This is a genomic window from Neobacillus sp. DFD-2R, from assembly GCF_057747865.1.
Genome location: NZ_CM173228.1, coordinates 2418506 through 2476176 on the forward strand (window position 1 = coordinate 2418506; position 57671 = coordinate 2476176).

59 protein-coding genes, 1 riboswitch and 1 other annotated feature (2 of these 61 running past the window's edge) are annotated in these 57671 nt (G+C 38.0%); of the genes, 45 read left to right on the forward strand and 14 right to left on the reverse strand.

The window, feature by feature from the left end; genetic code table 11:
* The 8 genes from AC3ANV_RS12085 to AC3ANV_RS12120 all read left to right on the forward strand — a co-directional run.
* A protein-coding gene (locus AC3ANV_RS12085) for an NAD(P)/FAD-dependent oxidoreductase (protein WP_488313821.1) crosses the window boundary here: on the forward strand, positions 1 to 749 show its 3' portion. 367 nt of this gene lie to the left of the window's left edge; 749 of the gene's 1116 nt are visible here — the last part of the coding sequence; the start codon falls outside the window, past its left edge; the stop codon is at positions 747 to 749.
* 254 nt (positions 750 to 1003) lie between these two features.
* Positions 1004 to 1756 (forward strand): MBL fold metallo-hydrolase, encoded by a 753-nt coding sequence (locus AC3ANV_RS12090; protein ID WP_488313822.1) that lies wholly within the window; start codon positions 1004 to 1006, stop codon positions 1754 to 1756.
* A gap of 216 nt (positions 1757 to 1972) precedes the next feature.
* On the forward strand, positions 1973 to 3133 hold the full coding sequence (locus AC3ANV_RS12095; protein ID WP_488313823.1) for a DUF4317 domain-containing protein: 1161 nt from the start codon (positions 1973 to 1975) through the stop codon (positions 3131 to 3133).
* A 177-nt stretch (positions 3134 to 3310) separates the two neighbouring features.
* Positions 3311 to 3829, forward strand: a complete 519-nt coding sequence (locus tag AC3ANV_RS12100; RefSeq protein ID WP_488313824.1) for a Gmad2 immunoglobulin-like domain-containing protein — start codon at positions 3311 to 3313, stop codon at positions 3827 to 3829.
* Positions 3830 to 3997: 168 nt separating this feature from the next.
* Positions 3998 to 4234 (forward strand): hypothetical protein, encoded by a 237-nt coding sequence (locus AC3ANV_RS12105; RefSeq protein WP_488313825.1) that lies wholly within the window; start codon positions 3998 to 4000, stop codon positions 4232 to 4234.
* 430 nt (positions 4235 to 4664) lie between these two features.
* Positions 4665 to 5594 (forward strand): putative protein N(5)-glutamine methyltransferase, encoded by a 930-nt coding sequence (locus tag AC3ANV_RS12110; RefSeq protein WP_488313826.1) that lies wholly within the window; start codon positions 4665 to 4667, stop codon positions 5592 to 5594.
* A gap of 439 nt (positions 5595 to 6033) precedes the next feature.
* Positions 6034 to 7425 (forward strand): branched-chain amino acid transporter BcaP, encoded by a 1392-nt coding sequence (bcaP, locus tag AC3ANV_RS12115; RefSeq protein ID WP_488313827.1) that lies wholly within the window; start codon positions 6034 to 6036, stop codon positions 7423 to 7425.
* A 439-nt stretch (positions 7426 to 7864) separates the two neighbouring features.
* A complete protein-coding gene (locus AC3ANV_RS12120) occupies positions 7865 to 9802 on the forward strand; it encodes a PhoX family protein (RefSeq protein WP_488313828.1) in 1938 nt (645 codons plus the stop codon).
* A gap of 172 nt (positions 9803 to 9974) precedes the next feature.
* On the opposite strand, the gene AC3ANV_RS12125 is transcribed toward AC3ANV_RS12120, so the two are convergent.
* The 3 genes from AC3ANV_RS12125 to AC3ANV_RS12135 form a co-directional block, all read right to left on the reverse strand.
* Entirely contained in the window at positions 9975 to 10793 is an 819-nt protein-coding gene (locus tag AC3ANV_RS12125) for a COG4705 family protein (protein WP_488313829.1), read from the reverse strand.
* Positions 10794 to 11026: 233 nt separating this feature from the next.
* On the reverse strand, positions 11027 to 11332 hold the full coding sequence (locus tag AC3ANV_RS12130) for a hypothetical protein (RefSeq protein WP_488313830.1): 306 nt from the start codon (positions 11330 to 11332) through the stop codon (positions 11027 to 11029).
* 268 nt (positions 11333 to 11600) lie between these two features.
* Positions 11601 to 11759, reverse strand: a complete 159-nt coding sequence (locus AC3ANV_RS12135; RefSeq protein ID WP_488313831.1) for a lmo0937 family membrane protein — start codon at positions 11757 to 11759, stop codon at positions 11601 to 11603.
* A 174-nt stretch (positions 11760 to 11933) separates the two neighbouring features.
* On the opposite strand from AC3ANV_RS12135, the gene AC3ANV_RS12140 reads away from it, so the two are divergent.
* The gene (locus tag AC3ANV_RS12140; protein WP_488313832.1) at positions 11934 to 12245 is read left to right on the forward strand and encodes a hypothetical protein; all 312 of its coding nucleotides are present in this window, start codon (positions 11934 to 11936) and stop codon (positions 12243 to 12245) included.
* A 929-nt stretch (positions 12246 to 13174) separates the two neighbouring features.
* The gene (locus tag AC3ANV_RS12145; protein WP_488313833.1) at positions 13175 to 13948 is read left to right on the forward strand and encodes an NAD-dependent protein deacylase; all 774 of its coding nucleotides are present in this window, start codon (positions 13175 to 13177) and stop codon (positions 13946 to 13948) included.
* Positions 13949 to 14100: 152 nt separating this feature from the next.
* On the opposite strand, the gene AC3ANV_RS12150 is transcribed toward AC3ANV_RS12145, so the two are convergent.
* On the reverse strand, positions 14101 to 14301 hold the full coding sequence (locus AC3ANV_RS12150; RefSeq protein WP_488313834.1) for a hypothetical protein: 201 nt from the start codon (positions 14299 to 14301) through the stop codon (positions 14101 to 14103).
* Between the two features lie 252 nt (positions 14302 to 14553).
* On the reverse strand, positions 14554 to 15018 hold the full coding sequence (locus AC3ANV_RS12155) for a hypothetical protein (protein WP_488313835.1): 465 nt from the start codon (positions 15016 to 15018) through the stop codon (positions 14554 to 14556).
* A gap of 353 nt (positions 15019 to 15371) precedes the next feature.
* On the opposite strand from AC3ANV_RS12155, the gene AC3ANV_RS12160 reads away from it, so the two are divergent.
* From AC3ANV_RS12160 to cysI, 4 genes are all read left to right on the forward strand, one after another.
* On the forward strand, positions 15372 to 16166 hold the full coding sequence (locus tag AC3ANV_RS12160) for an HAD family hydrolase (protein WP_488313836.1): 795 nt from the start codon (positions 15372 to 15374) through the stop codon (positions 16164 to 16166).
* Positions 16167 to 16378: 212 nt separating this feature from the next.
* Positions 16379 to 16750 carry a hypothetical protein gene (locus tag AC3ANV_RS12165; RefSeq protein ID WP_488313837.1) on the forward strand — a complete coding sequence of 124 codons (372 nt, stop codon included), beginning with the start codon at positions 16379 to 16381 and terminating at the stop codon, positions 16748 to 16750.
* A gap of 330 nt (positions 16751 to 17080) precedes the next feature.
* Positions 17081 to 18901, forward strand: coding sequence for an assimilatory sulfite reductase (NADPH) flavoprotein subunit (locus AC3ANV_RS12170; protein ID WP_488313838.1), 1821 nt, complete (start codon positions 17081 to 17083; stop codon positions 18899 to 18901).
* Between the two features lie 27 nt (positions 18902 to 18928).
* A complete protein-coding gene (cysI, locus tag AC3ANV_RS12175; protein ID WP_488313839.1) occupies positions 18929 to 20647 on the forward strand; it encodes an assimilatory sulfite reductase (NADPH) hemoprotein subunit in 1719 nt (572 codons plus the stop codon).
* 463 nt (positions 20648 to 21110) lie between these two features.
* On the opposite strand, the gene AC3ANV_RS12180 is transcribed toward cysI, so the two are convergent.
* Positions 21111 to 21269, reverse strand: coding sequence for a hypothetical protein (locus AC3ANV_RS12180; RefSeq protein WP_488313840.1), 159 nt, complete (start codon positions 21267 to 21269; stop codon positions 21111 to 21113).
* Between the two features lie 458 nt (positions 21270 to 21727).
* Here AC3ANV_RS12180 and AC3ANV_RS12185 point away from each other — a divergent pair, with 458 nt between their 5' ends.
* From AC3ANV_RS12185 to AC3ANV_RS12205, 5 genes are all read left to right on the forward strand, one after another.
* A complete protein-coding gene (locus AC3ANV_RS12185; protein ID WP_488313841.1) occupies positions 21728 to 22810 on the forward strand; it encodes a PepSY-associated TM helix domain-containing protein in 1083 nt (360 codons plus the stop codon).
* Between the two features lie 370 nt (positions 22811 to 23180).
* A complete protein-coding gene (locus AC3ANV_RS12190; protein ID WP_488313842.1) occupies positions 23181 to 23309 on the forward strand; it encodes a hypothetical protein in 129 nt (42 codons plus the stop codon).
* 2 nt (positions 23310 to 23311) lie between these two features.
* On the forward strand, positions 23312 to 24889 hold the full coding sequence (locus tag AC3ANV_RS12195) for a spore germination protein (protein WP_488314199.1): 1578 nt from the start codon (positions 23312 to 23314) through the stop codon (positions 24887 to 24889).
* A gap of 25 nt (positions 24890 to 24914) precedes the next feature.
* On the forward strand, positions 24915 to 26006 hold the full coding sequence (locus AC3ANV_RS12200) for a spore germination protein (protein WP_488313843.1): 1092 nt from the start codon (positions 24915 to 24917) through the stop codon (positions 26004 to 26006).
* Positions 26003 to 27214 carry a Ger(x)C family spore germination protein gene (locus AC3ANV_RS12205; RefSeq protein WP_488313844.1) on the forward strand — a complete coding sequence of 404 codons (1212 nt, stop codon included), beginning with the start codon at positions 26003 to 26005 and terminating at the stop codon, positions 27212 to 27214. Before AC3ANV_RS12200 ends, AC3ANV_RS12205 begins: the two co-directional genes overlap by 4 nt.
* Positions 27215 to 27359: 145 nt before the next feature.
* Here AC3ANV_RS12205 and AC3ANV_RS12210 read toward each other — a convergent pair whose 3' ends face one another.
* Complete coding sequence (locus AC3ANV_RS12210; RefSeq protein WP_488313845.1) at positions 27360 to 27719, reverse strand: helix-turn-helix domain-containing protein; 360 nt, start codon at positions 27717 to 27719, stop codon at positions 27360 to 27362.
* 185 nt (positions 27720 to 27904) lie between these two features.
* Here AC3ANV_RS12210 and AC3ANV_RS12215 point away from each other — a divergent pair, with 185 nt between their 5' ends.
* Together AC3ANV_RS12215 and aspA are read left to right on the forward strand one after the other, a co-directional pair.
* Entirely contained in the window at positions 27905 to 28909 is a 1005-nt protein-coding gene (locus AC3ANV_RS12215; RefSeq protein ID WP_488313846.1) for an asparaginase, read from the forward strand.
* Between the two features lie 54 nt (positions 28910 to 28963).
* Positions 28964 to 30394, forward strand: coding sequence for an aspartate ammonia-lyase (gene aspA / locus AC3ANV_RS12220; protein WP_488313847.1), 1431 nt, complete (start codon positions 28964 to 28966; stop codon positions 30392 to 30394).
* 77 nt (positions 30395 to 30471) lie between these two features.
* Here the strand turns inward: aspA and AC3ANV_RS12225 are convergent, their stop codons facing one another.
* Positions 30472 to 30648 (reverse strand): hypothetical protein, encoded by a 177-nt coding sequence (locus tag AC3ANV_RS12225; RefSeq protein ID WP_488313848.1) that lies wholly within the window; start codon positions 30646 to 30648, stop codon positions 30472 to 30474.
* A 209-nt stretch (positions 30649 to 30857) separates the two neighbouring features.
* Here AC3ANV_RS12225 and AC3ANV_RS12230 point away from each other — a divergent pair, with 209 nt between their 5' ends.
* Together AC3ANV_RS12230 and AC3ANV_RS12235 are read left to right on the forward strand one after the other, a co-directional pair.
* Entirely contained in the window at positions 30858 to 31007 is a 150-nt protein-coding gene (locus tag AC3ANV_RS12230) for a hypothetical protein (protein WP_488313849.1), read from the forward strand.
* Between the two features lie 41 nt (positions 31008 to 31048).
* Positions 31049 to 31222, forward strand: a complete 174-nt coding sequence (locus AC3ANV_RS12235; protein ID WP_488313850.1) for a hypothetical protein — start codon at positions 31049 to 31051, stop codon at positions 31220 to 31222.
* Between the two features lie 114 nt (positions 31223 to 31336).
* Here AC3ANV_RS12235 and AC3ANV_RS12240 read toward each other — a convergent pair whose 3' ends face one another.
* The 3 genes from AC3ANV_RS12240 to AC3ANV_RS12250 all read right to left on the reverse strand — a co-directional run bounded on the left by AC3ANV_RS12240 (position 31337) and on the right by AC3ANV_RS12250 (position 32811).
* The gene (locus AC3ANV_RS12240; protein ID WP_488313851.1) at positions 31337 to 31732 is read right to left on the reverse strand and encodes a GNAT family N-acetyltransferase; all 396 of its coding nucleotides are present in this window, start codon (positions 31730 to 31732) and stop codon (positions 31337 to 31339) included.
* 421 nt (positions 31733 to 32153) lie between these two features.
* Positions 32154 to 32336, reverse strand: a complete 183-nt coding sequence (locus tag AC3ANV_RS12245) for a YolD-like family protein (protein WP_488313852.1) — start codon at positions 32334 to 32336, stop codon at positions 32154 to 32156.
* Between the two features lie 220 nt (positions 32337 to 32556).
* Positions 32557 to 32811 (reverse strand): HPr family phosphocarrier protein, encoded by a 255-nt coding sequence (locus AC3ANV_RS12250; protein ID WP_488313853.1) that lies wholly within the window; start codon positions 32809 to 32811, stop codon positions 32557 to 32559.
* Positions 32812 to 33023: 212 nt separating this feature from the next.
* Between AC3ANV_RS12250 and AC3ANV_RS12255 the strand changes: the two genes are divergently transcribed.
* On the forward strand, positions 33024 to 35222 hold the full coding sequence (locus tag AC3ANV_RS12255; RefSeq protein ID WP_488313854.1) for an MMPL family transporter: 2199 nt from the start codon (positions 33024 to 33026) through the stop codon (positions 35220 to 35222).
* Between the two features lie 66 nt (positions 35223 to 35288).
* On the opposite strand, the gene AC3ANV_RS12260 is transcribed toward AC3ANV_RS12255, so the two are convergent.
* The gene (locus AC3ANV_RS12260; RefSeq protein WP_488313855.1) at positions 35289 to 36149 is read right to left on the reverse strand and encodes a processed acidic surface protein; all 861 of its coding nucleotides are present in this window, start codon (positions 36147 to 36149) and stop codon (positions 35289 to 35291) included.
* Positions 36150 to 36603: 454 nt separating this feature from the next.
* Here AC3ANV_RS12260 and treP point away from each other — a divergent pair, with 454 nt between their 5' ends.
* From treP to AC3ANV_RS12295, 7 genes are all read left to right on the forward strand, one after another.
* Positions 36604 to 38019 (forward strand): PTS system trehalose-specific EIIBC component, encoded by a 1416-nt coding sequence (gene treP / locus AC3ANV_RS12265; RefSeq protein WP_488313856.1) that lies wholly within the window; start codon positions 36604 to 36606, stop codon positions 38017 to 38019.
* Between the two features lie 68 nt (positions 38020 to 38087).
* Positions 38088 to 39773, forward strand: a complete 1686-nt coding sequence (treC, locus tag AC3ANV_RS12270) for an alpha,alpha-phosphotrehalase (RefSeq protein WP_488313857.1) — start codon at positions 38088 to 38090, stop codon at positions 39771 to 39773.
* A gap of 110 nt (positions 39774 to 39883) precedes the next feature.
* On the forward strand, positions 39884 to 40600 hold the full coding sequence (treR, locus tag AC3ANV_RS12275; RefSeq protein ID WP_488313858.1) for a trehalose operon repressor: 717 nt from the start codon (positions 39884 to 39886) through the stop codon (positions 40598 to 40600).
* A gap of 218 nt (positions 40601 to 40818) precedes the next feature.
* A complete protein-coding gene (locus AC3ANV_RS12280) occupies positions 40819 to 41298 on the forward strand; it encodes a flavin reductase family protein (protein WP_488313859.1) in 480 nt (159 codons plus the stop codon).
* Positions 41299 to 41742: 444 nt separating this feature from the next.
* On the forward strand, positions 41743 to 41853 hold the full coding sequence (locus AC3ANV_RS12285; RefSeq protein ID WP_488314200.1) for a hypothetical protein: 111 nt from the start codon (positions 41743 to 41745) through the stop codon (positions 41851 to 41853).
* A gap of 69 nt (positions 41854 to 41922) precedes the next feature.
* On the forward strand, positions 41923 to 42111 hold the full coding sequence (locus tag AC3ANV_RS12290) for a hypothetical protein (protein ID WP_488313860.1): 189 nt from the start codon (positions 41923 to 41925) through the stop codon (positions 42109 to 42111).
* 210 nt (positions 42112 to 42321) lie between these two features.
* Positions 42322 to 42522 (forward strand): cold-shock protein, encoded by a 201-nt coding sequence (locus AC3ANV_RS12295; RefSeq protein WP_028401851.1) that lies wholly within the window; start codon positions 42322 to 42324, stop codon positions 42520 to 42522.
* A gap of 144 nt (positions 42523 to 42666) precedes the next feature.
* On the opposite strand, the gene AC3ANV_RS12300 is transcribed toward AC3ANV_RS12295, so the two are convergent.
* Positions 42667 to 43284, reverse strand: coding sequence for an RraA family protein (locus AC3ANV_RS12300; RefSeq protein ID WP_488313861.1), 618 nt, complete (start codon positions 43282 to 43284; stop codon positions 42667 to 42669).
* Between the two features lie 196 nt (positions 43285 to 43480).
* Between AC3ANV_RS12300 and pabB the strand changes: the two genes are divergently transcribed.
* From pabB to AC3ANV_RS12365, 13 genes are all read left to right on the forward strand, one after another.
* A complete protein-coding gene (gene pabB / locus AC3ANV_RS12305; RefSeq protein WP_488313862.1) occupies positions 43481 to 44878 on the forward strand; it encodes an aminodeoxychorismate synthase, component I in 1398 nt (465 codons plus the stop codon).
* Positions 44875 to 45480: an aminodeoxychorismate/anthranilate synthase component II gene (pabA, locus tag AC3ANV_RS12310; protein WP_488314201.1), complete on the forward strand. Its 606-nt coding sequence runs from the start codon at positions 44875 to 44877 to the stop codon at positions 45478 to 45480. Before pabB ends, pabA begins: the two co-directional genes overlap by 4 nt.
* 1 nt (position 45481) lies before the next feature.
* Positions 45482 to 46342: an aminodeoxychorismate lyase gene (pabC, locus tag AC3ANV_RS12315; protein WP_488313863.1), complete on the forward strand. Its 861-nt coding sequence runs from the start codon at positions 45482 to 45484 to the stop codon at positions 46340 to 46342.
* 152 nt (positions 46343 to 46494) lie between these two features.
* The gene (locus tag AC3ANV_RS12320; protein ID WP_488313864.1) at positions 46495 to 46734 is read left to right on the forward strand and encodes a hypothetical protein; all 240 of its coding nucleotides are present in this window, start codon (positions 46495 to 46497) and stop codon (positions 46732 to 46734) included.
* Positions 46721 to 46936: a spore germination protein gene (locus AC3ANV_RS12325; RefSeq protein WP_488313865.1), complete on the forward strand. Its 216-nt coding sequence runs from the start codon at positions 46721 to 46723 to the stop codon at positions 46934 to 46936. The genes AC3ANV_RS12320 and AC3ANV_RS12325 overlap by 14 nt, the downstream gene beginning before the upstream one ends.
* A 10-nt stretch (positions 46937 to 46946) precedes the next feature.
* Positions 46947 to 47168, forward strand: a complete 222-nt coding sequence (locus AC3ANV_RS12330) for a hypothetical protein (protein ID WP_488313866.1) — start codon at positions 46947 to 46949, stop codon at positions 47166 to 47168.
* 388 nt (positions 47169 to 47556) lie between these two features.
* Positions 47557 to 47808: a binding site (T-box leader), on the forward strand.
* A gap of 102 nt (positions 47809 to 47910) precedes the next feature.
* Positions 47911 to 49182 carry a threonine ammonia-lyase IlvA gene (gene ilvA, locus AC3ANV_RS12335; protein ID WP_488313867.1) on the forward strand — a complete coding sequence of 424 codons (1272 nt, stop codon included), beginning with the start codon at positions 47911 to 47913 and terminating at the stop codon, positions 49180 to 49182.
* A 258-nt stretch (positions 49183 to 49440) separates the two neighbouring features.
* A riboswitch (cyclic di-AMP (ydaO/yuaA leader) is annotated at positions 49441 to 49615 on the forward strand.
* A gap of 141 nt (positions 49616 to 49756) precedes the next feature.
* Positions 49757 to 51589 (forward strand): APC family permease, encoded by a 1833-nt coding sequence (locus AC3ANV_RS12340; RefSeq protein ID WP_488313868.1) that lies wholly within the window; start codon positions 49757 to 49759, stop codon positions 51587 to 51589.
* Between the two features lie 138 nt (positions 51590 to 51727).
* A complete protein-coding gene (locus tag AC3ANV_RS12345; RefSeq protein WP_488313869.1) occupies positions 51728 to 51865 on the forward strand; it encodes a hypothetical protein in 138 nt (45 codons plus the stop codon).
* A gap of 413 nt (positions 51866 to 52278) precedes the next feature.
* Positions 52279 to 53193 (forward strand): acetamidase/formamidase family protein, encoded by a 915-nt coding sequence (locus AC3ANV_RS12350; RefSeq protein WP_488313870.1) that lies wholly within the window; start codon positions 52279 to 52281, stop codon positions 53191 to 53193.
* Positions 53194 to 53207: 14 nt separating this feature from the next.
* On the forward strand, positions 53208 to 54626 hold the full coding sequence (locus AC3ANV_RS12355; protein WP_488313871.1) for an APC family permease: 1419 nt from the start codon (positions 53208 to 53210) through the stop codon (positions 54624 to 54626).
* Positions 54619 to 55401: a carbon-nitrogen hydrolase family protein gene (locus tag AC3ANV_RS12360; RefSeq protein WP_488313872.1), complete on the forward strand. Its 783-nt coding sequence runs from the start codon at positions 54619 to 54621 to the stop codon at positions 55399 to 55401. Before AC3ANV_RS12355 ends, AC3ANV_RS12360 begins: the two co-directional genes overlap by 8 nt.
* A gap of 316 nt (positions 55402 to 55717) precedes the next feature.
* Positions 55718 to 56068, forward strand: coding sequence for a DoxX family protein (locus AC3ANV_RS12365; protein ID WP_488313873.1), 351 nt, complete (start codon positions 55718 to 55720; stop codon positions 56066 to 56068).
* Positions 56069 to 56119: 51 nt separating this feature from the next.
* On the opposite strand, the gene AC3ANV_RS12370 is transcribed toward AC3ANV_RS12365, so the two are convergent.
* Positions 56120 to 56530, reverse strand: a complete 411-nt coding sequence (locus tag AC3ANV_RS12370) for an SET domain-containing protein (protein ID WP_488313874.1) — start codon at positions 56528 to 56530, stop codon at positions 56120 to 56122.
* A gap of 239 nt (positions 56531 to 56769) precedes the next feature.
* On the opposite strand from AC3ANV_RS12370, the gene AC3ANV_RS12375 reads away from it, so the two are divergent.
* Positions 56770 to 57671, forward strand: partial view of an amidohydrolase gene (locus AC3ANV_RS12375; RefSeq protein ID WP_488313875.1) — the 5' portion only. The gene runs 688 nt beyond the window's last position; only the first 902 of its 1590 coding nucleotides appear in the window; the start codon lies at positions 56770 to 56772; its stop codon lies beyond the right edge, outside the window.

Consider the following 57671-nt stretch of genomic DNA (forward strand, 5'->3'; position numbering starts at 1 on the left):
TATTGTCACCTATTGAAACGAAGAGGCTATTCCCTCCATTATTAGAGGAATTTGGCTCAGTTTATGTTAGCGGGGGAGCGCGCGTTAATGGACGGGCGTTACGTGAGGCTTTGGTTAGTGCTGCTGTAAAAAATGGCACAACCTTTTTACATGGAAATGCCAGTATTATTAGGGAAGATAACAGAGTCATGGGGATTAAACTAAATGAAACCACATTGATGGCTGATCAAGTAATTGTCACGGCGGGTGCCTGGTCAAAAGAGCTATTGCAGCCTCTTGGAGTTGATTTTTTAGTCAAACCCCAAAAGGCGCAAATTGTTCATCTTGAATTGCCTAAAACGGATACGAGTTCGTGGCCGGTTGTCATGCCGCCCAGTACTCAATACATCCTTACTTTTGAAAATGGCAGGGTAATCGTAGGGTCAACGCATGAAAATGAGGCTGGATTTGACAACCGCGTAACAGCGGGAGGAATCAATGAAATTTTAAGTAAGGTCTTAGAAATAGCTCCGGGTCTAGCAAATAGCACCTTTCTGGAAACAAGAGTTGGTTTTCGGCCATTCACTCCGGGATTCCTGCCTGTTATCGGGGCTCTGCCACATTTCGAAGGAATCTATGTAGCCAATGGATTAGGGTCATCCGGTTTAACAAGCGGACCTTATCTCGGTGCGGAATTAGCCAAACATGTCGCAGGAAAACCAACAGAGTTTGATCTTAGCAGCTATGATGTCTCGGGTGCAATAGGATAGATGGGGGGAATCGGTGAAAATTATATTCAGTCTTATTCAACTATGGGGGGTTTTATCCTATTAAGCATTTTTTTGAATGGGGAATAAAGGCTAAGCCGTTTTGTTAATTTTACCCTCTAATTTTTTAATCAAGTAATTATTGACGAAAAAATTTTTTTGTGTTATTATTGAATATTTGGTTATTGACGTAATGGGTATTAGAACGTATTATTGTACTGTTATTCGAAATCAATATCTATGTTTGGAGGGAATTTATGCTAATAAAAAATCATATTAAAATGTTAGAACTGACAAATAACTCTATGGGAGTGGCTAATATCATTCATCCGACCTTAATATGGGATGAAGAGAATATAATTTTAGTTGATGCAGGTTTCCCCGGACAAATCAATGATATCCGTCAATGTATTGAAAAAGCGGGTGTTTCTTTTGAAAAACTTAATAAAATATTCATTACACATCAAGATATTGATCATATTGGGAGTTTACCAATAATTATAGAAGAATCTCAAAATAAAATCGATGTATATGCCAGTGCAGTTGAAAAACCGTTTATACAAGGTGAAAAAATGATTCTGAAAATTACACCTGAAGCGATATCCAAAGCATTGGAAGCCTTACCACCTGAGATACCTGAAGATTTCCGAAAAGCATTCCAATTTCGTTTGGAAAATCCCCCAAAAGCGAAAGTAGACCATGTTTTTAAGGAAGGAGAAGAGTTACCCTTTTGTGGTGGAATTATTGTGATTAATACACCTGGTCATACACCCGGGCACGTAAGTTTTTATCATAAAACAAGTAAAACATTAATCGCTGGTGATGCATTAATTGTAAAGGATGGGAAATTATTTCCATCTGATCCAAAACATACGGTAGATATTGAAAAATCACTTAAATCAATCGAATTATTATCAAAATTTGAAATAGAAAAAGTTATTTGTTATCATGGGGGTTTATTTGAAGGCAATGTTAATGAACGTTTGTTTGAAATTATCAAACCAGTTTAAGATCCGGCTGCCAATATTAGGCAGCTATTTTTATTTGAATTAAAGCGATTTTTTCCGTTCGTAAAACGTTAAAAATCATTTAGAGTGAGTGGAGATTTCCTCTTAACAAAAATAGGACGATTGGAACTTAATCCTTGCAGCTATTAAAATTGAAAAATATCAAGTATTACTATTTTCTTGTCTGAACAGTATAATCAGGAATGGGAGATGAGACAAATGAATAAAAAAGACATCGCTAATATCCGAAAGCAATTTAAATTAGACAATCATCTTATGAAAATTCGAGAAATCTTCAATGTTTATGTAAAGAAAGAAACAGCTGAGATTTACCATCAATTCTGTCAACCGTTTCAAATGTTAGAACAGGATACACAAGAATTGTTTTTAGCAAATTTTAAAAAGGTTTTGACAGGTCATCTTGATGCCAAGCTGTTTGAGCTGAAATTCAGGCGTGATGTGGTAGACAGCACACAAACTATCCTCTACGAAGGATTACGAGCAGGAACAACGGAAGATTGGAAAGAGCATATGCTGAAAATCGTCGGGAAAATGTTTGGTAATGCTGCCTATGAATTTGATACAGTGGTGACGTTTATTCGGGGAGACTATCAAAAGGCGTCCAGGAAACGGGATTCAGAATCCGATGAAGGAGGGAATGATGAGGTTTATTCCAACGAGTTTATCCTTTGCAGTCTCACTAAAACCGATCAGCCGAAAAAAGCTTTGCTGTTTGATTATATTGAGAAAGAATTCAAATCGAATAACGCAGTTGATCCCATTATTAATTTGACTTCTCCGCTAACAGGTTTTCTGTTTCCTACCTTTAGCGATAATTCAGCAGATGTTAATCATATTCTCTATTGTGGAGGGAAAGTGAATCAACCGGATGTATCATTTATAGAAGAAGTTCTCAACTGTGAAGATATTATTACCGCCGTGGAAGATAAGGACAGCTTCGAACAGATCTTAAAAAAAGTGATGGGAGACGAAGTGGATTCCAGGGTCATTTCTAATGTCTATGAGGAAATCGATAAGATGGTACAGGAGAATGAAGAAAATGAAGAAAGTGAATCTCCTATGTTGGATTATCGGGACATCGAACGCATCTTAGAGGTAAGCGGCGTCGAAAATGTGGATACTGCCAAAGTGGAGCATGCTTTCAAAAGTGTCGTAGATGACGAAAAATATGAAATCAAAGCAAGCAGTTTAGTACCTAAATCCATTAAGATCAATACGAAGGTGGCAGATGTATCCGTCAGCCCGAAAGACCTGAAAAATGTAAAATATATTACTTACAATGGAAAACGGTGCCTATTAGTAGAAATCGATGAAGATGTGGTCGTCGAAGGATTCCGACTGGAAACGAAGACACTCTAAGGTGAAGAGATAAACAATGAGCGGCTGCGGCTGCTCTTTTTCTTTATTCTAACGAAGTAGTTGAATAAGGGGAAGGAAGTAGCGCTCATGATTATGGGCGCTTTTTTAAGTTCGGTCTTCTTTAACTCAAAGGGAAATAAAATATAATACAGAAATAAAAAAAGGGGGCATAAATTTATGAGAAAAACGGCTTTTTTTTTAGTCATATTAACTGCTGCAATTGGTTTAGCAGCATGTAATCAGCAAAAAGAAGAAGTAAAAGAAAAAACAAAAGTGACAGACACAAAGGATGTTCATGGAACAAACAGAGATGTAGTAAAAGAGAAAAATACACAAGCACCGAAGGATGAAAGTACAACAAATCAAAATAAGCCAAATTCAAATGTACCCAAAGATAAGATCTATCAAAACAAAGTGTTTAAAGATGTAGTCGTAGCTGAATTAGGAGATAAAATCATTGTAACAGGCAAAGCTCAAGTATTTGAAGGCGTGTTTCAATATGCTCTTTATGCCGGAGAAAAAGTGTTGATAGAAAATAACTACCAGACAGAAGGTGCACCTGCTTGGGGAGAATTTAAAATTACTTTAAAAAAAGAGTTAATAACCACAAATGATATTAAAATCGTATTATTTGTCTACTCAGCAAAAGATGGTTCAAAAGTAAACACTTTAGAAATTCCAATTCCAAAACCTTAGTTTAATAAAGAAATATAAAAGGTATCGTTTTTCTTTTAAGGGTGAGTTCCTTAAATAAGGAGAAAAGTCTTATTTTTAAAAAACGAAGTAGGATAATTCAAAAAAAAGAAGGAAACGGGCATTTATCAAAGAACTTATAGTTAATTAAATATTAAGGAGTGTGCTAAAATGGAAAAAATACATTTTTTAGTTAGTGAATTTTTCTTTAGTATAACCTTATGTGTTGTGGCTCTGTTTTTCGCATTAAGATCTGATGTTTTTTCTATAACAGTTGTTTTTTTAGGGTTAATTGCCGGGTCACTGATCGATATGAATTTACGTTCTATATATAAAAATAAATCAGTAAAAATTAGTGGATATCTTGAACATAAACAAAGAATTGGAGAAAAAGAATCAAGTATGTAAGCTTCATTAACTTATGGGGTGCTGTGTTTTTGAGGAGTTTTAAATACCAATAGACTTTAAACCCCTTATATTAAGAAGAAGTTTAATTTTTCACCTAACGGTTCAAAAGATAAACACCCGCTGCCATCCTTGGTGGCTTTTTTAATATTGTACTGTAAAAGTCATGATAGTTGCTGTGACAGCTCTTTTTCGATTCCTTATTATTTACCTTCTACCTTTTCTTGAAAGTAACTCCAAGCAGCCACTGCATTATTTGAAGCTAATTCGCAGATAAATTGAATCAATCCAATAATAACTTCCATAATTCATCAGCTTCTTAACAGGATTATACAACATATAGAATATGTGGATAAAGATATATGAATTTAGAAACATTTTATTACGTTAATACACATAACAAGTGGATGAAAAAGGGAAATGAGGGGGACTTATGGACAAGATGAAAACATCTTTTTGCTGCGGGAAATTCCATTGTGATGCAAGAAGTAAATTAACAATTAAAGATGAAATTTTAAAAAATGTTGATGATGAAACAAACCATGCCGGGAAAGGAACATTAGTGAATGGTGGTGACTTTCAAAGAGATACCAATTATTCAAGCATCGTCACCAGGCTTAGGGCCGCCGGATGTGTTTTTGCCGAAGAAGAGGCCAGGTTGCTCATCTCCGCGGCACTGACCTCGGCTGACCTTGCCGCCATGATGGAACTTCGAGTAACCGGCTTTCCCCTTGAACATGTCATTGGCTGGGCAGAATTCTGTGGTCTTCGGATAGCGGTGGACCCGGGGGTCTTCGTACCCCGCCGCCGTACCGAGTTTCTCGTTCGTCAGGCTGTCCATATCACCCGGCCAGGTGCCCTCGTAGTTGACCTGTGCTGCGGCTCGGGCGCTGTGGGCGCCGTGCTGGCCGCTGCCCAGGAAGGAATCGAGTTGTACGGCGCCGATATCGACCCTGCCGCGGTGCTGTGCGCCCGACGCAACGTCAAGGCCGCAGGTGGTCGCGTATACGAAGGCGACCTCTACGATCCTCTGCCCGCCACATTACGCGGACGCGTCGATATATTAGTCGCCAACGCACCATACGTACCCACAGCTGCGATTGGACTGCTACCCCATGAGGCCCGCATACACGAGGCGCTAGTGGCACTCGACGGGGGCGCGGACGGTCTTGACGTCCAGCGACGCGTGGCCGCCGCGGCACCACTTTGGTTGGCACCGGGCGGACATCTGCTCGTCGAAACTAGCGAGCGGCAGTCGGCGCAGACTATCGAAATCTTTGCTTGCAATGGGCTTATTCCGCAAGCGGTCAATTCCGACGAATTGGATGCCACCGTCGTTATTGGAACCAGGCCCGCCCTCTAAAGCGGGTTGGGTGGCTAGCCTTGTCCGCAATTAAAAGTGATACTTGCTGGCGGGGGAGCCTGTAAAGAACCGTAAATAATTTAAAGTGCCAAAATGATCGTTTATTCCACTTTATATTTATACAAAAATTTTTCTTTATTTTTATAAATTTAATATTTGGGAAGCCTTATTAATATCTTCCTTTTTAACATTAATCTTATAATGCCTCTGACGGTCCCCTCCGAACATAATCGTTTTCAAATAATTTTGTATCTTTATGCATTTGTTTCAAAAACTCGAAACATGGAAAATATGTAGAAATAATTAAATAAACGGTTATTTTTCAGTTTTCTTCGTAAGTGCTTTCAAGAAAATTCTCTTGACCTCGACGAATTTCGACAATATAATTTTAAAAGTGAAATTTTTTAGATAATTTAATTGTAAAATATTGGAGGAAGTTATGAGCAATTTTTTTAGAAAAAAGTCTATACACACCATGATTGCCCAGAGCCGGAAAGTTGAATTAAACCGTACATTAGGTTTATTTGATTTGATCTTTCTAGGTGTAGGATGTGTTATTGGGACAGGTATTTTTGTTGTGACAGGTGTAGTAGCTGCACAGAGTGCAGGACCGGCTATTATAATTTCATTTATTATTGCAGGAATTGCCTGTGCGTTAGCAGCCCTTTGTTATGCGGAATTTTCTTCAGCAGTTCCGGTCTCAGGAAGTGTTTATACATACACTTATGCAACAATGGGTGAAATCTTTGCCTTTTTAATTGGTTGGGACCTAATGCTGGAATATGTTTTGGCTATATCTGCAGTGGCAACTGGATGGTCTGCCTATTTTCGTTCTTTAATAGAAGGATTCGGTTTTCATTTCCCCTCATTACTATCATCTGCTCCCGGGACAGGGAAGGGCGGAATAGTGGATTTACCCGCAATCATCATTATTCTATTGATTACGGCACTAGTCAGCATTGGTGTAAAAGAAAGCACACGTTTTAATAATGTAATGGTTTTTATTAAACTAGTCGTTATAATTTCATTTATTTTCGCAGGAATAGGATATGTTAAACCTGAGAATTGGACACCATTTGCCCCTTTTGGATTTCAGGGTATTGTCACAAGCGCTGCAACGGTTTTCTTTGCGTATATAGGGTTTGATGTCATTGCTACGGCTTCAGAGGAAGTTAAAAACCCAAAACGCGATATGCCAATTGGTATTATTGGATCGTTGGCGATTTGTACTATTTTATATATGGCTGTATCACTTGTTTTAACCGGTATGGTTCCTTATACTCACTTAAATGTTGGCGATCCCGTTGCACTCGCACTTAAATTTGTTGGCCAAAATCAGCTAGCGGGCATAATTTCCGTAGGGGCTGTGGCAGGGATTACAACTGTTTTGCTTGCGTTAATTTATGCACAAGTCCGCTTATCTTATTCAATGAGCCGTGATGGATTACTTCCGAAAGGACTTGCATCTGTCCATAAGAAATATAGAACACCATATTCAAATACTTGGTTAACCGGTTTTGTTGCTGCAGGAATTGCGGGATTTGTCGATTTAACCACACTTGCACATCTGGTTAATATGGGTACACTTGCCGCATTCACGTTAATTTCGATTGCCATTATTATATTAAGGAAGAAACACCCTGAACTAAAGTCCACATTCCGTGTACCGTTTGTTCCTGTCCTCCCGGCAATTAGTGCATTATTTTGTATCTATTTATCCATTAGCTTGCCCGCGATTACATGGATCTCGTTTCTGATTTGGCTTTTAATTGGAACATTAGTTTATTTCTTTTATGGAAGAAAGCATAGCCATTTAAACAAGGAACACTAATAGAAATACGTGATATGATGGAGGTTTATATCACTAAAAAGGACAATTTCCTACTAATGTAGGTGATTGTCCTTTTGTTTTTTTGTGGTCACAGCAAGTTTTTAGAGGGTATTTATTACATTTCTACATTCGATTTCACAAAACAAGGAAAATGCCATTGAAAAGACTTCACTTACTCATTTATATTTTTTAAAGCAATCTTAACAATGTCTCAATAATAGATTAACAATTTTAAATTATTGTTATAACTAGTAAAACATTAAAATCTAATGAGAATTGTATTAGGTTTTAATGAGAATTTAAAGGGGGATACTGAATTTTTTTTAGGTCAAACTCAAGATTAGGATTGACCGCTAAGAAGAGCTTTCTAACCAGGCGAAATGTGAATATTTTAATGGAAAAATATTCCTAAAATCGAATTATATCAGGAGGATTAATCATGAAAAAACATCGTATTGGCAAAAAAGGTGCTACTTTTGCATTAGCACTGGCACTAACCATTCCAGCCGTAACACCTGCTGCGGCCAGTAATGGACATGTTACAATTGATTCCGTAAGGTTTAATGGAATGGAAGCCCCTAAAACTATTGAGCAAATGGTTCAAACCTATACAAACGCATCTTTAGATGTAAAGTATAGTAATGGAGATGTGAAGAACTTCCCACTTTCCTATAAACGACTTTTCAAATCTGAAGACAAAGTGGCTCTAAACAAAGGTGAATTAATTCCGGCAGGGACACCGATTGATGTTAATGGTAATCCCATCATGGATACCAGTGTTGAAGGTAAGCCTACATATTTTGTATCCGATGCTCCCGATTCAAATAGTTTATTGAATCCGATTAATGGACAACTATACATGGTAACCCATTATGAATACCAAACCATTGATGCTGCCGGTAAATCCGCCTATGGAATTGTTCCTGCTTCCATGTCATTATCCACTTTAAATCAAGATAAGAAAACCGGCGAACTAACACCTAAAGAGGTTAAGAAAATTGACTTTTCAAGCGTGAATGGACTTTGGATTCCATGTAATGGTTCACTTTCACCTTGGAATACACACCTTGGTTCAGAAGAGTATGAGCCGGATGCCCGCAGTTTTGAGCTTGATCCAAGTTCATCTGCAAGAACCTCAGTCGAAAGCTTCGCCAAGCTTTATTTTGGAGACAAATCAAAAGCAAACCCATACTTTTATGGATATATACCTGAAATTAAGGTAGGGGAACAAGGATCTGTATCTGTTTCAAAACATTACAGTATTGGGCGTTTTTCTCATGAGTTAATGAAAATGATGCCTGATAAACGTACGGCCTTCTTTGGAGACGATGGTTCATATACAACGATGTTCATGTATGTAGCAGATAAAGAAGAAGATCTATCATCAGGTACGCTATATGCCGCAAAATTTCACCAAACCGGTACTGAGAATGGCGGCGCAGGAAATTTAGAATGGATCAAACTTGGTCATGCAACTGATAAGGAGATTAAAGCCATAATCGACAGCGGCATTAAGTTCAGCGATATTTTCGAAACTTCTAATGCACCAAAAGAGGGCTTTAATGCCATTAAGCAATATTCATTTGGGAAAACGGAATACCTAAAACTAAAACCGGGCATGGAAAAAGCGGCTGCTTTTTTAGAGTCACGCCGTTATGCTGCCATGCTGGGCGCTACATCTGAATTTAACAAAATGGAGGGTGTCACCTTAAACGAAAAGGATAAGAAAGTATACATTGCGATTTCAGATCAAAGTAATGGAATGCTTGCTAATCCCGCAGATCCAACTGATGATATGAAACTATCAAAAATTAAATCCGGTGTAACGTATCAATTGGACTTAACAAATGAACAAAAAGACAGTACAGGGAAAAAGATAGATAGCGAATATGTTGCGGCTAAAATGTCAGGTTTAATTGCCGGTAAAGATATGCCATCCTCAGATGCATACGGAAATACAGCAGATGTAAATTCAGTAGCCAATACAGATAATTTAAGCTATTCCGAAGCACTAAGAACTTTATTTATTGGCGAAGATAGCGGAATGCATACCAATAACTTTGTGTGGGCTTATAATGTTGATACGAAGGAACTATCAAGGATTTTATCCGTTCCTGCAGGTGCAGAATCAACTGGTTTATTTGCAGCGGATAACCGTAAAGGATTCTCTTATATTATGAGTAATTTCCAGCATCCCGGTGATGAATTAGAAGGGAAGAAGATTACAGCAGTTGACAAAACTGCATTAGAACAAGCGATGGAAAAGGCAATCGGAATTGATCGTACCGGTGGAGTAGGGTATATTTCCGGATTACCTTCGCTAGAAGACTTACAAAATAAAAATCGGGATGTAAACAGTCTATTTCATACAAAATAAACAGATTTTTATACTATTTCTAAAAGATTAACGTTTTAACTCCGGTAATCTATGGATTGCCGGAGTTTTTTAGAAAAAATTTATTTTTTTAAGTAACAAAAATACACGTTTGTTCAACATTAAAGTCTTTTCTTAAATGAAGTTACTGGAGATCTAAGACTTCCTACCACGACTATGCTGCTGCAGATTCTTCCGTAATATCTCTCCGAGTGAAAGTAAGGTATCCGACAAGGATAACGATAAGTATCGTTAGGAAAAGACTGACAGGACCTTCCCCAAACCCAACTCCACCGTGCTTAGGAGACGCCGAGATCCAGTCCGAAAACGAGGCCCCTACGGGACGCGTCATAATGTAGGCAAACCAGAAAGCAAAAATCTCATTTAGACCAAATAACCAATAGCCTATAGCCGGAATTGCAAGTAAGGCGGCAAACACTACGCCCGAAGAGAAGTAACCCAAGTGCATGGTTGATGCAGTCATGTCTCCTGCAGCAGTTCCGAGCGCGAATGTTCCCAGTACGGTAATCCAGTAAAAAGCCTCACGGCGGAATGTGTAGATACTGTGTATTGCTAATGTCTTCTCGAATGCGTACCAGATTACGAAGATAGCAGCCAACACAAATGTAAAGAACGTTGTTGATACAACGTATGGGATGCCCAATATAACGTGGACAACATCAGCGGCCATCGTGCCAAATATGCTGACCATGACGACAACTAACCAGTAGATCCATGGTACATAACGGCGAACTGAAAACTGCATTACTAACGAGCCTACCAGTACAATTCCCGCGAGAGCTACTGCAATTATCGGATTTATATGGTTTACTAGATAATCAGAGAATACTTCACCCATTCCAGTGGTCAACACCTTGGTAATCCAAAAGAAAACCGTTATTTCAGGAACTTTAGTCAAGATTCGCTGCGCATGTTGTTTGGATATTGATAAGGATTTTTTCTTTTTAATAGAAATAGATGGATTCTTTGCCAACTTGCAGTCTCCTTTTTTATTTAAACTAGTAGTAATACCTTCATAAAATTTACTTTAAAATAGTGTTTTTAATTTTATATAAAAATCATATTAAAAAAATATAAATTATTTATTAAATTACTGACAAACGATTAGCTAAGCTATTTTTTTCTCCAACAACAACATAGTTTTTTAAAGCCGGTAAAAAATAATCTCCTAACAAAAAAAGGCTTAAAAATAAGCCTCTCAAAAGTTTAATCTAATTCAATTTTCTTAATCTGTAAGAAGTTTTGAATTCCAATTTCAGCTGAATCTAATTTTCCATCAATGTATCCATAAGGATCAAATGTTTCAATATGTCCTTCTAATTGTTGTTCCATGATATCAAATAGCATCCCGGAAACTCTACATAGTTGATCAATAATATTTAACAATTGAAGCTCAACGACACCTGCTTTTGCTCTAGAATTAGCATGTGTAGCTTGATAAAAGATGGAATTAATTCTTTGATTTAATGCTATGATGTCATCAAGAGTAAATTTATCTTTCAAAGTAGCCATTTACGATACCTCCTAAGAATATTTACAGTATAAAGTTATTCTTAGAGATAAGAGGATAGAATAAAATGGCAGGTTTCTTTACAAGGAATTTACCAAGTTACTTAAATTTATATAATTTATAACATCGTTATTAAAGTGTTGTCGAAAAAATGAATCTTAAATTCTTTCCCAATCATTTATCTGTTTTACGGGACACGAAAATAAGGGTGTCGACCAAAGGTACAACGTTCCAAAACCCGTGCCCCATTTTCAACATTTTAATCTTCGACTATGCTTTATCACGATTTCGATTTCTGCCTGATATTAATTTTAAAATAATCAACACTACTGCTATTACGAGTAGAATGTGTACAATGCCTCCCACAAGATGAAACATTAACCCAAGCACCCAAAACAAAATCAATAAACCAATAATCGTCCAGAGCATTGTTTTCCCTTCTTTCTATTGATTCTTATATAAGTTATTTTTCCAAAAACTTCTATATTTAATATGCAGATGAAAATCGATGAATCGTTTAAAACTTAATATAATTGGTAATGATACCAAAATATGAAATAGTAACTAAAGTTCATTAAAACATGGGGAACTGGAGGGAATTAATTGAAGAAACTTCGTAATGTCATTATTATTGGATTTATTTTGGTAATTGCGGCAATTACCAATCCTTCAAAAGAAAAGTTTGTCATTTGGGCAAAGGATCAATTGAAAGGTAAATATAATAATGGATTGGTAAATATGGGTATAGAAGTTTTGGGAGATGGAGTCATCAACTCTGTAACCAACTCAAGTAACTATGTTTTCTTTACAGTTTATGATTCCAAAATATCAGCTTCAAAGGATATTAAAGTTTTAGGTATTTTTAACAATTTTATTCCTTTGTCAAATTCAAGTGGTGGAAATGGTTCTTCATGATATTGGCAAAAGCATCCCCTGGCCCATTTAGGATCGGTGGGATTTTTTTAAGACAATTTATTACAGTTCTTAATGAGTCACCAATGTTTTGGATTGCAACAGGAACGTAATTAGATTTATTTAACAATCCCAATTGTAGTAGGGTAAGATTAGATGTGACGAAAAGCCAAGATGGATGGATACCGATTCCATTTTCACAAGTTATTTATCTAGAGTCAAAAGAAGTACGCGGAAGGATCATCTACATAAAAAGGATGTGGATATGGCGATAAGGTGATAATTCAACCGAGTATTTGAAAATAAAACAGTTATTACAAAGCGAATTCGATGATTATTCGGACAAGCAGGAAATTTCTTGTGATAGTCCGAATGCGGGGCTTATTCGGACAGGCAAGCAGAAAATTGCCTAGTCTAGTCCGAATGTGAGTGGTATTCGGACAGGGCAAGCAGGAAAATGCCGATGCTAGTCCGAATGTGAGGCTTATTCGGACAGGCCAAGCAGAAAATTGCCTAGTCAAGTCCGAATGCGGGGCTTATTCGGACAGGCCAAGCAAAAAATTGCCGATGCTAGTCCGAATGTGAGTGGTATTCGGACAGGGCAAGCAGGAAATTGTCGATGCTAGTCTGAATGCGGGGCTTATTCGGATCGGGCAAGCAGGAAAATGCCGATGCTAGTCCGAATGTGAGGCTTATTCGGACAGGCCAAGCAGAAAATTGCCTAGTCAAGTCCGAATGCGGGGCTTATTCGGACAGGCTAAACAAGAAAATGCCTAGGCTAGTCCGAAAGTGAGTGGTATTCGGACAGGCCAAGCCGAAAGTTGCCTAGGTTAGTCCGAATGTAAGTGGTATTCGGACAGGTCAAGCAGGAAATCTAGTTAAATGGATGGTTTCTGCGTCAAACCAGTAAAATTTTTTGGAGCGTAAATAGAATGGATAATAATAGAATTCAAACATGTACAAATATAATTAAGAATGCGAAGAATATCGTGGTTTTAACTGGGGCTGGAATTAGTACTGAATCGGGAATAAAGGACTTTCGCTCAAGAACAGGAATTTACAGAATGGCACCGGAATACATCCTTTCCCTTGATTATTTTGTTAAGTATCCAAGAAAGTTTTATCAATTTGCTGTGGAAAATCTTTACAATCCAGACGCCGTTCCAAATAAAGGCCATGAAATCTTAGCAAAATGGGAAAAAGAAGGTAATGTAACGCATATTATCACGCAAAACATCGATGGTCTCCATCAAAAAGCGGGGAGCAACCATGTGATTGAGTTCCATGGAACAATGAAGACAGCTTCTTGCATGAATTGCGGAAAACTCTATACAACTGAAGAAATAGTTAGTCGTCTGAATACGATTGATGATTTTTATGTCTGTGACCATTGTGTTACCCTACATAAAAAAGATCGATATATCAAACCGGATGTAGTTTTGTTTGGTGATACAGGTGAATGGTTCACACCTGAAGGTTTTAACACGATAATTAATATGATTCAACAAGCAGATTGCCTTTTGGTGTTAGGTACAAGCCTAATGGTAACTCCATTCTCAAATTTCCCGCAATATAGAGGGCAAGGGATGCCACTGATTATTATTAACAAAGGTGAAACCCCTTACGATGGTACATCACATACATATGTAATCCAGGAATCCATTGGAAATACGTTGGTACAAATAGATAAGAATTTCGGAAAATGAAGAAACATATCTTGATCCAACATGTGGGAGATTGGCACGCTATAGGACATGATAACCGGATAGAGAGAAACCGCTGTAAAAACTGTATTGGGTTGATAACCCGGCTAGAAGAAGAAATAATCATAAAAAAACCCTTCTCACTCGAGAAGGGCTTACTCTTTCTTTTGTATATACCATCCATCAGGTAATTTTTCTAAAAGGAAAATATCTTCATTAAATTTTCTTCGTAGTACTTTATATTCCTCATTTTCAAATTTAACCTTTGATACTATAATTTTTTTTAGCGTTATTTCAGGTTTATCTAATTCAAATAACAAATCATCAATCATAAAAAAGGTTCTTTGACGTTTCATTTTCCACTTTCTCCCCTTTATATTTCTTACGTATAGAATTAGTCAAAAATGAAAAAAACCCTTGTTCAAATTTTGTAAATTAAAAAGTTCTTTAGAAAGTAAAAAGAGGAAACCGCAATAATGTAACATTGTGGTTTCCTAAGAAAAAAGCTATTAGGCAATGAAATTATAGAATTAAAGTGCATAGATTTTCAACTACCTTGTTAGATTATCTGACGTACTTTTTTCATTATATCCTTGGTTAATTATTTTTTAGACTTTAAAATTACCATGGTGTATAAAGTGCTTTTCGGTAATGTAGCGAACATAAACCGAAATCTCATTCCCATTTAGATCGACCCTGATTTGCAGCAATACATTTAGATAGGCATCGAAGTGAAGAGAATTGCCGTGACGGCCTGCGTACTTAGAATTAATAAAGCCAATTTCTTTCAAAATAGATGTTATTTTATGAATTAATTCAGTTTCATAGTCAGCTTTTAAATTATCTATACACGGTTCCAGATAGGTGATAGATGGATTTTGATTTTCCAAAGGATAAATCCATACTTCTTCAAATCCGCTCTCTTTCAAATAATCATACTCTTTTTGAAGCTGTTTAAGAGCATTTACCTTTGTTTCCGCTTTAACAAAACCTAAAACCTGAAAGTTTTCAATGCCTTTTTCATTCGGGGTGGTGGTGATACCTTCGGGGGAAATAACAATCCAATCTTTCATATTATTCTACTCCTCAAGAATTCAAAGTTTAGGTAAAATCTTCAACGGGAAACATCAATGTGTTCACCAGGCGGGCAATTTTATTCACTCCAACACCGTTCCTTGTATTACTTTCCCGTATTTTTATTTTTGACAAATTGTCTCTCGTTAATTCAAAATTCAAAATTTTTATAAAATATCTCGGGAGAGATCCTTAATAATTTACTCGAAGGGTAAGAAGGAACTGACAAGAAACTAAGGCCAATAATAGATAAACTCATTCATAAAAATTTTAAATTGTTCTGTATTTTATTTATTTTTTTCAAATTAAAATGGTAAACTAGTAAATAAACTATTTAAAGTGAGGAGACAGCATGATTAAAGCAATTTTTTTTGATTTAGATGATACCCTGCTTTGGGATCAAAAAAGCATAAAGGAAGCCTTTATCGCTACGTGTAAATATGCTGAAGATCGTCATGGGATAGACCACAAGCAACTTGAGGATGCAGTTCGAGAAGCAGCAAGAAACTTGTACTCTTCCTATGAATTTTATCCGTTCACACAAATGATTGGTATCAATCCATTTGAAGGATTATGGGGTAATTTTTTGGATCAACATCATGATGATTTTAAAAAAATGAAGGAAGTCGTACCCACCTACCGTAAAGACGCTTGGACGACAGGATTAAAGACAATGGGCGTGGATGACCCGGACTTTGGATATGAGTTAGCGGAACGCTTTCCTCAAGAGCGGAGGAACCTTCCGTTTGTGTACGAAGAAACTTTTAAAATTCTTGATGCTTTAAAAGAAAATTATCAGCTCCTTCTTTTAACAAATGGTTCACCAGACCTTCAAAATACGAAACTAACGATTACACCGGAGCTTGTTCCTTATTTTGATCAGATTGTCATATCCGGTGATTTCGGAAGAGGGAAACCCGATCCATCCATTTTTGAACATGCCTTGTCACGTATGTCCATCGAAAAGGATGAGGCTATCATGGTCGGGGATAACCTGATGACAGATATTCTTGGCGCTAATCGTGCCGGAATTAAATCTGTATGGATAAATCGTCATAACAAAGAGCGTAATGAAGTGATTCCAACATACGAAATTAAGCATTTGGAAGAGCTTTATACCATATTAGAGGAATTAAAAGAGAAATAGGAAAGAAAAACAGTTCAATAAAGTAAATGGGTTAATAACAATGGCCATAAATATACGGTGTATATTTATGGCCATTTTACTTTAATTAATGGTTTGCAGAAAGCAACAATCGTTACACCATTATATTTATATCTTGTCCTAGTAAAATCGCCGTTTCAGAATAACTCCTTTTTCATTTACTATTTGTATATAGGATAAAGGAAGTGGTTTTTTTGCCAAAAGTTTTTTCCGATACAGATGTAATTGATATTTGGACAAGTGTAGATGGGGGACCAAAAAGTAGGATGCATTTTCAGCTTACCACTGAATGTACAACAGTTGGTGAATTAACCACGATTATTTACACCATAACCAATTATCTGGATTCAAACGCGACAATATTTGATCTTATTGTTGATGATCAAATATTTACGTTTGATTCCGGCATCAATCCCGGAAGTATAGGCACGGTTAGATTCAAAAGAAAGGGTACTTTCGGACCTGCACTCGCCAGTGTAGCTGTTCAGAGTGGAAGCGTAGAATTCGAATTCGGTTCGATATGTACGGCTGTTTTAACCGGATATAGCAGTAATTCTGCTACCTAGAATTAATTTAATAATTTAATAATTTACTAACCTGAAGGCCTTTCTTATAAGAGGTCTTTTTGTTATGAAAGTAAACAATTCGATCCGGTTTATTTGTGTATTGGCAATTACTTGGGGGAGGTAAGTTATTTATGATTTATGTTTTTTAATTTATGGTATCAATTATTAATATTTTTAATAATTGATATTATTAATTCCTACTTGACTAATAGGAATTGTAAAGATACGATAACATTAATAAATTATTTAAATAGCAAGAATTGTCGAAACCAGCTATTATTAAGAGAATGGTGTACGATATTTTTTTATTTCTTTGTGAGGTGGATATAGTTGCAACTTCAGGTAATGAACAGTCCCTTTAATCAGGAGCAGGCAGAGCTCCTTAACCGCCTTCTGCCAACATTGACAGATTCACAAAAAGTTTGGCTGAGCGGTTACCTTGCCGCATGTCAGTCCGTAACTGTTCTAGGAACTGCAGAAGCACAGGCTAATGGTCTTGTTTCTCAACCGGCGGGTCAGCCAATTTCAAAAGATGTGACCATTCTTTACGGATCACAATCGGGAAACGCGCGAGGATTAGCTGCGAAAACAGGGAAGACACTTGAGGGGAATGGTTTTCAAGTGACTGTTTCGTCCATGAGTGATTTTAAACCGAATAATCTAAAGAAAGTCCAAAACCTTCTTATTATTGTCAGTACACATGGAGAAGGTGAACCGCCTGATAATGCGATTTCATTCCATGAGTTTCTTCATAGTAAACGGGCACCGAAGCTGGATGGCGTCCATTTTTCTGTTTTAGCACTTGGAGACAGCTCTTATGAGTTTTTCTGTCAGACAGGAAAAGATTTTGATTTAAAGCTGGAAGAGCTTGGCGGTACAAGGCTATATCCGCGATTTGATTGTGACCTTGATTATGATGAGCCTGCAGCTGAATGGCTTGAAGGAGTCCTTAACGGCTTAAATGAAACACAAGGTGGAAGTGCTTCACCTATCTCTGCAGCAGCAACGGTAGCAGTTGAATCAACATACTCAAGAACTAATCCGTTTAAAGCCGAAGTGCTTGAAAACATAAATTTAAATGGCCGCGGTTCGAATAAAGAAACGCGTCACCTTGAAATATCGCTGGAAGGGTCCGGACTTGCATTTGAACCGGGTGATGCCCTCGGTGTTTATCCCGAAAACGACCCGGTGCTTGTCGATATGCTTCTTACTGAAATGAACTGGAAGCCTGAAGAAATTGTGAAAATCAATAAACAGGGCGATACCCTACCACTTAAAGAGGCACTCACAACTCACTTTGAAATTACTGTTTTAACAAAGCCTCTTCTCGAGCAGGTAGCAAAGCTGTCGGCGAATGGGGATTTACAGGAGCTTTTATCACCTGACAATCAGGAAAAATTAAAAGGTTATACCGTTGGGCGTGACTTGCTTGATTTGGTTCGCGATTTTGGTCCGTGGATAGGTTCAGTGCAAGAGTTTGTTTCTATACTACGGAAAATGCCGGCACGTCTTTATTCCATTGCCAGCAGTTTATCCGCAAATCCGGATGAAGTACATTTGACCATTGGAGCAGTAAGGTATGATGCACACGGTAGAGAACGAAATGGCGTTTGCTCTATTTTAGCTGCAGAACGTCTACAGCCTGGCGATTCCCTTCCAATCTTCATTCAGCATAATGAAAACTTTAAGCTGCCTAAGAACCCTGAAACGCCGGTTATAATGGTTGGGCCGGGGACAGGTGTTGCACCGTTCCGCTCGTTTATGCAGGAGCGTGAAGAAGTTGGAGCAGAAGGGAAGTCATGGATGTTCTTTGGCGATCAGCATTTTGTGACGGATTTCCTTTACCAAACTGAATGGCAAAAGTGGCTGAAGTCAGGCGTGTTGACAAAAATGGATGTCGCGTTTTCACGTGACACAGATAAAAAGGTTTATGTACAGCACCGCATGCTTGAACACAGTAAAGAATTGTTCAAGTGGTTGGAAGAAGGAGCAGCGTTTTACATTTGCGGCGATGAGAAACACATGGCACATGACGTCCATAATGCTCTAATTGAGATTATCGAAAATGAAGGCGGCATGAGCCGTGAAAAAGCGGAAGAATATCTTGCCGATATGCAGCAGCAAAAACGTTACCAGCGTGATGTATACTGATTTGGGATTGAAAGGAGTTTTTTCAACATGGTCAAAACAATTTTAAAAGCGCCGGAAGGCCCGCCAAGCGATGTTGAGCGTATTAAAAGAGAAAGCAACTATTTGCGCGGCACACTGAAGGAAGTAATGTTGGATCGGATCAGTGCAGGTATTCCTGATGATGATAACCGCCTCATGAAGCATCATGGCAGCTATTTGCAGGATGACCGTGATCTCCGTAATGAGCGCCAAAAGCAAAAGCTTGAACCTGCGTATCAGTTCATGCTGCGCGTTCGATTACCTGGCGGTGTGGCAACACCGGCTCAATGGCTTGTCATGGACGAACTAGCTCAGAAAAACGGTAACGGCACCTTAAAATTGACTACACGCCAGACATTTCAAATGCATGGTATCTTAAAATGGAATATGAAAAATACGATTCAGGAAATCCATTCGACCCTGTTAGATACGATTGCGGCTTGCGGCGATGTGAACCGGAACGTATTGTGCACATCGAATCCATATCAATCGGAGATCCATTCAGAAGTATATGGTTGGGCAAAAAAATTGAGTGATGACTTATTACCTCGAACAAGAGCCTATCATGAAGTATGGCTGGATGAAGAAAAAGTAGCGGGTACACCGGAAATCGATGAAGTTGAACCAATGTATGGACCCTTGTATTTACCGCGGAAGTTCAAGATTGGTATTGCTGTTCCGCCGGAGAATGATATTGATGTCTTTTCGCAAGATCTTGGATTGATTGCGATTGTGGAAGATGGAAAGCTGTTAGGTTTTAACGTGGCTATTGGCGGAGGAATGGGCAGTTCCCACGGTGACACGGCAACGTATCCACAGCTCGCCAAAGTCATCGGTTTCTGTACGCCTGAGCAGGTCTATGATGTAGCAGAGAAAACAATAACGATTCAACGTGACTACGGAAACCGTTCCGTCCGCAAAAATGCACGCTTCAAATATACCGTTGACCGCCTAGGACTTGAAACAGTCAAAGAAGAACTTGAAAACCGCCTTGGCTGGAAACTGGATGAAGCGAAGCCATATCATTTTGACCATAACGGTGACCGTTACGGCTGGGTGAAAGGCGTTGACGGAAAATGGCATTTTACACTATATATTCAAAATGGCCGCGTCGCAGATTTTGCTGATTACAAGCTAATGACCGGTTTACGTGAAATCGCAAAAATTCACACGGGTGAATTCCGTTTGACAACGAACCAAAACGTAATCATTGCTAATGTATCCAGCCAGAAAAAGAAAAAAATAATCGAACTGATTGAACAATATGGTTTAACGGATGGTAAGCATTATTCAGCACTCCGCCGTAGCTCAATGGCTTGCGTCGCACTTCCAACCTGCGGATTGGCGATGGCGGAAGCAGAACGCTATTTACCTGTGTTGATCGATAAGATTGAAACCATAGTTGAAGAAAACGGCTTACGGGACAAAGAAATCACCATCCGTATGACCGGATGTCCAAACGGCTGTGCCCGTCCGGGACTCGGCGAAATTGCTTTTATGGGTAAAGCAGTTGGGAAATATAACATGTACCTAGGTGCAGCCTTTGATGGCAGCCGTTTAAACAAAATGTACCGTGAAAACATCGGTGAAGAAGAAATTTTAAGCGAATTGCGTGTACTTCTTTCCCGTTATGCAAAGGAACGTGAGGAAGGCGAGCACTTCGGTGACTTTGTCATCCGCGTTGGTATCATTAAAGCAACAACTGACGGTACGAATTTTCATGATTGATCAAGAATCACCGGAGACAGGATGAATTCCTGTCTCTTTTTACTGTAGGTCTATTATTCTTTAATAAACATGAAATAGAGTGTTTATTAATAATTCTAGCCTTTACATTTGCGGGAGGCATTTTTTATGAAAGATTTTTTTGAAAGCGCATACATTTAATTAAAGGAAGGAGGTGTTGCAGTTGCTATATCCGTTTGGTTTTGATTATATTAAATACCTTAACGATGAAAAATCTTATGGGATGACTTACGATCAATGGAAAAATAAGAATAGGGATGACGATCCGGAAAAATGCACTCGGTGTGGAAACGGTAAAGACTTTAGCAATATTTGTCCTAAATGTAAGTATTAAGCGCCTAAAGGCGTTTTTTTTATGATTTAATTTTTTACTGTACCGTAAATTGCAAAAAGATTCATAAATACACCTAGGTAGAAGGGACATAAAAAAACGCCATTTCTGGCGTTATGATAATTGATCATTATTAAGCCGGTTATTGTTATTTATCATATTTTTTACATCTTGTGAAATTTTATCAAAAGTTTGATTTACCCTATTCATTATTGCGTCTTGGTCAATATCATTGTTTGGATCATAACCGTTTTGATTATTGGTTTTTTCCATGTTCTTCACCTCCGTTTCAATTAATATGGTGTATACTTAAAACATTTATTACGCGAAAAAGTGACTATATTTCTAAAAAATAGTAAAAATTTGCGAAAAATCTCAAAGTTTAATTGACGATGATAATCATTATCGTTTATATTTAACTACAAAGATATTGATAATCATTATCATTTAAATTTTCAAGTTTTTTTAGGTCGGGGAGCATATTATTTCAAAAATCATAATGATTTTAACGACAGTATGTACGGGAAGAAAGAAGAAATGGCGAATACCCGGCAAGCAGAATTAAAGAAATGAGAGGTGAGGATTTCCAAAAAATTGATCTAATCTCTATGGAAGAAAAGCCGCAGTGATTGGTTCTTGCGATTCAGCTTATACTTTATCATATTAATTATTTTGGTGGAAAGTAGGTTTTTTAAGAAATGCGGAAAGTAATTGGGAAAATTCATTTATGGTTGAGCCTGTTAGTTGGGATTTTTATTGTACTTATCGGATTAACGGGAAGTATACTTGTCTTTGAACCAGAATTAAATTACATAATACACCCGGATTTGTATAAAGTAACCCAGAGTAAAAAAGTTACTTATCAACAAGCATTGAAAAATGTATCACATACATATTCAAAAGGGAAAATAGATCGTGTATATACACCAAATAAACCAGATGCTAGAGGAGTTTACTTGTTTCATCTTATCGAAGGTGGGAAACAGCAAACAATATATGTAGATCCAGGAACAGGACAGATAAATGGAACATTGGGGGATAAAGCATTTTTTAATATCATCCTTGATTTTCACAAATCTTTGCTTCTAGATAATTTCAAAGGTGAAAATATTGTCGGAATAATTGGATTTCTATTCTTCTTTATCACTTTGACCGGAGTATATTTATGGTGGCCAGGGATAAAAAAGTGGAAAAGTGGTTTTAGAATGAGACTTAGCCAAAACGCTTATGTAAAGAAATATGATTTACATAAAGTCATCGGAGGAGTGTCCATTCCATTTTTATTGCTCGTTTCATTAACGGGAGCTCTTTTTGCTTACGATGATACAATTTTCGATTGGTTTGGTGGAAAGGCAAAAGTAACACCTCCAAAAGAGAACCTTATTTCTGAACCTCTTCCATCTGAAAAGCTTCCACTGGATCAATTATTAAGTATTGCTGAAAAAGAAGTACCTAAGGGAACTATTACACAAATTAGAATACCGGAAAAAAAGGTGAAAGGTATGTCTGAAGGGGCAGTAGAAATTCGTCTTAGTCGTTCTTATGATCCGGGGGATGGAAGCCTACGATTATGGTTAGACCAGTATAGTGGAAAAATAGTAGGAAAGCTAGATCCAGAAATAAACAGTGGGTTGCTTTATCAAATATGGCATCTGCCATTGCATACAGGTAGTTTTGGTGGTTTATTTACCAAAATTTTATATGCGATCGGTGGGCTTACTCCATCCGTTTTAATGGTTACCGGGACTTATATATGGTGGTATAAAAAAAGGAACAGACAGAAACAAAAAAAGAGATCGGTACAGGCTGCCTAATCATCAAGATAAAAAAGTTGAGTCTAAAAAAATCTATCCCTACTAAAGTAAAAAAATGAGTTATTTACGTTCGTAAAGTACAACCTAAAATCGAAGGAATTTGAAACAGTTATTTTAAAATGTAAAGGGTCCTATTATAATTTTACATCGTTAATTCGATATTTTGTAAAAGAGGTCAGGATAATGTTCCTGACTTCTTTTTGTACCTTGTCAATGTTTTTTTATTTATAACTATCCACCATTTAAATATAAAGAATATATAAGGAAATAATACCAAATAATACTACTTAAGAAATTATGTGCTCTATACTGTTTGAAAAAAGGATATTTCGCTTCTGCTGCTGATTAAATGCATTTATAGGTGATGAAAATGTGGAAATCGATTGTTTCTTATCTTCCTGGCTGGATCGTTTTTATGCAAGCATTTATTACATTTCTGATTCCTTTTACAATCTCCGGATTATTTAAATGGATCCGCTCAACAAAGGAGGATCAATGAAAATGAAAGGACGGAAATGGGGGAGGAGCCACCTCAAAAAACTGGACAATCAACTTGATCAAACACGAGAAGCAGAGCCTACTCAACAAGATTCAACCTGTCATTTTACCGGAGAATTTTCCTTAGATATGAATCTTGTCAAGCAAGAAATCGGTCATAACTCGGATGTTCACTTTCGGGAATTTTATCTAGGGAATACCGGTATTCGAGCGGCAATCATTTTTATTGACGGGCTGTCAGATAAAGACCTCATCGACCAATCCATTATGAAAACACTTATGGTCGATTTTTCCATGGTATACAACCATGAGCAATCTCCCATGAAAGGGATCGCTTTAAAAGACTTTATTAAAAATCAAGTCCTTACTATTAGTCTTATAATAGAAGTACATACCTTAAACGATTTAGTCTCTAAAGTATTGACCGGCTCGACTGCACTGTTAGTTGATGGAGTATCGACTGTGCTTATTCTTGGAACAGCCAAAGGGAAATCTCGCAGTATTGAAGAACCGGTTTCAGAGGCTTTAGTAAGAGGGCCAAGGGTAGGGTTCACTGAAACATTAAGCGATAATACTGCTCTTTTGCGGCAGCATGGGGATAATCGGAACCTTTCGATGATTAATTTTCAAGTAGGAGAGCGTGCCAAAAAAAAACTCGTAATCGTTTATATCAAAGAGATTGCTGATTCCGATTTGGTAGAAGAGGTCAAGGAAAGAATCAAGAAAATTAGTATAGATGATGTACCGGAATCCGGCTATATAGAGCAACTAATCGAAGATAATTACTTAAGTCCTTTCCCTCAGGTCCAAAATACAGAACGTCCCGACCGTGTAATTAGTGCCTTGATGGAAGGACGGGTGGCGATCTTGTTGGACGGAACACCTTTCGCTTTGATTGTTCCGGTTACATTTAGCATGACGTTACAATCACCGGAAGACTATTATGAAAGGTGGATTCCAGGAACATTCATCCGTTTACTTCGGTATCTGGCTGCCACTCTGGCACTTTTCACACCTGCACTGTATATTGCCTTTATCTCGTTTCATCCGGGATTGATTCCAACTAAGTTAGCCCTATCCATTATGGGGTCGAGGTCAAATGTTCCATTTCCGGCTCTAATCGAAGCGTTATTTATGGAAATATCAATCGAAATTTTGAGGGAAGCAGGACTCCGATTACCGAAGCCAATTGGTCCGGCAATGGGAATCGTCGGCGGGTTAATCATCGGTGAGGCGGCTGTACAAGCAGGGATTGTTAGCCCCATTTTGGTAATTATCGTGGCGTTAACTGCAATTTCATCGTTTTCCATTCCTCAATATAGTGCCGGGATTACATTACGTATTCTTCGGTTCGCAGCCATGCTCTGTGCTGCCATACTTGGAATATATGGAGTCATTCTATTTTTCCTTTTCATGACCAGTCATTTAGCAAAACTAAAAAGTTTTGGCGTCTCTTATATGAGTCCAGCTGTTCCTTACCGGTTAAGTGAGTGGAAAGATTTAATGGTACGCATGCCCCTAATGATGATGAAACGACGTCCAAAAATGATGCATACGAAAAATCCTATTCGTAAAGGATAACCTACTGTGAAGGGAAGATGAATGGGTGATTGTCAATCCAAAAGATCGAATTACCACAGCTCAAGCTGCTGTTATCGTCATCAACTGTATCCTTGGTACAGGAATTCTCACCCTCCCCAGAGCGGCTGCAGAGAAGGTGCAGACACCTGATGTTTGGATAAGCGTTATTCTAGGCGGCCTAATCGCGATCATCGCAGGGGTGATCATCGCTAAGTTAAGCCAACAATTTCCCCAAAAAACCTTTTATCAATACAGTCAGGAAATTGTCGGGAAATGGGTTGGCGGGTTATTTAGTTTACTTATTATAGGTTATTTTCTTTTAACTTCAGGGTTTCAACTCCGTTCGATGGCAGAAGTAGTAAGATATTTGTTGCTGGAAGAAACCCCTATATGGGCCATCATGATGACATTTATGTGGGTAGGCCTTTATTTGATCATGGGCGGTATTAATCCGATTGCCCGTCTTTTTGAAATTATATTACCGATTACGATCTTGCTTTTTTTGCTGGTAGCTTTTATGAGCCTAAAAATCTTTGAGATCGATAATATTCGCCCGGTATTAGGGACTGGATTCATCCCTGTGTTAAAAGGAGTTAAGTCGACGACTCTAGCATTTACAGGTCCTGAAATCCTGCTGATCGTTATGGCGTATTTGCAAAATCCAAACAAAGCAATAAAAATCGTTTTAGTTGGTGTTTCTGTTCCATTGATTTTTTATGTGATAACCGTTGTGATCGTCATCGGAGCGTTATCCGTCGACGGAGTGGTCACAAGAACATGGCCAACACTTGATTTGATACGAAGTTTCGAGTTAACCGGTTTGATTTTTGAACGGTTTGATTCTTTATTGCTGGTCATATGGATTATGCAAATTTTTACGACCTTTACCGTCAGCTTTTATGTTGCTTCTCTAGGGCTGTCTCAACTCTCGAATAAGAACATTCGGCCATTTATGTATGGTTTACTTCCTATTGTTTACGTCATTTCCAATACTCCCAAAAATATCAATGATCTTTTAAAACTTGGGGATATAATTGGCAATATTGCCTTGTTTTTATTTGGTTTACTACCTTTTCTCCTTCTTATTATCGCAAGATGGAAAGGAAGAAAACAATGAATGCAAATCATAAAAATGGACGATTTCTCTTAGTTTTGCTATCTGTCATTTTACTCTTTTCGCTTACAGGCTGTTGGAGCAGTCATGAAATTGAAGAGTTTAGTCTGGGTGTAGGGGTGGCACTCGATACAGCTAAGAAATCAAATAAAGAGGATAAGGTGAATGAACATAGTGAAGGGGATTCAAAAAGAGGTCAGATTACGACAACTTATCAGCTTATTACCCCTCAAATTGCAAGTTCAAATGCTAACGAAGGCGGATCGCAGCAGCAATCTTATGAAAATATTACTGAAACGGGAGACTCGATTCTTCAAGAGGTTCGGGAATTATCATTAAGAACGGACCATCCTTTTAATGCCAATCACATGAAAGTCATTGTAATCGGTGAAGAACTTGCACGATTGTATAGTTTGGAACAATTACTTGATCTATATCTGCGGGATAATGATTTTAGACCGAGCTGCCTAATATTCATTAGTAAAGGGAGAGCTAGCAATACACTAGTATCTAAGGAAGCAGGAGAAGTTCCGGCATTTCGTCTGTTTGGAATGGTAGATAATGCATATCGAACAACAAGAATTTTGCCTTCTATCCCGATAATTAAATTAGAGGGTAAGTTCCATTCAGGATCCAGTTTTCTTTTACAAAATGTGATTGCAGCAAATAAAGAAGTGAAATTTGTAGGAGCTGCCGTAATAAAAGGAAAGACAAAAAAACTACGTGGTTTTTTGAATGAAAAAGAATTAGAAGGTCTAACATGGCTAACCGGAAAAGGGAAGGGCGGTTTAGTGAAAAGCTATGATCAAAAGACAGGTCAACCAATCATATACGAGATAGAGTCAATGAAAAGTGATATTCAACCTCATGTAGTTGGAAACAATATTTCTTTTGATGTTAAAATTGAGTCTGAAGGACGTATTGCTGAAAATTGGGTTGTCTCGGGGGAACTCTTTAAAAATGTTTTTCTAAAAAAAGCAGAGAAAACGACTGAAAAAAAAGTGGAGCGCTTGGTGAAGAATGTATTAAACAGAACACAACATGAATACAAAGTTGACGTTGCCGGATTTGGCAACAGATTGAGAATTGAGTATCCAAATGAATGGCAAAAGGTCAAAAATAATTGGGATCAAACCTTTAGTAAAGTTCCGATCAGGTATACCGCGAAAATAACCATCAGGGACTATGGGACTTCAGGCTCGAATAAGTAACAGTTAATTCCTTTTGGTTTTTAAAGTAAAATAACATTCGTTCATTGAATAAATAATTTGGATAATAAGAAATGGCAGTAGAGATCATATTTCATTCTCATCTGCCATCTTTTGTTTATTTTTTTACAACCTATTATACTTCTGGTTAAGATGACTGCTCATTCTTCATCTCTTTGGACCTTAAATCTCTTTTTATCCTCACAAAAGCCACAAAGTCCATTAATTCATCGGCTGATAACGGTTCACCGTCTATTGAGAGTGTATGTTCAGAGTTTTTGAAGAGGTCTGTAATCTCTATATGTGGTTGGTCCTTTTCTGTTCGTCCCAATATATAATCTACGGTAGTATCAAATAAATCCGCTATTTGTGACAACGATTGTAATGAAGGTTCACGGTATCCGGACTCATACCCGGCATAGGTGCTCTTTGCAATTCCAAGTTGATCTGCAGTATCCTGCAAGGACCATTTTCGCTCTTTTCTTAATTCTGATAAACGTTGCAGCATACGTCTCAAACTCCATCTCTTTAATATTGAACTCATTATACCACAGGAAAATTGACTAGAACAGAAAAAAGTACGCGAATCGAATACAAAATCTTGATTTATCTTAAAATAGTACTATAATAATTAATATAAATACGCATTACGCGAAAAAAACAACAATTTTTCACTCTATGGAGATGTTGATTATGAAGAAAATATTATTGCTAGCTACTGGTGGAACAATTGCATCTGTGAAAGGAAATGAGGGGCTCGTTCCTGGTTTATCTGCTGAGGAACTGCTTCATTTTTTACCTAGATCATCACAGAATATAGAAATTGACTCGAAAATCTTAATGAACATCGACAGTACCAATATGCAGCCTGAGCATTGGGTAGAAATAGCTACCGCCATCTTTACACATTATGATCATTACGACGGATTTGTGATTACACATGGGACAGATACGTTGGCCTATACATCAGCTGCGCTGTCTTATATGCTTCAAGATTTAGGGAAGCCTGTTGTGTTAACCGGCTCACAGGTTCCGATCAGCTTCAAAAAAACTGATGCAAAGAAAAATGTAGCGGACGCTCTTCGATTTGCATGTGAGGATATTGGCGGAGTGTTCATCGTTTTTGATGGACGGGTCATTATCGGAACAAGAGCCGTAAAAATGAGGACTAAAAGTTATGATGCGTTTGAAAGCGTGAATCACCCTTATGTTGCCAATGTGAATGAAAAAGAAGTAAAATATCATTGGAAACCTACAGCCACCGGAAACATACCTTCACTAAATACTAAATTATGTACAGACGTATTTCTTATGAAACTGTACCCTGGTACAAAACCGGAAATATTTGATTCCCTGAAAAATTTGTATAAGGGAATAATTATTGAAAGCTTTGGCAACGGAGGATTACCTTTTGAAGGACGGAACCTGCTTTCAAAAATTCAAGAGCTTACAGAAGCGGGGATTGCCGTCGTAATCACAACGCAATGCTTAGAAGAAGGGGAAGATTTACTTCTTTATGAAGTAGGGCGTAAGGTCGCACAGCATAATGTTATTTTATCCGGAGATATGAACACGGAAGCAATCGTTGCTAAACTGATGTGGGCTCTAGGACAAACGAACAAATCAGAAGAAGTAAAGGAAATCATCGAAACTCCTTTGGCAGAGGATTTAACAATTAAATCTGAAAAAGAAGATTGATGGTGTAATAGGAAACAATCCAGATTTTGCGTTAAATAGAGGAGAGGGTATTATATGGCAACGACCACAGAGCACATGCGAGTCGAGAAGGATTTTTTAGGAACAAAGGAAGTACCTGTTGAAGCCTATTACGGAGTTCAAACGCTACGTGCTGTCGAAAATTTTCCAATCACAGGATATCGAATCCATGAAGAATTAATCAAAGCAATGGCAACCGTAAAAAAAGCAGCTGCATTGGCGAATATGGACGTCAAACGTCTCTATTCCGGAATTGGGGAAGCCATTGTAAAGGCTGCAGAGGAACTTATGGACGGAAAATGGCATGACCAAATTATCGTGGACCCCATTCAAGGAGGAGCCGGCACATCGATAAACATGAATGTAAATGAAGTCATTGCCAACCGTGCCATCGAATTACTTGGGAAAGAAAAAGGAGACTATACACAGTGCAGCCCTAATACCCATGTCAATATGTCTCAATCGACAAACGATGCATTTCCGACAGCTATTCATATCGCCGTATTAAATCTTCAAGAAAAATTGTTGAAAACCATGGAAGATATGCATAGTGTTTTCCAACAGAAAGCTCAAGAATTCAATCATGTCATTAAAATGGGACGTACCCATCTTCAAGATGCTGTACCGATTCGTCTTGGTCAGGAATTTGAAGCCTATGGACGGGTTATTGCACGTGACATCAAGCGGATAAAGCAGTCCCGCCAACATTTATATGAATTGAATATGGGGGCGACAGCAGTCGGTACTGGATTAAATGCTGATCCGCGTTATATTGAATTAGTCGTAAAATATCTCGCAGACATCAGCGGATTACCGCTAGTCGGTGCTGAACATCTTGTCGATGCCACACAAAATACAGATGCTTACACAGAGGTTTCTGCAGCATTGAAAGTATGTATGATGAATATGTCTAAAATCGCCAATGATTTACGGTTAATGGCGTCAGGCCCTAGAGCAGGGTTAGGCGAAATTACGTTGCCGGCTCGTCAGCCTGGTTCCTCCATCATGCCGGGTAAGGTAAATCCGGTTATGGCAGAGCTCATTAACCAAGTAGCATTCCAGGTAATTGGAAACGATCATACGATTTGCCTCGCATCGGAAGCGGGTCAGCTTGAATTAAATGTCATGGAGCCGGTCCTTGTATTTAACCTGCTTCAGTCGATTAGCATTATGAATAATGCATTCCGCGTTTTTACCGACCACTGTGTTAAAGGGATAAAAGCAAATGAAGATAGGTTAAGAGAGTATGTAGAAAAGAGTGTCGGTGTGATTACAGCAGTTAACCCGCATATTGGGTACGAAGTAGCGGCTCGAATCGCAAGAGAGGCAATCTTGAGCGGGGCGCCAATCAGAGAACTGTGTCTGAAATATGATGTTTTGACGGAGGCAGAGCTGGATTTGATTCTGGATCCGTACGAAATGACACACCCGGGTATCGCAGGTGCAGCCTTGCTGGAAAGAGAATAACCTTGTAAGAATACTATAAAACTACTTATTTTTTTCCAAATGGCCTCGGTTCTAAATCGAGGCCATTTATTTTTTACCTAAATTATTGTGGAATTTCCTTCTTTAGCCGCTTCACGAAGTAGTCTGTCATTTTCCAGCCCATTTTCGCTAAATGAGTTATCGCTATTTAAACTACCCGTAATTGGTCCGCCATCCATATCCTGTTTACTATTACCTACAGGTATTTTTTGTTTGTCATTAGTATCTTTAGACATATATCTTCCTTCTTTCATCGTAAAATCTTTGGTATTAGCCTCTTCGCTGTATTTTTACCTTAACCGTTTTTGCTTCTTAAAATGTATATAAAAAATGATTACAAGAATTTGGATTAACTTTAAACATTTCCATCTTATATCCTTTCATGGTTAGGGAACATTAAAAGATGATAATATCAAAAAAATAACGGGAAAAGAGGGACCATATTTTGAAAAGTCAACGACTTCCTGAGCATGAATTAAATGTTACCACCACAGTTGGCCAAGCAGTTGAAAATATGACCAACACGGGATCTCCTAAGTCAATTACTACAGAAAAAGCTGAATCAAAACAGATTATTCCAAGCGACGAAAAGTAGAAACCGTATCTGATATTAAATAAACTCCGGGAGGCTCCAATATGGAAAAATTCAATTTAGGTGAGAAGAATGATGATTTACATCTTAATGTGAATAGACGGGTTAATGAAGAAGTGTTAGAAATTAGTTCAACAGGATATGGATTAGAATCTGTTTCAAAGGAACAGACATTACAGGAAACAAAAAATAGAAATCCATCTTGCGGCGGATTGTAAGACTTTTCTTCTAAGTTAATTATGCCAGTCCGAAAGCGGAGCTTTATTCGGACTGGATAATTTATGAAATTGTCTATGCCAGTTAAAAATGTTAGGTTAAAGTTGTTTAAAGAATTAAAACAAAATAAGCACAAAATTATTTTCACTTTCTTTTTTCAATGGATCATTCAGGTTACATTTTTCGATAAAAGCAACTGTGTTTTCATGGGATATGATTGTTGTATTGGGGTAAAGTTCTTTTAAAGTATTAACCATTCGCTTGCCAAATCCTTGATCACGATGGGAAGGGTTTACTGAAATATGTTGTAACTGAATTTGGTTATCATCCTTCATTATTCCCATAAGTCCAATGAAACCTTCCTCTTCTTTCCACAGGAAGAGCTGGCGATCTTGTTCTGTTACGTATTCATTCATGGTTTTTTGAAGATTTTGTAGATCCTTTTCGTTCGGCATAAATGATAGAAGACCCATTGCAATTTTTTGATAAATTTTTTTATAACGAATTAACATATACATCCCTCTCATGCCAATTTGATTATAAATGTCATAGTTTTATTGTTTGGTAAACGAAGCTAATACCTAAATCCGAATTACTCTTCCTGAAGATGCGGTATACACTCTTTGAATAAACAATAAATTTCCCGTTGCGAGCAATAGTGTCAAACTTAGCACCATAAATCTCTTTCTGATCAATCCCATACCTCTTTGATTTAAAGAAATCGTAAAGGTCTTTTTATTCAAAATGTTCGAACTATTCATAGTTCAGGATTATAGCATTACAATTTGTCAATAGTGTTATAAGGGCATTACAATTAAATATCAGGAATAGATTCAGTTAAAATCTTAAATTTGTTCCGGAAAAAATAAAAAACCCAGACCCATTCGGTCTAAGTTACAAAGTAGAATAAGAATTAATTTGAAAAATAAGAAGTTAATAAATCTGTCTAATTCCAGATAAACGGATTGAGAATAACTTTTGTTTCTCATCTTTTAAAGAAAGAATTTGTTCAAGTAGATTTAATCTATAAACTCGACCCCTGAAAGTTTGTAAAGCTCCATTTGAATAATAATCAATCGTAACCAGTCTATTTTCGGTTAGCTTTTTTAAAAACATATAAATCCTCCTTTTAAGTGAAATGTTTTATACAATTTCATTATAAGAAGTGGATTTTAAGAATTAATGAAGAAGATATTAAAGATATATATTTATCATGTAAAATTGGTTCATTAATGATTGATGAAACCAACTATTCAAGATATCCTTTCAAATAATGCCCTTCTCAATGAGGAGGGCATATTTTTTGAAAATTACTTTAAGTTTCCTGAAGGCTGTTTTAACTCAATGATTCTAATTTTTTTATAACCTGATCAATCGCTTCTGTTTCATCCTGACCCGAAGCTTCTAAAGTTATTTCAGCCTGTGTGGGAATTGCAAGAGATAATATACCCATAATTGACTTTACATTCACTTTATTTCCATTATGAGTAAGAAAAATATCGGAATTGAAACGAGATGCTTCCTGAACCAATTGAGTAATAAAACGCGGGTGCAGAGCTTTCCTGTTAAGTTTGATTTTTTGTTGAATCATACATAAACCTCCCTGATCGCAATTTATGCCTTTCAGTAATGCACCAAAATTCCCTCTGTTTTTTGTATGAATCTATTTGTTGAAATATGTTAACTATTAAACATTTTTGGTTTCCACGGACATTGTGATTTGCTCTTTATACTCTCTGTTTCATAAAATGGTGCGAAATGAGTAATCCTATCTCCATAGTGGACAGCTAAGAGGGGGAACGTATGAGAGAAATTGAGAGAAAATGTTTCTTTTGGCACTGGGGGTTGAAAATGTACCAACATCGCTGGAAGTTAGCGCTGTTTTGGATTTTATTGTTTATCATTTCAGCTTTTTTTGCCCAAAAACTTCCTGATAAGTTAAAGGATAGTGGATTAACTCCTAAGGGGAGCGAATCGGACTTTGGTTTCTCAATGATGCAGAGGGAACTGGGAACTCCCACTTCGATGATAAACATTGTTTATTCAAGTCAGAGTTTAGATTTAACCAGTGAACAAGAAAAAAAAGCTATCTTAGCATCATTAGACAAATTAAAAAAGCTTAACTATGTTGAAAGTATAAAAATAAATAAGACTCCGCGGACAAATGGGAATAAGGGAATTCAGTCAGTGATTGTGGAACTGAATCTTAAGAGTGCAAATGCACTTAACCATTTTCCGGAGATCAGAAGGCTGATTGTTAAGCCGGCAGGGATAAACACTTATGTTGACGGGGATACAGCCACACTTTACGATATACAGCGTGCGACCAAACAGGATATGTCCCATTCTGAAAGAATCGGCCTTCCAATTGCTTTGATTGTGCTTTTGTTTATTTTTGGTACTGTTTGGGCAGCTATACTGCCGCTGTTAATTGGGATTATGAGCGTTTCCCTCACACTTGGAATTACATATTATATTACCGGATATCATTCTCTCTCGAATTTTCTTCCCAATATCGTTATGATGCTAGGGCTAGCAATTGGCGTTGATTATGCACTATTTCTTGTCAGTCGCTTCCGGGAGGAATTAAAGAGACAAGCATCAGTAGAGGAAGCTGTAGCAATGACAACTCAAACTGCAGGTAAATCTGTGTTTTTTTCAGGATTTGCAGTCTTAATTGGTACATTTGGAATGTTGTTTATAAAATTACCTATTATTTATTCGCTTTGCCTCGGCGGAGTGCTGGTTGTATTTTCAACAGTGACACTATCATGTACACTTTTACCTTCGTTACTAGGTATTTTGGGCTCCCATATCAATTCCCTCAAAGTATTTCCTGATTCTCAAAGGAGAATGGAGAACTCAGGCGTGTGGGAGCGAATTGCAAATGCTGTTATGAAGCGGCCTGCCTTTTTGGCTATCTTAATTTGTATTCTGTTGCTATCACTTATGCTGCCTATTGCACGTATGAGATTAGATGTTCCGACGGCAGAAGTTCTGCCACCTGCTTATGAATCCAGGATGGGGGCAGAATTGCTGAAAACAAACTATGACAATCGTAAATTAAGCCCGATTCATATTATGGTAAAAGCTAAGGAGAATGTCACAGAAATCGCTTCGATTAAGAACATTCAGTCATATGAGGACAAGATTCGCAGTTTACCCGGTGTAATGGAGGTACACAGTTATATAGATCTCTTAGGACAGAAAACACCTGAAGAAACGGCCACGCTACTTAAGTCAAAGGTTACCCAAGAGCGAATGGCAAACGAGAAGTTAGCACAGGGAAATTATGCACTGCTGACAATAGTACCGCAGGCTGACCCGGGATCAGCGGGAGCTGCCAATCTTGTTCACAGGCTTAGGGAGGTAACAAATAGTCGCCTGGTAACATTTGTTACAGGGCAAACTGCATTGCGTGTTGACATTCTGGATCGGATTTATTCGGGGCTTCCGTTTTTAATGGTGTTTATAATAACCGTGACTTATTTTATTTTGCTAGCAGCTTTCAGGTCCGTTCTTATTCCAATTAAAGCTGTGATGATGAATATTCTAAGCCTTGGAGCAAGCCTTGGTATTGTTGTGATTGTTTTTCAGTATGGATGGGGGGCTGACGATCTTCGAATCACCTCTACCGGCTATGTTAGCATCATTATGCCGGTAACTATTTTTTGTATAGTGTTTGGTATTTCCATGGATTATGAGGTGTTTTTAATTTCCAGAATCAAGGAAGAATATGATAGGTCAGGGGATAACAATAGAAGTACAGCTCTCGGCCTCCAGAAAACAGGTAGTCTTATCAGCAGTGCTGCTCTCATTTTAATGGTGGTCGTTGGCTCATTTATTTTTACAAATATAGAAATTACCAAAGCATTAGGTGTAGGTTTATTTTGTGCCATTTTTATCGATGCAACGCTTATCCGTATTATCGTGGTTCCAGCGCTGATGAAGCTGCTTGGTCCTGCAAACTGGTGGGCTCCCAAATGGATTGCAGAGAGGTAATTCGCTAGATTTTCACCCTGAATTCTATTATAGAATAAACCACCAAGACTAGCTTGGTGGTTTATTTTATTTATACCTAGGGTTTTTTGCTTCATGTAAATAATCTACAAATTCATTTGAAAGCTCACCTAAGTGGAGCATCTCGTCCCATCCATTAATTACACCCTGAAAAATTTCTGCAGGAATGGTGAAATCAATTAATAGCTCACCGGCTTTGCTGTAGATTGCAGTATATAGGTTACCGGGCGCTTCCTTCATTTTCAGAAGTTCATTTAAGGAAATATTTTTATTATTCATCTTGAGCTTTACTTGAATTTCATAAAGTTCAATAGCCTCTGTTACTATTTGAGCTAATTCATTTATGTCATCATTCGTAAGTTCAGCAGGGTTTTTTGCATCTGCGAATTTTCCCATTCGAGCATCAATTGAATCCAGTTGGTCAAGTTGTGCTTTGTTATTTTCTTCAACTTGAGCCAAATAGCCAAAGAATTTCTCAACTTCTTGCTCGGTGATTCCTACTTTGGCTAATTCATTCTCAATTTCAGCCATAAAATCATCGTGGTTTGTATAAAATCCAACGGAAGTATCTAAATCTTCAATAAACTTATACTCACTCAATGAATCACCAAAATGATTCAAGAGGTCTTCTAATTCTTTTTGTGTTAAGCTGTATTTTGTTAACAGCTGCTGAAGATTATTTGTGTTAATCGGAGTTCCTAACATGTTTTTTAACTCCGCCGCCGTATTAAAATTATCTAATGGAATTTCGTAATAGTTTAAATACTCTATTAACTCCTGTTTGGTCCATCCAATTTCCGCTAAATATTGATTAAGCTCTTTTGGTGGAGGGGCCGCCGAAACAGATGAAACATTAGACACTAGTAAGAATGAAAGTAGGTATATCAATAAGGATTTCTTGTAGGGCATTGGTTAACCTCCTTAAAATTTGATTCTTATTTAATATTCCCTTTTTAAATGAAAACAGGTGACACTAAACAACAACCATTTTTTGGAAATCCTTTTGTTTAGGAAGAAGAAAGATTATAAATTAACAAAAGAATTGTATAATAATACGTAAAAGTAATAGTCATGGCGTTTGATTTCCAATAAAACATAGAAGCTGTTTAAACGTGCCTGCAAAAATCACTTTTAAACAGTTTTTTTCTTGTTGACAAACTTGTATATACAGGATAAGATAGTATCAGAAAGACAACCTGTATATACAAGTTAATTTGTAAGCGATTTAGTAGATTGAGAGATTTAGGTATTTTTTAGCAAAAACCGTCCATGCTATGCTAGCAAAGAACAAATAACTATTTTTATAAGTAAAGATTCCGTTTTCTTTTTGATGAAATGTAAACGGTAACAGGGGGAAAAAAAGATGGCAGTTAATAAACAATCAGTCGAACAAATTGTCAAAGCTGTAGGCGGTAAAGAGAACATCGCAGCAGCAACCCATTGCGTAACACGCCTTCGCTTCGCTTTAGTAGATGAAGGAAAAGTGGACAAAGAGGCACTCGAAAGGATTGATTTAGTCAAGGGATCCTTCTCTACAAATGGACAGTTCCAAGTCGTTATCGGCCAGGGGACCGTTGATAAAGTTTATGAGGAATTGGTTGAAATGACCGGTATTGGTCATGCAACTAAACAGGACATTAAGGATGCCGCCGAAAAGAACTTGAACCCTTTGCAGCGTGCAATCAAAACGCTTGCTGATATTTTTATACCCATTTTGCCTGCGATCGTAACGGCCGGTTTATTAATGGGAATTAACAATGTCTTAACAGGACCGGGAATTTTCTTTGATAAAAAATCTTTAGTAGACGTTTATCCGCAATGGAAGGACTTTGCAAGCATTATCAACCTCATTGCCAACACCTCATTTACCTTCCTGCCGGGATTAATCGGCTGGTCGGCTGTAAGGAAATTTGGCGGGAACCCGCTATTAGGTATTGTACTCGGTTTAATGCTCGTGCATCCGGACTTATTAAATGCCTGGGCATACGGAGCAACTAAGGAAATACCAACCTGGAATTTATTTGGACTTCATATTCAAAAAATTGGCTATCAAGGACAGGTTTTACCGGTATTAGTGGCATCTTATGTGTTATCCAAAATGGAAATCTTCTTAAAAAAACGTATCCCGGATGCATTTCAGTTACTGCTGGTAGCCCCGATTGCTTTATTGGTAACAGGATTCCTATCATTCATCGCCATTGGACCGATCACTTTTGCGATAGCTAAGGTAATCACATCGGCTGTAGTAGGTATTTTTCATGCTGCACCGGCAATCGGAGGATTAGTTTATGGTTTGCTATACGCACCACTTGTAATTACAGGAATGCATCATACATTCTTAGCAGTTGATTTACAATTAATCGGCAGCACTGGCAGTACCTTCTTATGGCCAATGTTAGCTTTGTCCAACATTGCACAGGGTTCGGCTGCTTTAGCGATGATGTTTATCGCAAAAGATGAAAAGGTAAAAGGACTTTCATTAACCTCCGCAATTTCAGCTTACTTAGGGATTACGGAACCTGCTATGTTCGGGGTGAACTTAAGATTCCGCTTCGCCTTTTTTGCAGCCATTATTGGTTCAGCGCTTGCAGGAATGTTCATTACCATAAATGGGGTAAAAGCACCATCTGTTGGTGTCGGTGGATTACCGGCGTTCTTATCAATCTTCCCGCAAAATTGGGGACCATTCTTTATCGGTATGGCAATTGCCATTGTTGTACCAATTGTATTAACCTTTGTATTCTCCAAATTCAACCGTAAAAATAAATCAAATCAATAAAAAAATGGAATCGACCTCTTTAGGTTCCTAAAAAGGTCGATTTCCAAAAAAAGTGGTGGTGTTAAAGTATGAAACAGCCTTGGTGGAAAAAAGCAACTGTTTATCAAATATATCCTAAGAGTTTCTATGATACGACAGGAAACGGTGTTGGGGATCTTAACGGTATTATTGAGAAGTTAGATTATTTAAAGGAGCTCGGTGTCGACGTTTTGTGGCTGACGCCGATTTACCGGTCACCCCAGCGGGATAACGGCTACGATATCAGCGATTACTACCGGATTCATGAAGAATACGGTACAATGGAAGACTTTGACAAGCTCTTGACCGAAGCCCATAAACGCAACCTCAAAATCATCATGGACATTGTCGTCAATCACACATCGACCGAGCATGAATGGTTTAAACAAGCAAGCTCCTCTAAAAACAATCCATATCGTGATTTTTATATTTGGCGTAATGGGAAACCTGACGGCAGCGAGCCGAACAATTGGGTATCGAAATTCGGAGGATCCGCTTGGAAATATGATGAAAAATCCGGTCAATATTATTTGCATTTGTTCGATGTCACCCAGGCCGATTTAAACTGGGAAAACGAAACCGTCCGTCAAAAGGTTTATGAAATGATGAATTTCTGGTTTGATAAAGGTGTTGACGGCTTCAGGTTAGACGTTATCAACCTCATTTCAAAGGATCAGTGCTTCCCTGAGGATGACGGAACAATTCCACCTGGAGACGGTCGCAGGTTTTACACGGATGGTCCTAAAATCCACGAATTCCTCCACGAGATGAATCGTGAGGTTTTTTCCAAAAATGATGCGCTGACAGTCGGGGAAATGTCCTCAACCACCATCGAGGATTGTATCCAATATTCCAATCCTGACCGTCAAGAGCTTAGCATGACGTTCAACTTCCATCATTTAAAAGTGGACTATACAAATGGAAAAAAATGGTCGGAAGCCGATTTTGATTTTCAAGCTCTCAAACAAATCCTATCAAAATGGCAAACTGAAATGCATCGAGGAGGCGGCTGGAACGCGTTATTTTGGTGCAATCATGACCAGCCAAGAATCGTTTCCCGCTATGGCAATGACAAAGAGTACCGGACAGAATCCGCTAAAATGCTTGCGACCACCATTCACATGATGCAAGGAACGCCTTTTATCTTTCAAGGGGAAGAAATCGGCATGACGAATCCGAAATTCGACCAAATTGAGGACTACCGCGATGTGGAAACAATAAACATCTACAATATCCTGAGGGAACAAGGGATGGATGAAGGAAAAATCATTGCGATTCTAAAACAAAAATCCCGCGACAACTCCAGGACTCCCGTCCAATGGAAGAACGAACCCAATTCAGGTTTTACAACTGGAACCCCTTGGATCAAGGTGGCGTCGAATTACCGGGAGATCAATGTTGAAAACGCTGTTGATGACTTAAACTCTGTTTTTTATCATTACCAAAAACTCATTCAGCTTCGCAAACAATTGAACATCATCACAGATGGTGATTATCAATTAATTTTAGAAGACCATCCTAATATTTTTGCGTACGTCAGAAACATTGAAAATGAAAAACTTCTCATTATTAACAATTTTTACGATTCTAAAATAAGCTTCTCACTGCCAAGCAACATCGACATTCACGGTTATTCCGTAAAAAAATTGCTCTCGAATTATCCGGATTCAAGTGAAACGTTACAAAACTTCCTGTTAAGACCTTATGAATCCGTTGTCTATCATTTGAAAAAATAACCAACTTTGACGTAACCGGCAGTTTCTCTGTACAATAAAATTAGAAGAAATGAAAGTAGGACATTTTAGATGGCCTATTTTCTATCAGTTGAAATTGTTGGTGATAACAAATGAGAGAAAATAAGTTTTTATCGATTTATGATGAATTGATCAAGCAAATTCAAGCAGGGAAGATAAAGCCGAATACCAAGCTTCCATCTGAAAATGAATTGGTCGAGCAATACCAAACATCTAGAGAAACCATTCGCAAAGCGTTAAACTTGCTTTCGCAAAATGGCTACATCCAAAAGGTAAAAGGAAAGGGCTCGTTCGTACTTGATGTAAGCCGTTACGATTTTCCTGTTTCCGGTTTGGTGAGTTTCAAAGAAATTGCTCAAAAAATGGGTAGGCCATGGAAAACAATTGTTAACGAGCTTGAGGTAATTTATCCGGATGAGTACCTCCAAAAACAGCTGCATATTTCCAGCAAGGATTCCGTTTGGAAAGTTATCCGTTCAAGGGAAATGGACCATGAGCGTATCATTTTGGACAAAGATTTTTTCATTAAAAAAGTAGTGACGAATTTGACAGCGGAGATCTGCGAAGGATCCATCTATGAATATCTTGAGCAAGAGGCGGGGCTTAAAATAAGCTTTGCCAAGAAGGAAATCACAGTAGACGAACCGACCGAGGAAGACAATTGCTATCTGGATTTAAAAGACTACAATCATGTCGTTGTTGTCAAAAACTATGTGTACTTAGAAGATATGAGCCTGTTCCAATACACCGAATCCAGGCACCGTCTGGACAAGTTTCGGTTTGTCGATTTCGCGCGCCGTGGAAATTAATTTTAAAGTCTTACCCGTTTAAATAATCTTTCCGTTAATAGAACTGTTTATTTCCGGACCAGACACGAAACAGGTGTCTGGTCTTTTTCCGTTTATCTTCTTTAATTCTTCCTTTTGTTAAAATATAGATTTTAAGTGGCTATAAGTGGAAAAAAAAATAAATACAATGTATTCTGAATATACTGAAAATAAATAAATGTGAATTGGGGTGTAAGAAATTGGATGATCGTTTTTTTCGAAATGCAATGGGGAAATTTGCTACAGGCATTACAGTGGTTTCAACGGAAGTGAAGGGTGAGGCGCATGGGATGACTGCAAATGCCTTCGTTTCTGTTTCGTTAAATCCAAAGTTGATTTTGGTTTCCATTGATAAACGAGCAAAAATGCTTGGGCTTATTCAAGAATCAAAAAAGTTTGCGGTTAGTTTTTTAGCTGGCAATCAACAAGCAGAATCCATGAGATTTGCAGGCCAAATTAAAGGGGATACACCGTACAGCTTCGAACAATTTAATGAATTACCAGTCATTAAAAATGCATTGGCCAACATTACCTGTACTTTATATAACGAGGTCGAGGCAGGCGATCATGTTTTATTTATTGGTGAAGTAACAGATCTAAAAGTAAGTGAAGGGAACCCCCTTTTATACTTTCAAGGCAAATATCGGGAACTAACAGACGTTGAAACGACAAAATCCTAATGGGGGAGAGGGCTTTGAAATACCCTTGACAGCAAAAGGTGGGTGCAGGAGCCTTAATTGAAACAGTACAAAAGAAAAACTTTATTAATACTCAAAGTGAGCCACTTTACATAAGGGATAGAAGAATAATTAAATAAAATACCCTACATCTGGAACGATAGGGTGAATTACTATTTTTTGTAGATAGATTGACCAACATCGCAGGTTTTGTCTATAACGTGGTTTAGTAGCTTGGATTATTCAGAAGGTTCCCATGAACAGTTGTTTTAATTGGTTTTTCATAAAAATATTATGTTAACTTAAAAGAGATAAAAATTGTCCATTGTGAGGGTGAAAAAATGGTTATAAAAATGAACGAAGATTTCAACGTTATTCAAAATATATTCTATTGAAAGTCCTGAGTTTGTTCATCTGACACCTGAAAACTCCCGACGTTTTCGTGCACTGCCTGCATGGTTTACATTAAAGGCATATGGGCAGGAAGGATATAAGGAAATCGTCGAAGGCAATGTAGATATGGCACAACTACTTACCGAACGGATATCACAAAGTTAATTTTTCAGGTTGGCTGCTCCGACGAGATTGAATGTCGTTTGTTTTACTCTAATGCAGGAAGGGTTAAGGATGGATGACATTAGGGAATTTCTTGAATTATTAAAACAGGATGGACGTGTGTTTATGACACCAACCATGTATCAAGGGATTCCTGCAATACGTGCGGCATTCAGTAATTGGCGAACAAATGAGAATGATATAGAAATCATTTGGAATGCTTTGTGCGAGGCGATCAAGGGATGGGCAGGACATTTTTAAATTGAAAACTCTAATAAGTGATATTGTGAATTTAGGAAATGGATAGTGCAACACATCACACTTGAAAACCCTTTCAAAAAATGTTATTTTATAGAAGAATTATTTTTGTCCGGTGTAAAGGATCGTATAAGTGTTAACTTTTCGTCTGGATAATCACTGAGTGCAAGGATAGTAATACAAATGTGTGGAAAACACTAGGAGGCAACAAAAATGGAAAACGGTAAAGTAAAATGGTTTAACAGCGAAAAAGGATTCGGTTTCATCGAACGTGAAGGCGGGGAAGACGTATTCGTTCATTTCTCAGCGATTCAGGGCGAAGGTTTTAAATCATTAGAAGAAGGTCAAGCAGTTACATTTGATGTTGAGCAAGGTCAACGTGGAGCTCAAGCAGCTAACGTTCGTAAAGCTTAATAAGAGATAAGATAAGAAATAGGCTTGTTTTAGAGCCTGTTTTTTATTTTATCTTAATAAAAATAAATTCCCCACTCACGGATGAGTAGGGAACATGAAAACAATTAAATAAAACGGTAATTTTCTCCTTTAATTTTAAATGATTTATTTTGTTAGCATTTTATCTAAATATTTAATAATTTCTTCTGGATTTCCAGCAATCTGTTCTTCGCGAACTTGATCTGTCTTTAATTTTTCCAGCGATTTAGTTAAGACTTCTTGTTCAATCGTTTGTGGGACTACGACAACACCGTCAGCATCCCCAATAATGATATCTCCCGGATGAATGGTGGTTCCACCGCAGGAAATCGGAATATTTATTTCGCCGACTCCTACTTTTCCGCTTGCTGCAACAGCCGTTCCTTTTGAAAAGACGGGAAAATTCAGTGCTTTAATCCCGACAATATCCCGGATGACACCATCGACGACAATTCCGGCAACGCCAAGGGTTTGTGCCATACCGACGACGAAATCGCCTGCAATCGCCCGATATTGATCCCCTTTAGCATCAACAGCGATAATATCGCCCGGTCTTGCTTCTCGAATTGCTTTTAAAACTGCTAGATTATCACCGACAGGAATCTTAACCGTCAAAGCTCTACCGGCAAGCTTGTAATCTTCTTTTAGAGGTTTAATAGAGGGATGTAAATTGTTTAACCCATCCATTGCATCAGAAATACAGGTTGTTGGAATATTTCGGAATTTCCTCACAAATTCATCCATCGACATTCTCCTTTATATGTTATCAATGATTACATTATACAGCGATTTCATTTAAATAGAAAAATTTAAAAATACTATATACATCAGTTTTTTATGAAAAATCAGGTAAAACAATTGATGTTTTGTATTTCTACTATGAAAAAAGAACAAACTTCATGTATGATGAAAATGATAAATGATATAGGAGTGACAGCCATTGAATCAGCTTCATCTACATAGTAAAAAGATTCCTTATACGAGCTCGAAGTTTTTTTCACAATATCGATATATAGCAAGGGATTTAAACCATCACGTGCTGCTTGAAAGCGGCAGGGGCGGCCGTTATAGCATTGCCGCTTTTCATCCTGATAAGATTATTACGGGAAAAAATAATCAATTAAACATCCAAGATAAACATGAAACGGAAATTCTTAAAGGAAATCCCCTTTTATTATTCAAAGAATGGATGGGGCAATTTCATGTTGAGAAACAAAAAGACCTTCCCGATTTTCAGGGAGGAGCAATTGGATACATAAGCTATGACTATGCACGTTACATTGAAAAACTCCCAACAGTCGCAATAGATGATTTGTCTTTGCCGGAATTATATTTCTTTATTTTTAAAGAATGGTTTGTATTTGATCATCAAAAACAAGTTTTATGGCTTTTATTTTTGCATGAAAAGGATGAAGCTATAGAAGAGAGAGTTTCCGAATGGGAAACAAGCTGGAAGGAAAAGCATCCTCCATTCACACCGTCTAAAACAAATCCGGTAAATTATGAAGATCTAGAAGTGTCTATGAATGAACAGCAATTTATTGATGCGGTGAAAAGGGTTCAACATTACATTGCCCAGGGTGATGTGTTTCAGGTTAATCTCTCTGTTCGGCAATCAAAGCCGATTCAAGTTGAAGCGATTGATGTATACGAACAATTAAGAGTTTTAAATCCTTCTCCCTATATGGCCTATATGCACACACCGGACTTTCAATTGGTGAGCGGTTCCCCGGAGCTGTTAGTGAAAAAAAACGGAACGGAAGTAAGCACCCGTCCAATTGCCGGTACCCGTTCGCGAGGGAAGGACGAAAGTGAAGATTTAAAGCTTGCAAATGAGCTCATTGAAAATGAAAAGGAACGGGCTGAACATGTGATGCTCGTCGATTTAGAACGGAATGACCTTGGCAGAGTCTGCACATTCGGGACGGTCGAGGTCAATGAATTTATGGTCATCGAAAAATATTCCCATGTAATGCATATCGTTTCCAATGTAAGAGGGGAGTTAGCGGAAAATAAGACAAGCTATGATATCATAAACGCTACATTCCCGGGTGGAACGATTACAGGAGCGCCGAAGGTTCGGACCATGGAAATTATTGAAGAGCTCGAGCCTGTCCAAAGGGGAATTTACACGGGATCACTTGGCTGGATTGATTTTAGCGGTGATTTGGAATTAAATATTGTCATTCGAACCATGCTTATAAAGGAAGGGAAAGCGCATGTTCAGGCAGGGGCAGGTATTGTGATCGACTCCAATCCAAAGCATGAGTATAAAGAGTCACTTAAAAAAGCGGCAGCCTTATGGAAAGCAAAAGAAATGGCGGAGGAAATGCGATGATTTTCATGATTGATAATTTTGATTCTTTTACCTTTAACCTTGTTCAATATTTAGGTGAATTAGGGGAAGAATTGATTGTTATGCGTAACAATGAAACCACGATTGCAGAAATTGCTGCCAAGCGGCCAAAGTTTTTAATGGTGTCACCGGGTCCGTGCAGTCCGAATGAAGCAGGGATTAGCCTTGAGGCGATTAAGTCATTTGCAGGTGAAATTCCGATCTTTGGTGTGTGTCTTGGTCATCAGTCCATTGCTCAAGCCTTTGATGGCGAGGTCGTTCAAGCGGAGAGGCTTATGCATGGGAAAACATCTGCTATTTTTCACGATGGGAAAACGATTTTTGAAAATCTTCCAAATCCATTTCCAGCCACTAGGTATCATTCCCTAATTGTAAAGAGAGAGACACTGCCTGATTGCTTTGAAATTTCTGCCTGGACAGATGAAGGAGAAATTATGGCAATCCGTCATAAAGAGCTGCCGATTGAAGGCGTTCAATTTCATCCGGAATCGATCATGACTACAGCAGGAAAAGATCTTTTAAGAAATTTCGTTCATTATTATGATAAAGTTTCAGAAAAAAATCTAGAGCTAAAGGGTTCTTAATATGTATCTATACATCAATGGTCAAATCGTAAACAAAGATGAAGCTAGAATATCCCCCTTCGACCATGGTTACTTGTATGGGATGGGACTTTTTGAAACGTTTCGGGTGTATAAACGACATCCATTTTTATTAGATGATCATTTAGAACGGCTAAATACTGGGTTAGAAGTTTTGAATATTAGGAAGCACTTTAATCGTGAGAAGACAAATAAGGTCCTGCAGCAATTATTAGAGGCAAACAAATTAACCAATGCCTATATCCGGTTTAATGTATCTGCCGGAATCGGGGAGGTTGGGTTACAGGTTGCACCGTATATGGAACCTAACATTCTTATTTTCGCTAAACCACTGCCGGTAGCGAAAGAAATGACAGAAAAAAAAGCAGTCATTCTCAAGCTGAAACGAAATACTCCTGAGGGTTTGGATCGTCTAAAATCTCATCACTATATGAATAATATGCTAGCGAAAAGAGAGATTGGGGACGCTGCTGATTGTGAGGGTATTTTTTTAACAGAAGAAGGGTTTATCGCTGAAGGGATTGTTTCTAATGTTTTTTGGAAAAATGGAAATACCTTGTATACACCGGCGCTAAGTACGGGAATTTTAAATGGAATTACTCGTCAGTTTATTATCCAACTGGCAAAACGTAATCGGATGAGGGTTGTAGAGGGCTTTTACCGCTATCAGGATGCTGCCGGCGCGGAAGAAATGTTTGTCACCAATTCGATTCAAGAAATTGTGCCGATTTCCCAGTTTGAAGACCAAGAAATGCCAGGAAAGAACGGACAGTTTGTTCACCAGCTCCATACATTCTATCGTGAATCCAGTGAGCGGCTCTGGTCGAGAAGTGAAATCAAATAGGAATAAATAGTAATACCAGGTGACATATTTTGATACTATCATTGATAGTTACTTGGTATTATTCTCCTCCAATGCGTTTTGACGAATAAATAAAACACAATTAATTCATTTGAGTCATATCCTATACTAGTCAGGCATTCAGGAGGTGTGGGATGGCTTTAGTCGGAAATTTAATTTGTAACATTAACAACTTTAAAATTACAGCCTTAAATGGAACAGTGAATGTCGGAATGACGTTTAATAAATATGGAGAATCACATGGGGATACCATTGTTTTTGGGGATGAAAAATTTCCAGTTGACGATATAAAAGAATTAGAAAACGCAAAACTCCCGCAGGCTGCGATTCCTTTAGACACAAGTGGACTAAAACCATTAAATGATGAATATTAATATTGGTTTTGTAAAGATAAATTATGTTGCCGGTGGCGGAGGGGTTAATATCGGTACGACTTTCCACATTAATCCTGTCACTCATACTCAAAACCAGATTGGTACGCAAAACAATGGTGATGGTAATTCAATGGTAACCTATAACCCAATTTATGATCCTGATGTTATCGATTTTCCAGCCTATACAAATGGTTACTACTAGGAGGTGCAACATGTTGCCAATCTTTATTGGCGCCATTAAGGTCACAACGGTCCAGCATGGGGGATCCCTTAATATAGCAGGTCTTGGGGGAATCCTCAATACTCCTGCTTTTAATCAAAAATTTCAAACCGGTTCTTTAAATAACGGCGATTTCTGTTTTAACTTCCCCATGACGTCTATCATTGATCCGGATGTAATTGAAAACCCTTCATCGATTATAAAAGGATTCTAATCTTGATGATTAATTTAAATTTACCTGTGATGAATATAACTAAAAGCGAATTTGGCTCTGTTAACATAGGACGAAACGTTAATTTAATAAGGGTTAAAACTGCCTCAACTGTGTCGAGTCCATACAAAGTACCGCTTAGTTTGCCAATAGAATCATCAAAAAGGAATAAAAATTAACGTTCACAAAAAAGCACCCGGAAATAAAATAACAAATGAAGGAGTCCATGTAATGGGGCTCCTTCATTTGTTATAAAAATCTATAGGTTCGCCGGTGTCATAGAACATCCAGTTTCTGGATTTGAAAGCGCTTTTAAATTAACATAATTATATAAATAGTCAAAAAATATTGACGTCTTACTTTTCCAGTGGTACCCTTATAAATAATTTAACATGAGTCTATGAAGAGAAGAGTAGGATTTGCCCCTTGTTCTCCAGAGAGTCGACAAATGGTGGAAGTCGATGGCAAGACATATCTGAAAATCATCTCTGAGATGCGTAGCCGAAAAATGAAAGTAAGCTATGCCGGAACAGTCCGCCGTTATAACGGAACACGTATTCATTGTACGTTGATCGAGAGCCGCAGCTTGTTTTCTTTTTTGCTGCGGAAGTAGGGTGGTATCGCGAGCAAACTCGTCCCTATACATTATGGGGGCGGGTTTTTTGTTGTATAAAAATTGAAAGTAACTCATGAAAACACTTGTGAAAAGTAAAAAAACACATTACCAATTTGGAGGGAATTCGATATGAACCAGCAAGTCCATAAAAAAGAAAAGACCGTTTGTGTAGAAGATATTATCCTAGCCAGCAACACCATTAAGGATGTAATTTCTCCAACACCTTTGCAATATAATCATTTATTATCCGAACGATATGGAGCAAATATTTATTTAAAACGGGAGGATTTGCAAAGTGTGCGCTCATTTAAAATTCGCGGGGCATATAACCGCATTAAGAAACTTGGAGAAGAAGAGCTGAAAAATGGAATTATTTGCGCGAGCGCTGGAAATCACGCCCAAGGAGTCGCTTACTCCTGCCATCTTCTCAATATCAATGGAAAGATTTTTATGCCGAATACAACTCCGAAACAAAAGGTCAATTCGGTTAAATTTTGGGGTAAGGAAAATGTCGAAATTGTTTTAGTGGGCGATACGTTTGACGATGCCTACGAAAAAGCAGTTGCCAGCAGTCAAGCAGAAAAGCGTACCTTTATTCATCCATTTGATGACCTTGATGTAATTGCAGGGCAAGGTACGGTTGCCGTGGAGCTGCTTAAAGATTGCGAAGAACACATTGATTATTTATTTGCAGCCATTGGCGGCGGCGGACTTGTTTCCGGTGTAGGTACCTATATGAAACATGTTTCCCCGCAAACCAAGTTAATCGGTGTGGAACCGCTGGGGGCACCAGGGATGAAAGAATCAATTTCAAAAGGGGAAGTGACCTCACTTGAAGAAATTGATTCGTTTGTGGATGGTGCTGCCGTTAAAACGGTTGGGACCAAGACATTTAACATTTGTAAAAACATTGTCGACGATATTGTGATTGTCCCTGAAGGGAAAGTCTGTACTACTCTTTTATCCTTGTACAATGAAAATGCTATCGTCGTTGAACCGACAGGGGCACTGTCCATTGCCGCTTTGGATACATATGCCGAAGAAATTAAGGGTAAAACAGTTGTTTGTATCGTTAGCGGAGGCAACAATGACATCGGTCGCATGCAGGAAATTAAAGAACGCTCGATGATCTTTGAAGGACTGCAGCATTATTTTATCGTCCAATTCCCACAGCGCCCGGGGGCATTACGGGAATTTTTAGATAATGTCCTTGGACCAAATGATGATATTAGTCATTTTGAATATACGAAGAAAAATAATCGTGAAAGAGGACCTGCTTTGGTGGGAATTGAACTAAAGGATAAAGAAGATTATCTTCCGTTAATTGAACGAATTAAAGCGAAGGGATTTATATATCGGGAAGTGAATAAGGATAGCACGTTGTTTCAAATGCTGGTTTAGAATTTTGATAAAATTTATTTAGAAATTAAGAATGCGGCTTATCGTGAACGAATCCCTGAATCCAATAAAGGATCCAGGGATTTTTTTATACATCTTGTACCCTTTAAAACAGTGAAATAATGAGATAAACAAAGATAAGCTTTTATGAGAGCGGATTCATAAGGATTTTACATGTCAATTTGCTACAATTTATGTAAAAGTATATCTTGCAAATTATATTGTTCAGGATTATGATTTATTTCATAAAATAAATATCAATTTCTTAATTCGCTTAGTTCCGCTTAGGAAGCGGGGGAACCAACTGAGGAGATATCTTTGGAATATTTGAAAACCAAAGATTTTCTTAATGGGGTGAATCCTGTGTCGTACAGGTAGGGCAACTCTCATGTCCGAATCCGTCAGCTAACCTCGTCAGCGTTTAGAGGGAGGGAACGAAAATCGAGCCGTAAGCATAGTTTATTTAACTATGTATAAAAGCCACGAGAAGATTCGCTCTTCCGTGGCTTTTTTTGTTTACCACTGCTTAGTAGAAATAATATCTTTTGTAAATTGTTTATTCTGGGGGAAAGAAATTATGACTTCTCAATCAATTAGAAAACTACTTCTGGGCCGTCCGTTGAAATCAAGTGAGGCCGAGGCTGAAAAAATGCCAATGTGGAAGGCATTGCCGATTCTTTCTTCCGATGCGCTTTCTTCTGTAGCATACGGAACAGAAATGATTTTATTAGAGTTAGCTACAGTTGGAGCAGTAGCGTTCTCGTTTTCTTTACCGATTGCCATTGCTATTATTTTGTTAATATCCATCTTAATCATAAGCTACCGGCAGGTTATAGATGCCTATCCACAAGGCGGAGGAGCATATATGGTTGCCAAAGAAAATTTGGGAATGATGTGGGGGCGGTTGGCCGGAGTATCATTACTCATTGACTATACGCTAACCGTAGCTGTATCCATTTCAGCCGGAGTTTTGGCGATTACATCAGCCTTCCCTCCAATTGTCCCATATATTGTTCCTATTGGACTCGTATTTGTCTGGTTTATGGTATGGATGAACCTTCGTGGAACTTCTGAATCCGGAAAAGTCTTTGCTTTTCCAACCTATTTATTTATTTTTTGTATGTTGATGCTTGTGGGAAAGGGAATGTTTGATTGGTTCACAGGGGCAAGTCAAGTAAAACATGCAGTCTCTGTACCAACGTCTTTACCTACAGGTTTAACTTTGTTTGTTTTATTGAAGGCATTCTCATCAGGATGTTCCGCGGTTACAGGAATAGAAGCGATATCTAATGCTGTACCGCATTTTCGGACTCCGGCACAAAAGAATGCTAAACTTACTATGGTAACTTTAGGCTCAATACTAGCGATCATTTTCGGTGGAGTAACGATCCTTTCACAAATTTATGCTATTAAACCTGACACGAGCGGAACTACTACAGTTCTCTCTATGGTGGCAGAGCGTGCATTTGGTCGTGACGGAATGTATTATATTACTCAGCTTGCTACAATGTTAATTTTAGTATTAGCGGCGAATACCAGTTTCAACGGGTTTCCAATTTTAGGATCAATCATGGCTCAAGATAAAAATTTCCCACGGATGTTTAGCAACCGTGGGGATCGTTTAGCTTTTCATAACGGAATCATTACGTTAGGCGTTTTAGCCAGTATTTTGCTTATCGTCTTTGGTGGAAGAACTGAATTGTTGATTCCTCTTTATGCAATTGGCGTATTTTTGTCGTTTACGTTGTCTCAAATTGGTTTGGTATTAAAGTGGAAGCGTGAAAGGACACAAGGATGGAAGCGAAAATCTATCATTAATGGGCTTGGTGCTTTTGTTACATTTTGTGTTGTCATTATTTTTGGTTTCACAAAGTTTGAAGAGGGAGCTTGGATTGTAGTAATCATCACACCAATTTTAGTATGGTTTATCACAAGAATTAACAAACATTACGAAAATGTAGGGAAAGCATTAAGGTTTGATTTATCAGAACCACTTCCACAAAAAGAAACGGTAGTAATTATCCCCGTTGCCGGTGTTCACAGAGTGGTTGCATCCACAATTGCTTATGCGAAAACTCTTACACCTAATGTGGTCGCTTTTTATGTAGCATTTTCTCAAGAAGATGCTAAAAGAATGGAAGATAAATGGGAAGAATGGAATCCGGATGTTAGATTAGTAGTTTTTGTATCCCGCTACCGTGCTTTTATAAAACCATTGGTCGAATTCATTGAACGAATAGACCGTCATTATGATAATGAAAAGACTGTAACGGTCCTTTTACCGGAGTTTATCACTCGAAAATGGTGGCATCGGTTGTTGCATAATCAATCCGCGTTTCGTATTCGTTCCCTTCTCTTGGCTCGTAAAGATGTTGTGGTATCCACCGTACCATTTCGTTTACGTGACTAAATGTTTATTTAAAAAGTCCAACGTGAGAACGTTGGGCTTTTTGCTTATTATCGCCAGCATTGGATAAAAAGGAAGAAATTGTGCAAAAATAGGAGTATATTTAATTATAGGAACTCGGATAAATAGGAGCGTGACTGGATGGAAGAAATTTGTCCGGTATGTGGTCTCACCGATGAAGAGAGTGAAAAAATGACTGAAAATAAAATCATTCGTTTTTGTGAAAATTGTTTAAAGGAAGAAAAGATTAGTATTATCTTAGATAAACTGTTTCAGTAACTTATAAAATCGGCTAACAAGAAGTATTTATCGACTGGCTTCCAGGGATCGATGTCGAGGAATATAATAAACTGAAAGAAATTTTAAATAAGAAATAAGCACACTGCTCCTCGGGACATATAAGGACTCGGGGATTTTTTGTGACGCTAACAGTAAGAAAAAACTCGTTTAAATGGAAATAATCTCTAAATTATCCTAATAATCAAACAAATCGTAACATAATACTTTAAAATATTACACAGATTGTAAGATGTAAAGCGCTGTTTACCTATGTACAATATAGTAAATGAGCTTTATCGAAATAGAAAAAATGTTAACCTCTTGTTGTAAAACACTAGGGTGGTTAACATTTATTTTTAATCCTATTTATCTGAATATTTCGAACTATCTATTGAATGATTGGAGGCAAACAAATGTCAGAAATAACACATGTTAAGATTCCGAAAGAGAAAATCATTTTAACGTTTTCATCATCTAACCCTCCCGTACAGGCAACCACTAGCGGATCAACGATTACTTTTGAAACTTGTGACTGTTTTAGCAACCTTATTCAAATGGAGGACCAACTGTTCAGTTCCGTTGGTTGGGACAAGATCAACCCTGCCACTGGACCTTTATTCATAGAGGAGGCTGAACAGGGAGATGTATTAAAGGTGGAAATCCTAAATATTTCCATTGGTAATCAGGGTGTCATGACGGTTGCACCAAATTTTGGTGTTCTAGGGGATTCTATTAAAGAAGAAAAAACAAAGGTTATTCGCATTGATAACGGACAGGCCCTGTTTAATGAACGGATCCAAATTCCTATTCGACCGATGATTGGTGTCATCGGAACCGCCCCAGCCATTGAAGAAATACCTACTGGAACTCCCGGGCAGCATGGAGGAAATATGGATTGCAAAAGAATTGTTGAAGGAGCCACACTCTATTTGCCTGTCCATGTTCCAGGTGCCCTCCTATCCATGGGAGATCTTCATGCAGTTATGGGAGACGGAGAAGTTATTATCTGTGGACTTGAAATTGCCGGTGAGGTTACTATTCGTGTCAGTGTAATTAAAGACAAAATACTGCCATTACCTTTGCTAAGAGAAGGGGAACACATTATGACCATCGCTTCTGCCGAGACTCTAGATTTGGCAGCAAAGCAAGCCACCAACCAAATGCACCGCTTCCTGACCAATGAGCTAGGCCTGGAGTTCAATGAAGCCGGCATGCTGCTTAGCCTTGTAGGTGATCTTAGAATTTGTCAGGTAGTGGATCCGCTGATGACAGCACGAATGGAATTACCGCTATCAATTCTAGTAAACTATGATTATATTTTATCCTAAGGGAGTGTAAACTTATGTCAAAGGATAAGAAACCAATAGAAGATTTATCAAGATCGCTTTCTTTTTTAGGAAACATATCCATTTCTGTAAGTGACATAAGCCCCACAACAGGTGTTTTCCTTATGGTGCCTGCAGTCCTGGCAACAGCTGGAACTGGGACATTTCTCTCCTTCCTGGGTGCGGCTGTTATTGCATTATGTGTAGCTTTATGTATGGGTGAGTTGGGAGCATTATACCCCGGGGCTGGGGGGTTATACAGTATTGTTTACCGCGTTTTGGGGCGTCCCATCGGTTTTCTGGCCCTTTTAAACTATCTTATCCAAGGTATCTTCCTTCCTGCCACCATTGCTTTTGGTGCTGCTGCTTATTTAATCAAAATTTTCCCTGGGTGGACAGAAAATTGGACGGCCTTTGGGGTTATGGTTGGCTGTACGATTGTTACGATCCTTTCCATGAAATGGAATGCCAAGTTCGTTGAAGTATTTCTTGTACTTGAATTAGTTGTTGTTGGTATCATTGCGATCGCAGCTGTTTTCCATCCTTCACAGGAAGTTGGCAGTCTATTTCATCCTGTGACACTATCAGCGGATAAAACAACTACGATCCCGGTTTCTTGGTCCACGCTCTTTGCAGCTGTCACTGTTGCTCTCTTTTCCTATAATGGATACGATAGCTCCATTAACTTTTCGGAAGAAACAGACCAAAATGCTAACATTGGTAAAACCTTATTTACTTCAGCATTAATTGGAATAATGGCACAAATTATTCCGATATTCTGCATCTTAATTTCCGTTCCTGACATCAAGACATTTCTTTCTTCGTCGTCACCTATTAACGATATTGGGGAATTGTACATGGGCAAGAGTGGAACCCTCTTTTTGAATGCCGGGGCAGCGATTGCCATGATCAACTGTGTCCTGGCCGTAATTCTTCAATTTTCCCGGGTGTACTACAGTGCCGGTCGTGACAAAGCTTTTCCTAAAAAAGTAAATAAATTCCTAACAACACTCCATCCTAAATTTAAAACCCCCTGGCTTGCCACAATATTCATGGGGGCATTGGGAGCAATTGCTTGTTTTGATTCCAGTTTGGTTAGTATGGTTACCTTCACTTCTGTAACTATCGTCCTGTTATACGCAACTGTAGCTTTATGTGTTATTATCAGCCGGATCCGTGACAAGGAACTTCATCGACCATTTAAATCACCGTTATTTCCTGTTATTCCTATTATTGCTATCTTTGGGTCCATCGCCGCTTTGTCCCAGCAGGCAGGTAAGGATCTTGTCACAAGTGCTGTAGCCTTTGCGGTTGCTCTCCTTTATTATTATTTGTATCTTAAACCCAGAAGTCTAACTCATTGGGTCTTAAATGGACAAGAATCAAATTCTGATCATATCAAAAAAGAATACAGAGAGGAGCCATTGGATGCCTAAAATTCTATTAGCACAAGCAAAGCCATGTTTACTTGAAAAAGAAAATAATTTAAAAACGATGGAACGGTTTATCATAAACGCTCATAAGCAAAGGGCTGATCTTGTCATGTTTCCCGAATTGTTCCTAACTGGTTATTTTACAAGAGAACAAACAAGTGAAATGGCCGAAGACTTAGAAGGTCCTTCTATTTGCCAAATACGAGACATGGCTAAAAAATATAGAGTAATGGTAGTTTTCGGGTTTCCTGAAAAGAAAGAGAATCGACTCTATAATTCCGCATGTTTTATCGATGAAGAAGGGGAAATCCTTGGCACTTACCAAAAGGTTCACTTATGGGATGAAGAACCAAAATATTTCGAAGCTGGATCTTCCTTTCCTGTCTGGGATACCAAAATTGGAAAAATAGGGATAATGATCTGTTACGATACAGAGTTTCCGGAATCAGCTCGCACCCTTGCGGTGAAGGGTGCGGAAATTATTTTAGCTCCAACGGCGAATATGACACCGTTTCAACATGTTCAACAGCTCTTTATTCAAAGTCGAGCAGCGGAAAATCAAGTGTTTGTTGCTACAACCAATCAAATTGGTAGAGAAGAATCTACGCTTTTTTTCGGTGAAAGTGCTGCAGCAAATCCATATGGTGAACTACTCGTAAAAGGAGGAAATCAAGAGGAAGAGTTAATAGTAGAAATTGATATTGATTTGGTACAAAAAGCTAGAAAATTTCCATTATACCTGAAGGATAGACGTCCGGAGCACTATACATTGACCTAGGAGATTTACTTTTTTATTTAAAACATTTTTAACTAATAAAATTCCAAACAAGAAAGAGCTGAGTACCAGCTCTTTTTTTGTTTTGGGTAATATAGGTGTTTTTTGGATCCTATAAAACTTTAAAGTCCCTGTGAATTAAGTTAAATCATGATGAATATATAACAATACGATCATAATTGAAACAAGGGAGGGTTCAATTTAATTGAAGGCAATAAGGTTTTGTGTTTGCAATGATTCCATTGGTTCCTTTCATTTTGCGGGATTTATTTTTTAAACAAATGGAATAGAAAAAACACGTTAAAAGGAGTGCCTATAAATGAATATTGCCTTATGGATTGTTCAATTAGTTTTAGGTCTGGCCTTTATTGCGTTTGGGTCAACAAAAGTTCAGTATGAAAAGGCCATGGTAAGTCTGCCGTGGGTAAAGGATACTTCAAAGGGATTGACCTTATTTGTAGGGACTGCTGAGCTGCTGGGCGGACTTGGGGTAATAGTACCCGGGATTTTTGGAATTTGGACATCACTGATTCCACTTGCGGCTCTGGGAATTGCCATAATAATGATTTTTGCAGCCGTATTTCATGCGAAGCGGAAGGAATATAAAGCAATTATAATGAACCTTATTTTATTAATTTTGGCCCTTTTTGTTGCATATGGTCGATACTAACTCATATTTTAAAAACAAGCGAACAGTTCCCGTGGACTGTTCGCTTTTCGGTTATTTCTTCACTTCTTCTTCACCATTATCTTTTTTGTCTTTATCGAACCAAAGCGGTTCATTGTCATCAACATCGCCATTATAGTTGATTAGTATTTCTTCTCCAGCCTTTATATCGGTGTACGCATAGAACTCAAACGTATGGTTATTAAAATTAATATCATAAGTGGCATTAGGCTTATACGAATGATTAAATAGCATACCATATCCTAAAAGGATAGCTGAATGGTTCTTACCGTATTCAAACGCGTAATCTGCAAGCAGAGTTTTTTCGATGTGTTCATGCTCCATGTTAGGGTAAGGAAGGACAGGTGCTTCATGTATTAGCTCACCTTTTGCGATATCACACGTCGCAAATACCCCTCTATTTAGCTCTCCATCGCTTAGTTTCGAAGTCTTGATCTCAATCATGTTAGTCACCTTTACGTTTTTTCTTTTTAGTCTAGTATCTTCATAAGCATGACAGTTGATAAGGAAGAAAGCAACTTTTTTTATCTTTCTACCGGGGAACATTATCACGGATGCTGGAATTGCGGCAATATTAAAAGAAAAATTCATTATCTACACTTCAGCTAATGTCTTATATAATGAATGTGAAAGATGTATTTTGTATGGGATTCTACTAGAGATAATTCTATGGAGGGATTTGTGTGGCAAAAACAATTTATACGAACGGATTAATCTACACAATGGATGAAAACTATCCGCTGGCTCAGACCGTAGTGGTGGAGAACGGCAGAATTCTTGATGTTGGTTTACATAATGATATGGTCCTGCAATGGGGAAGAGTCGGGTCTGCCATTATTGATTTACAAGGAAAGATGGTAACCCCAGGACTAATCGATAGTCACCTGCATCTTTCAGGTGTTGCGTTCCATTTTTTAGATCTTGATTTAACAGGTGTTAAATCAAAAAATGAAATGCTTGAAAAAATAAAAGTAAAAGCCGATACGATTGCTCCAGGTAAGTGGCTGATTGGAATGGGTTGGGATGAGAATCTTTTTGAGGAAGGTACAATTCCAACGATCGACGAACTGGATCATGTGGCACCACATTGTCCCATTTATTTAAAACGGATTTGTTATCACGCTTTTTTAGTGAATAGCAAGGCGCTTGAAATAAGCAATTATCATCCTAGTATTGAAGTTCCGATGGGAGGCAGTGTTGTCCTCGATTCAATGACGAAAAAACCTACAGGACTACTTCTTGAATCGGCTTCAAAACTTATTACAAAGTACATACCGGAGAAAACGTATGAAGAGTTAAAGAGCGGTTTAGAAAAAGCCATGAAATTTGCCGTAAAAAAAGGATTAACCAGTGTACATTCCAATGATCCCGCCTATTTGGGAGGCCTGGATCAAACCTACAGGATGTATAATGAATTAATTAATCATGAACATAAAGGGTTACGGTGTAATCTCCTCATTGATTATCCTTTCCTAAAAGAATTGAGGGAAAGGGGAATGTATGCAGGATACGGGAATGAGAAATTACAAATTGGTGCGATTAAAATTTTTGCTGATGGAGCGCTAGGTAGAAGAACCGCCCTTTT

What these genes read in the sequence shown, in the direction of transcription:
- AC3ANV_RS12090 (WP_488313822.1), top strand. Translation starts at nt 1,004, where the DNA reads ATGCTAATAAAAAATCATATTAAAATGTTAGAACTGACAAATAACTCT.
- AC3ANV_RS12095 (WP_488313823.1), top strand. Translation starts at nt 1,973, where the DNA reads ATGAATAAAAAAGACATCGCTAATATCCGAAAGCAATTTAAATTAGAC.
- AC3ANV_RS12100 (WP_488313824.1), top strand. Translation starts at nt 3,311, where the DNA reads ATGAGAAAAACGGCTTTTTTTTTAGTCATATTAACTGCTGCAATTGGT.
- AC3ANV_RS12105 (WP_488313825.1), top strand. Translation starts at nt 3,998, where the DNA reads ATGGAAAAAATACATTTTTTAGTTAGTGAATTTTTCTTTAGTATAACC.
- AC3ANV_RS12110 (WP_488313826.1), top strand. Translation starts at nt 4,665, where the DNA reads ATGGACAAGATGAAAACATCTTTTTGCTGCGGGAAATTCCATTGTGAT.
- bcaP (WP_488313827.1), top strand. Translation starts at nt 6,034, where the DNA reads ATGAGCAATTTTTTTAGAAAAAAGTCTATACACACCATGATTGCCCAG.
- AC3ANV_RS12120 (WP_488313828.1), top strand. Translation starts at nt 7,865, where the DNA reads ATGAAAAAACATCGTATTGGCAAAAAAGGTGCTACTTTTGCATTAGCA.
- AC3ANV_RS12130 (WP_488313830.1), bottom strand. Translation starts at nt 11,332, where the DNA reads ATGGCTACTTTGAAAGATAAATTTACTCTTGATGACATCATAGCATTA.
- AC3ANV_RS12135 (WP_488313831.1), bottom strand. Translation starts at nt 11,759, where the DNA reads ATGCTCTGGACGATTATTGGTTTATTGATTTTGTTTTGGGTGCTTGGG.
- AC3ANV_RS12145 (WP_488313833.1), top strand. Translation starts at nt 13,175, where the DNA reads ATGGATAATAATAGAATTCAAACATGTACAAATATAATTAAGAATGCG.
- AC3ANV_RS12150 (WP_488313834.1), bottom strand. Translation starts at nt 14,301, where the DNA reads ATGAAACGTCAAAGAACCTTTTTTATGATTGATGATTTGTTATTTGAA.
- AC3ANV_RS12155 (WP_488313835.1), bottom strand. Translation starts at nt 15,018, where the DNA reads ATGAAAGATTGGATTGTTATTTCCCCCGAAGGTATCACCACCACCCCG.
- AC3ANV_RS12160 (WP_488313836.1), top strand. Translation starts at nt 15,372, where the DNA reads ATGATTAAAGCAATTTTTTTTGATTTAGATGATACCCTGCTTTGGGAT.
- cysI (WP_488313839.1), top strand. Translation starts at nt 18,929, where the DNA reads ATGGTCAAAACAATTTTAAAAGCGCCGGAAGGCCCGCCAAGCGATGTT.
- AC3ANV_RS12180 (WP_488313840.1), bottom strand. Translation starts at nt 21,269, where the DNA reads ATGGAAAAAACCAATAATCAAAACGGTTATGATCCAAACAATGATATT.
- AC3ANV_RS12190 (WP_488313842.1), top strand. Translation starts at nt 23,181, where the DNA reads ATGTGGAAATCGATTGTTTCTTATCTTCCTGGCTGGATCGTTTTTATG.
- AC3ANV_RS12195 (WP_488314199.1), top strand. Translation starts at nt 23,312, where the DNA reads ATGAAAGGACGGAAATGGGGGAGGAGCCACCTCAAAAAACTGGACAAT.
- AC3ANV_RS12205 (WP_488313844.1), top strand. Translation starts at nt 26,003, where the DNA reads ATGAATGCAAATCATAAAAATGGACGATTTCTCTTAGTTTTGCTATCT.
- AC3ANV_RS12210 (WP_488313845.1), bottom strand. Translation starts at nt 27,719, where the DNA reads ATGCTGCAACGTTTATCAGAATTAAGAAAAGAGCGAAAATGGTCCTTG.
- AC3ANV_RS12215 (WP_488313846.1), top strand. Translation starts at nt 27,905, where the DNA reads ATGAAGAAAATATTATTGCTAGCTACTGGTGGAACAATTGCATCTGTG.
- aspA (WP_488313847.1), top strand. Translation starts at nt 28,964, where the DNA reads ATGGCAACGACCACAGAGCACATGCGAGTCGAGAAGGATTTTTTAGGA.
- AC3ANV_RS12225 (WP_488313848.1), bottom strand. Translation starts at nt 30,648, where the DNA reads ATGTCTAAAGATACTAATGACAAACAAAAAATACCTGTAGGTAATAGT.
- AC3ANV_RS12235 (WP_488313850.1), top strand. Translation starts at nt 31,049, where the DNA reads ATGGAAAAATTCAATTTAGGTGAGAAGAATGATGATTTACATCTTAAT.
- AC3ANV_RS12240 (WP_488313851.1), bottom strand. Translation starts at nt 31,732, where the DNA reads ATGTTAATTCGTTATAAAAAAATTTATCAAAAAATTGCAATGGGTCTT.
- AC3ANV_RS12245 (WP_488313852.1), bottom strand. Translation starts at nt 32,336, where the DNA reads ATGTTTTTAAAAAAGCTAACCGAAAATAGACTGGTTACGATTGATTAT.
- AC3ANV_RS12250 (WP_488313853.1), bottom strand. Translation starts at nt 32,811, where the DNA reads ATGATTCAACAAAAAATCAAACTTAACAGGAAAGCTCTGCACCCGCGT.
- AC3ANV_RS12255 (WP_488313854.1), top strand. Translation starts at nt 33,024, where the DNA reads ATGAGAGAAATTGAGAGAAAATGTTTCTTTTGGCACTGGGGGTTGAAA.
- AC3ANV_RS12260 (WP_488313855.1), bottom strand. Translation starts at nt 36,149, where the DNA reads ATGCCCTACAAGAAATCCTTATTGATATACCTACTTTCATTCTTACTA.
- treP (WP_488313856.1), top strand. Translation starts at nt 36,604, where the DNA reads ATGGCAGTTAATAAACAATCAGTCGAACAAATTGTCAAAGCTGTAGGC.
- treC (WP_488313857.1), top strand. Translation starts at nt 38,088, where the DNA reads ATGAAACAGCCTTGGTGGAAAAAAGCAACTGTTTATCAAATATATCCT.
- treR (WP_488313858.1), top strand. Translation starts at nt 39,884, where the DNA reads ATGAGAGAAAATAAGTTTTTATCGATTTATGATGAATTGATCAAGCAA.
- AC3ANV_RS12290 (WP_488313860.1), top strand. Translation starts at nt 41,923, where the DNA reads ATGGATGACATTAGGGAATTTCTTGAATTATTAAAACAGGATGGACGT.
- AC3ANV_RS12295 (WP_028401851.1), top strand. Translation starts at nt 42,322, where the DNA reads ATGGAAAACGGTAAAGTAAAATGGTTTAACAGCGAAAAAGGATTCGGT.
- AC3ANV_RS12300 (WP_488313861.1), bottom strand. Translation starts at nt 43,284, where the DNA reads ATGGATGAATTTGTGAGGAAATTCCGAAATATTCCAACAACCTGTATT.
- pabA (WP_488314201.1), top strand. Translation starts at nt 44,875, where the DNA reads ATGATTTTCATGATTGATAATTTTGATTCTTTTACCTTTAACCTTGTT.
- pabC (WP_488313863.1), top strand. Translation starts at nt 45,482, where the DNA reads ATGTATCTATACATCAATGGTCAAATCGTAAACAAAGATGAAGCTAGA.
- AC3ANV_RS12320 (WP_488313864.1), top strand. Translation starts at nt 46,495, where the DNA reads ATGGCTTTAGTCGGAAATTTAATTTGTAACATTAACAACTTTAAAATT.
- AC3ANV_RS12325 (WP_488313865.1), top strand. Translation starts at nt 46,721, where the DNA reads ATGATGAATATTAATATTGGTTTTGTAAAGATAAATTATGTTGCCGGT.
- AC3ANV_RS12330 (WP_488313866.1), top strand. Translation starts at nt 46,947, where the DNA reads ATGTTGCCAATCTTTATTGGCGCCATTAAGGTCACAACGGTCCAGCAT.
- ilvA (WP_488313867.1), top strand. Translation starts at nt 47,911, where the DNA reads ATGAACCAGCAAGTCCATAAAAAAGAAAAGACCGTTTGTGTAGAAGAT.
- AC3ANV_RS12340 (WP_488313868.1), top strand. Translation starts at nt 49,757, where the DNA reads ATGACTTCTCAATCAATTAGAAAACTACTTCTGGGCCGTCCGTTGAAA.
- AC3ANV_RS12345 (WP_488313869.1), top strand. Translation starts at nt 51,728, where the DNA reads ATGGAAGAAATTTGTCCGGTATGTGGTCTCACCGATGAAGAGAGTGAA.
- AC3ANV_RS12350 (WP_488313870.1), top strand. Translation starts at nt 52,279, where the DNA reads ATGTCAGAAATAACACATGTTAAGATTCCGAAAGAGAAAATCATTTTA.
- AC3ANV_RS12355 (WP_488313871.1), top strand. Translation starts at nt 53,208, where the DNA reads ATGTCAAAGGATAAGAAACCAATAGAAGATTTATCAAGATCGCTTTCT.
- AC3ANV_RS12360 (WP_488313872.1), top strand. Translation starts at nt 54,619, where the DNA reads ATGCCTAAAATTCTATTAGCACAAGCAAAGCCATGTTTACTTGAAAAA.
- AC3ANV_RS12365 (WP_488313873.1), top strand. Translation starts at nt 55,718, where the DNA reads ATGAATATTGCCTTATGGATTGTTCAATTAGTTTTAGGTCTGGCCTTT.
- AC3ANV_RS12370 (WP_488313874.1), bottom strand. Translation starts at nt 56,530, where the DNA reads ATGATTGAGATCAAGACTTCGAAACTAAGCGATGGAGAGCTAAATAGA.